Origin of the sequence: Kocuria sp. UBA1838 (assembly GCF_002338785.1) — a bacterium.
GTDB lineage: Bacteria > Actinomycetota > Actinomycetes > Actinomycetales > Micrococcaceae > Kocuria > Kocuria marina.
The window spans coordinates 23,029-63,797 of sequence record NZ_DDIY01000016.1; the positions used below are offsets into that span (position 1 = coordinate 23,029).

The window sequence follows — 40,769 nt, forward strand, 5'->3', positions numbered from 1 at the left end:
GCGGCCCGGCAGTTGCGCGCCCGCATCTCGAACGGCCAACTGCCCCCGGGAGCGAAACTCTCGGAACAGGCCGTGGCCCGGGAGCTGGGGGTCTCGCGCAACACTTTGCGCGAGGCGTTCACCATGTTGGCGGCGGAGCGCCTCGTGGATCGGATCGCGCACCGGGGTGTGTTCGTCGCACAGCCCGACGCCGACGACGTCCGCGACCTCTACGCCGCCCGCGGCGTCCTGGAGCCGGGCATCATGCTGTGGGGTGTGCCCGATCCGCAGTCGCTGTCCCGGCTGAGTGCGCTCACCACCTCGGCGCTCGCCGCCCGGAATGCCGGGGACGTGACGGCCATGGCGGATGCGAACCAGGGCTTCCACCGGGAGCTCGTGGCGTCGTCCGGTTCGGCGGAGCTGGTCGCGGTCATGGATCGGTTGTCGGCGCGGATGCGGCTGGTGTTCCACGCGATGTCCACGGATCCGCAGTTCCACGCGCGCTACGCGGTGCGCAATACCCAGGTGCTGCGATCCCTCGAGTCCGGCGACCGTGACCGGGCCGTGCACCTACTCAGGGAGTCCCTGTCCGCGGCACGGGACGAGATCCTCACGCACCTGACCTGACGGGTCGGGTGGGCGGGATCAGGACCAGAGCTTCGCGAGGCCCGCCAGGGAGTTCCACGCGAGATACACCGTGAGCAGCCAGGCGAGGACACCCACCACGAGCAGCCACACCGGGTAGCGGTAGCCGTGCAACAGATCCCTGCGGCGCCATGCGACCCACAACAGGATGGCGAAACCGAAGGGCAGGATCAGGGCGTTGAACGCACCGGCGAAGATGAGCAGGGTCTGCGGTGCCTGGCCCAGGAAGAGGTAGACCACCGCGCACACCGCGATGAAGGCCACGGTGAGCAGGTTCCGGGTGCGCGGCTTGCCCTGGGACGAGGTCACGAAGGAGATGGACGTGAACGCGGCCCCGATGACCGAGGTCAGCGCCGCGGCCCACAGCACCACACCGAAGATCCGTACACCGATCTCACCGGCCGCGGCACCGAAGGCCTCCGCCGCCATGTTGTCGCTCGTGAGGGAGACCCCGCCGGCCACCACACCCAAGATCGCGAGGAACAACAACACACGCATCACGCACGTGACCAGGATGCCCAGCACGGAACTGCGCGTGATCTCCCGGACGCTCTCCACACCGGTGACTCCCGAGTCGATCATGCGGTGCGCGCCGGAGTACGTGATGTACCCGCCCACCGTGCCGCCGATCAGCGTGGTGATCACCAGGAGGTCGATCCGCTCCGGCAACACCGTGTTCTTCAGCGCCTCCCCCACGGGCGGAGCCGCCACGATGGCCACGTACAGCATGAGCAGGATCATGACGGCGCCCAACAGCACCACAATGCGGTCCAGCGCGAGTCCCGCGCGCTTCGAGAGGAAGATCAACACGGCGATCGCGGCGGAGATCCCCCCGCCGATCTTAGGATCCAGGCCCACCATGGCGTTGAGGCCCAGACCGGTTCCCGCGATGTTGCCGATGTTGAAGACCGCACCGCCCAGGAAAACCAGCGCCGCGAGCACCGCCCCGGCACCGGGCAACACCCTCCCGGCCAGTTCCTGCGCCCGGCGACCCGAGATCCCGATGACCCGCCACACGTTCAGCTGCACGGCGATGTCCACGAGGATCGAGAGGAGGATGGCGAACGCGAAGGCAGCGCCCAACTGCACCGTGAAGACGGTGGTCTGGGTGATGAAACCGGGCCCGATGGCACTCGTGGCCATGAGGAACATGGCCCCCAACAGGGCACTGCGGTGCCCGGTGGTGCGCTGGGGCGTTTTCCCGCCCTCGGTCACGGACTCGCCGGGCTGCGGGCTGGGACTGACAGAGGACATGCTTCCATCCAAGGGGTCACGCGAGCGGGGACACATTCGTGCAATGAAGGCAGCCTATAGGTTGTTCAACAATCTGCCCAGCGAACTGTCGGACAACTGACGGCGCGGCGGCAATATCCGAGGCATCCCCAGACCATGCCCGAGATTCTGGGTAGCGAAAAGCCACTTCGGACGGACCGAAGTGGCTTCTCGATGCCTCGATTTCCATTAACGGCTTCGCGCTGCCTCAGCAGTTGAGGAGCGGCTCACCCTCCGCGGGTGCGGCGCGCTCAGCGCAGGATCGGCAGCTGCATGGGATAGCGGTACACCACGCCCCGGCCGGCCCTGACCGCGGCCATGATGTGGCACACGAGCAACAGGACCCAGTACGCGGCGATCAGCAGCAGCCCCACGGGCGAGAGGATCACCGTGAACAGCAGGATCCAGCCCACCAGGTTGACGAGCCACATGGTCACGTTGAAGTTGAACGCGCCCGCGGCGGCCGACCGCAGGAACGGGCTCTTGTCCTTGTAGACGAACCACACGATGAGCGGGCCCAGGAAGCCGAGCCAGCCCACGGAGACGATCGCGGCGATCGGGCCCGCGAGGTGGGTCAGCACGGCCACGGTGCGCTCGTCGTCCCGGGGCCCGGAGGAACCCGCGCGGTAGCCGTTGGGACCCTGGGCGTGCGGGCCGCCCTGCGCGTACTGCTGGCCGCGGGGGTCGGGCCCGCCGGGGCCCGTGGGTCCCTGCGAGCGGTAGTCGGGACGCGGTTGCTGCGGTTCGTAGCTCATGTCATCTCCGTGGTGTCCGAGCCGGGAAGGCTCACTGGTCGTGTCCTGGCTCCAGCCTAGGCGGAGGCGCCGTTCGGCACGGAGGGGTTATCCGCAGTCTTGGAGAGGGGTTTCTCCCCGTCGGATGCCGCGGCACGGGCGCTGTGCTTGCCGCCGCCGGCAGAGCCGCGCAGACCCACCCACTTGTCGTAGCCCCAACCGCCCAGCACACCCACGAGCAGAGCGAGCGCGAGCATGACGAACAGTCCGATGACCCCGGTGGTGAGACCGGCCTCCGGGATCGCGTCGAAGAACAGCGCGGAGCGGATGGACGTGAAGATGTGATGCAAGGGCTCGATCGGGGCGATCGCACGGAAGAATCCGGGAACCGCCTCCAACGGGACCACGGCGCCCGCGGAGGGCAGGCCCATGAAGACGAGGTAGGCCAGGCACAACAACATGCCCACGCTACCGCCCACGGAGATCAGGGCCAGGGCGATGGCCGAGACCGTGGACATCGCGAGCCACCCGAGCAGGAACACGAGCAGCCCGTGGGGAACGGGCATGCCCACGGCGGAGGCCACCCACATCATGAGCGCGGACGCGGGCAGTGCCGCGACCACGAACGTCAGCCACTTCATGAGGAAGCCCACCGGGCGGGGCAGCACGGCGCGTTCGTAGTCCTTGAAGAACGGGCCCATCTCGAAGGGCGCCATGCCCATCCGCGCATCCATGAGCAGGTTCAGGGCAACGGACCCGGAGAACCCCACCACGAGCAGGAGGATGGAGTAGTAGAAGGCGCTCATCCCCAGCGCAGTACCCTCCTGGAGGTCGTTGTACGGCTTGGAGACCATGGACACCGGGTCGGCCAGGGTCTTCTTGGCCACGGAACTGACCGTGGGCGAGAGATTCTGGGCGATCTGCTCCGCGGAGCCCTCCTGGGCCTTCTGCACCTGCTGCGCGAACTGCTGGACCTCGGGGCCGCCCTGCGCGGCTTGTCGCTGTAGCTGCTGGGATTGTTGCTGCTGGGACTGCTGCAGTTGCTGCAGTACCTGGTTGTATGCCTGTTCCTCGGCGGGAGCCACAGATTCCGAGAGCTGCTCGCCGAGCTTCTTGCTGGCCTCGCGCACGCCGGGGTCGACCGCCCCCGTGGCCAGTCGGGTGCCCAGGGAACCGGCCTGCGGGTCCGTGTAGACCGTGACCTCGGGGCGCGCGGCGTTATCCCGGGTGAGGGACCCCTCGATGAGACTCACGGTGTCCTCGGAGAAGGACTCGGGCACCACCACGGCGGCGTAGAGCTCACCGCGATCCAACTGTTCCCGTGCCTCGTCGATGCTGAGCTGCCGGAGGTCGATCTTGTCCTCCTCCGCGGCCTTGTCCGCGAACTTCTGGACGAGGTCCTTGCCCAGGTTCTCCTGGCTGGCCTTGCCGTCGGCCTGGGGCACCTCCGCGCCCTTGTCCTGGTTGACCACGGCAATGGGGAACTCCTTGAAGTGCTTGTCCGGGCTGGACAGGCCTCCCAGGTAGAGGGCGGTGCCGATCACGCCCACGGCGATGATCGCGAGCATGGGCAGCAGCCAGAACCCGACCTGGCCGAAAGGCCGTCCGAGTCGGGCCCGGAGGGAGTGGGCGGGAGCGTGTTTGGGTGTCACAGGTTTCTCCTGGCGCGAGGAATGCACGACGTGTCTGGGGTTCCTGATCACGATACACTGATGTATCGAGATGTGAAGACGAGGCGATGGATACGTGAGCAACCAGACAAACACACCCGGTGCACCCGCTGCGGACCTCGTGGGGGGCCCGCGGCCCGTCACGAATGACCCTGCCACACAGCAGGCCGCGCGGGACAGGCGTTCCCGCAGCGCCACGCGGCTCAAACTGATCCGCAGCGCCCCGGCCGTCTTCGCGCGGCAGGGGATCGACGGCGCCTCGGTGAGCGACCTGTGCGCGGCCGCCGGTTTCACGCGCGGTGCGTTCTACTCCAACTTCGAGTCCAAGCGGGAACTCGCGATCCTCGCGTTCGAGGACCTCGCCACCCAGCTCGTGGACACCCTCGGCACGGAGCTGGACCACTGGCTCGGCTCGGGACTGGACGTAGAGGACGTGGTCACCCGCATCATCGAGGGCGTGACGGGCCAGGTGGCCAACGTGAACCAGCAGGCCCTGCGCGTGGAACTGTCCCTCGCGGCGTTCCGCTTCCCCGAGGTGCGCCAGCAGATGGCACCCATCCGCGCGCGGGTCTACCACGCCATCGAGCAGGCCCTCGTGCGGGTCGCGCAGACCCAGCGCCTGGAGTTCCTGGTCTCCCCCGGGGACGTGGCCCGCATGCTGCTCACCAGCTACTCGGGCCAGCTCGCGGACCACATGGCCATGGGCGGCTCCGGGCACGGCGCGCAGCAGGTGATCCCCACCATGTGGCTCGCGTTCACGCGCCCCGCCTGATCCCCGACCCCCTGCTCCTCGGGGTGCTCGTCCTGTTGGTGGTGTTCCGCAGTTCCGAACAACTGGCGATCGTCTACGGATTGGCCGTGACGGGCACGTTCCTGCTGACCACCACGCCGTTCTCGGTCTACGCGCACCCCAACACGGTCTCCACTCCCCTCGCGCTGAGCGAGAACGCCCAGTTCAACAGGGTCATCCACGAGAAGGTGTTCATCGCGCACGGTTCCCGCCAACGTCCCGCACATGGCACCTCAGGACGCAGTCACGGTGGATCGCACGGGTGCGGAGTCCGATCACATCACCCAGTTGACCCTGCACTACGGGTTCCTGGACGACCCGGACGTCCCCGCCGGCCCGCGGATCGCGCGTGACCAGGGGGTGAACATCGACCCGGACATCGCCCCCGGAAGTCCCGCAGCCGCGGGACGACCGGGGGCGATCGAACGCGAGCCGGACGGACCGGTCACACCACGAACGGCAACACGAACAACATGGTGAGCGACCAGATCAGGTGGGTCACGATCCCGGGGACCAGGGAACGCGTGCGCTCGCGCAGGTACCCCACGAACGCGCCGAGTGCGGCGGCAGCGAGCGCAAGCAGGGGGATGCCGGCCAGGGACGTGACCGCGGTATAGGCGATCGTGGTCACGAGGATCCGGCGGCCCCGCGGGAGCACGCGCCACAGCGCGCCGCGGTAGTAGGTCTCCTCCGCGACGCCGTTGACCGCGGTGGTCAGGGCCACCATGAACAAGCTCCCCACGCGGGCGTGGTTGAGCAGTTCGTGGACGGGCCCGGCCAGGAACGGCACGAACCGCACCATGAAACCGCCCGCGATGAAAAGCGCCGCCAGCAGCAGACCTCCGATCACCGCGTCCCGCAAGCCCTTGGGGGTGACCTTCCAGGGCAGGCGCTCCCCCGTCATCCGCACGGCGATCGAACTGCCCACGATGTATACCCCCGCGAGGATGAAGGTCGCGGGGGTGAACCACGGGTCCCCGGCGGGGATGCGCAGGGACCACGCGAGACCCGCGGCGGCCAGGAGGCCCGTGATGATCACGACCCACACGGTGCGCTTGCGCGTGGCCTGGGTGGCGTCCCCGTAGGGGCTGACCCGGTACTCGCTCACATCATCACTTCCTGCGCCGATTGAGTACTCGGAGGGTGTTGGTCAGGACGGCGGCGAACGCGGTCCAGCCCGCGTACGGGCTGAGCACAGCGCCCTTCTCGGGGGACACCTTTGCGCTACGGCGCACGAGGTCCGCGCTGCTGAGTGTCAACAGGACAGACTCCACGGAGGACGCGGTGAGCTGCTTGCGGTGGAAGAACAGGATGCTCCACCCGGCGTTGAGCACCAGGTTGGTCCCGAGCGCGGCGATGTAGGCGCGCTTCTCCTTCTCCTGCTTCTTCTCCCCGAGATCCGCGATGGACAGCGCGCCCACCGCGGCGATGTCCGCGTACAGCGCCGTCCATGCCACGGGGAACAGCCAGGCCGGGGGCTGGAACCGGGGCTTGCGCAGTGTGCGGTACCACCGCGAACCGGGGTCGGTCGCCAGGGAACCGGCCACCGCCGTGGCCGCCACGGCCCCCGCGGTGGTCAGGAAGACCCGGCGCCACCGGCCGAGGTCCTCGTTCTTCACGGCGGCGCGCACGGCATCCGCGAAGGGGGTGTGACCACCCTTCGGGGCGCCGATGTAGTCGTCCAGGTCTCGTTCGTGCAGCACGGTGTCGTGCTGGAGGCTACCGATCAGAGGCCGCGCGAGCCGGGAGCTGATGGGGGTCGCCAGCCCGATCCAGTACGCCGCGAGCTCGGCGGTGGTCACGGGCGCGGTGAGCATGAACCGCCCGCCCTTGCCCACAGCCCGGGCGTACTGGTCCAGCATGTCCGCGTACTCGATGGCGTCCGGACCGCCCACGTCGAACGTGCGGTTCACGTCCGACGGCAGGTCCGCCGCCCCCGCGAGGTAGTGCACCACATCCGCCACGGCGATCGGCTGGATCCGGTTGCGCACCCACTTGGGGGCGATTGCACCCGGCAGTCGCTCGGAGAGGTGACGGATCATGATGAAGGACGAGGACTCGTCCCCGATCACCACACCCGTCTGCAGCGCCGCAGTGGGCACCCCGGAGTCCATGAGCGCCTGCCCCACCTCCACGCGCGAACGCAGGTGATCGGACAGTTGCTCGACCGGTTCGTCCGTGGGGTGCAGTCCCCCCAGGTAGACGATCCGCTGCACGTGGGCGTCGTGGGCGGCCCGCGCGAACGTCTCCGCCATCTCCACTTCTTCCTGTACGAAGTTCTCGGAGTCGCCCATGGAGTGCAGCAGGTACCACGCGACGTCCACGTCCTTCAGGGCGCGGGCGACGTCGCTCGCGTCCGAGGCGTCCCCCTCCACCACTTCCGCGCGGCCGGGTTCGGCGCTCTGCCCATCGGGGACGACAGCGTCCCCCCAGGGGAGGCCGCGCACCTTCTCCGCACTGCGGCTGAGCAGGCGCACCCGCCACCCCCGCTGCAACAGTTCCTGGGCCACCTGGCCGCCAATGTATCCCGTGGCTCCCGTGACCAGGGCGAGCCGTGCGGTCTCAGTCATGCGAACTCCCAACCGTGAACGATCCGTGGATGACCGCGGCGGCCACCCCATCCATGTCGATCGTATGCCGAGCATCCGACGCCACTCACGGGCAGGGCTCCGTCACCCGCGGACGTCCACGTCCTCGAAGATCAGGAACGTCTGCGTGTCCACGACCTCCGGCATGGGCTGGATGCGGTCGAAGATCACCTCCCGCAGTTCCGCCGTGCCCCGGGCGCGCACGAGGAGCATGACGTCGAACGTGCCACCCACCAGTGCGATGTGCTGCACCTGGGGGATCTTGCGCAGCTTCACGCACAGGGACGGCCACGTGTTCTGCTTCAACCGCACTGTCACGTATGCCGAGGCCTCGAGCCCCGCCCGCGCGGGATCGATCACCGCGGTGTAGCGCAGCACCACGCCCTGTTCGTGCAGCCTGCGGATGCGCTCGTAGGCGTGCGCGCGGGAGATGTGGACCTTGGCCGCGAGCGCGGTCACCGATTGCCGTGCGTCCGCCGAGAGTTCCTCCAGGATCCGCCGATCCGTGTCGTCCAGTTCGGGGCGCTCCCGCTCCGCCATCCGGTACTCCTTCTCTGTCATCGTGCCCCGCGGTCTCTCGTCATGGGCCTCGCGCGCCATGACCATGGGCCTCACGCCCCTTCGCGACGGCCCGCGTGCTCCGGGGCGACGACGCCGCCGCGCCGAGCGCCGTCGTCACCGGTCGCAACGCGGTAGACGAAGCAGCATGACGCACGTCACTACCAAGCATATTGTCCATGAGAGCGTCCCAGAATCACCGTTCGTCCACGAATGCCCCCCGCTGTGGAGACGAGGCGGCCGAATTTTCCATACTGTGCGGACGATGTGTCCACCCCGCCCTTCGCTGCGCGCTGCCGCGGAACGAGGTGCCGGGCACCACCGAGTTCCACACAGAGAAGAAAGGGACGCACCATGAGCGAGCCCACCCCCGCCGGTGGCGAATCCGCCGCCCAGGAGCACACCCCGCCCGTGAATCCGGCGGTGGAGGCCTCCAAGAACTTCGGGATCACCCCCGAGCAGTACATGCTGCCCGCGAGCAGCGAGATCCGACTGCTGAACCCCGACGGCAGCGCGGTCCCGGAGTCCGAGCAGGGTCAGGAGCCCGGCCACGAGTACCCCATGCCGGAGAACTCCCGCCTGCTGGACGCCTACGAGAAGCTCGTGGTGGGCCGGCGCATCAACGACCAGAACATGGCGCTCGTGCGACAGGGCCGCATGGCGGTCTACCCGTCCAGCCACGGCCAGGAGGCCTGCCAGGTGGCGGCTGCCCTGTGCCTCGAGGACGACGATTGGCTGTTCCCCACCTACCGTGACTCCGTGGCCGTGATGTCCCGCGGTGTGGATCCACTGGAGGTCATGAGCACCTACCGCGGGGACTGGCACGGCGGCTACGACCCCCGCAAGTACAAGGTTTCCGTCCAGGCCACTCCGCTGACCACGCAGCTGCTGCACGCCGTGGGCGTGGCCCACGCCGCCAAGCTGCGCGGCGAGAACACGGTGACGTTGGCCATGTGCGGTGACGGGGCGACGTCGGAGGGGGACTTCCACGAGGCCCTGAACTTCGCGGCCGTCTTCCAGCTGCCCGTCCTGTTCCTGGTGCAGAACAACGGGTACGCGATCTCCGTGCCGCTGTCCTCGCAGACGCGCGCGCCGTCCCTGGCCCACAAGGGTGTGGGCTACGGGATGGCCAGTGAGCGCGTGGACGGCAACGACCTCGCGGCGCTGCTCTCCGTCCTGGGCCGCGGCGTGGAGCTGTGCCGCCAGGGCGGCGGTCCGCTGCTCGTGGAGGCCATGACCTACCGCATGCAAGCGCACACCAACGCGGACGACGACACCCGTTACCGCGAGCGCGACGAGGTCAGGGAGTGGGTGGCCAAGGACCCGATCACCCGCATGCAGCGCTACCTCTCCGACCAGGGCGTGCTGGACGACGCCGCGTCCCAACGGATCTCGGAGCACGCCGAGGCCATGGCCAAGCGGCTGCGCGAGGCCATGGCCTCCAAGCCGGAACTGGATCCCCAGGACCTGTTCCGCTTCGTCTACCACGAACCCACGACCCAGTTGCGCGAACAAGCCGCTCAACTGGCCGACGAGCTCTCCCGAGAGGAGGCGTGATGAGCGTTTCGAAAGTCAGTTTCGCCAAGGCGCTGAACACCGCACTCGCGGACGCCATGGAGGTGTCCCGGGAGGTCGTGGTCTTCGGTGAGGACGTGGGGACCCTGGGCGGGGTCTTCCGCATCACGGACGGGTTGACCGCGCGCTTCGGCCTCGAGCGCTGCTTCGACACCCCGCTTGCGGAGTCGGGGATCATCGGCACCGCGGTGGGCATGGCCATGAACGGCATGCGCCCGGTCGCGGAGATGCAGTTCGACGCGTTCGCGTACCCCGCGTTCGAGCAGGTGGCCTCCCACGTGGCCAAGATGCACAACCGGACCCGCGGCAAGCTGCCCATGCCCCTGGTCATCCGCATCCCCTACGGCGGTGGCGTGGGCGGTGTGGAACACCACTGCGACTCCTCCGAGTCCTACTACGCGCACACCCCGGGGCTGAAGGTCTTCACCCCGGCCTCCGTGACGGACGCCTACGTGATGCTGCGCGAGGCGATCGACTCGCCGGACCCCGTGGTGTTCTTCGAGCCCAAGCGGCTGTACTGGTCCACCGCGCAGGTGGACCTGGACGAGCTGCGCTCGCAGTACGAGAACGGGACGCTGCCGCGCAGGGAGGGCCACGCCGTCGTCGCCCGCGAAGGCAGTGACGCGACCCTGATCAGCTACGGGCCGTCCGTGCCCGTGTGCCTGGCCGCAGCCGAGGAAGCCGCCCGGGACGGGATGTCCGTGGAGGTCGTGGACCTGGGCTCCGTGGTCCCCTACGACGACGAGACCGTGGCCGCCTCGGTGCGCAAGACCGGGCGCGCCGTGGTCGTGGCCGAGGCCCAGGGCTTCGCGTCCGTGGCCTCGGAGATCGCCGCGCGCACCCAGGAACGCTGCTTCCACTCGCTCGCCGCACCGGTGCTGCGGGTCACGGGATTCGACATCCCCTACCCCTCGCCGTCCTTCGAGCACCACCACATCCCGAGCTCCGAGCGCATCCTGGATGCCCTGGACGACCTGCAATGGGAGGACTGACCCGTGAGCATCAATGTGTTCAACCTGCCCGACCTGGGCGAAGGGCTCACCGAGGCGGACATCCTCCGCTGGCTCGTGGCCGAGGGTGACACCGTCACCATGGACCAGCCGATCGTGGAGGTGGAGACCGCCAAGTCGGCCGTGGAGGTACCCACCCCGTTCGAGGGCGTGGTGCACACGCTCCACGGCGCCGAGGGCGACACGCTGCTGGTGGGCCAACCGCTGATCTCCGTCTCCGACGGCATCGAGGCCCCGGAGTCCGCCGCGGGTTCCGGCTCCGACGACAACGCTCCCGAGCCCACCCACGGGGCCGGGTACCGCGAGGAGGAGCTCGCGGGCACCCGCCCGTCGGCCGAGCTCTCCGTGGACGAGGCCGACCCCGAGGCCGGCGAGGACGAGTCCTCCGGCAACGTGTTGATCGGTTACGGGACGTCCGCCGCGGGATCCTCCCGGCGGCGGCGGCGCAAGCGCGGCGGTCTTGCCGCTCCGGACGGCGCTGCCCCCACGGGCGCGGCTGCCCACACGCACGACGCGCTGACCGCGGCACCCCGGATGGCCCCCACGGTCGTCTCGCCACTCGTGCGCAAGCTCGCGCGCGAACACGGCGTGGACATCACCGCGCTCGAGGGCACCGGCCCGGGCGGTCTCATCATGCGCCGCGACGTCCTCGTTGCGCTCGACCAGGTCGAGGACCAGCGTTCCCGGGCCGACGCCGCCGGGCCGACTCCCACGGGTCTGGCCACGGCCGGTCCCGCGGCCCCGGGTCTCACGACCGGTGCACCCGTTCCGCCGCCCCCGGCACCGGGTGGACCGGGGGCTCAGGGTGGACCTGCGGGCCTGGCCGGGGCTCCGAAGCCGCCCGCGGCGCCGTCGTCCTCGCCGGAGCTCGGTGGGACAGGTCAGGACGTGGACCCCCGCACGGGGTTGGGCGTGGCCGCCCGGGAGCCCGTCAAGGGTGTGCGCAAGACCATTGCGGACGCCATGACGCGCTCGCGAGGCGAGATCCCCGAGGCCACCGTGTGGGTGGACGTGGACGCCACCGAGCTGCTGCGCTTGCGCGCCGAGCTCAAGGCCGCGGACCCGCAGACCACGCCCAGCCTGCTCGCGCTGATCGCGCGGTTCACGTTGGCCGGGCTGCAGCGGTTCCCGCAGTTGAACGCGCGCATGGACACCGCGCCGGACGGATCCCGCACGATCACCCGGTTCCAGGGCATCAACCTGGGGCTCGCCGTGGAGTCCGAGCGCGGGCTCATGGTGCCCAACCTGCGCAACGCGGACCGACTCAGCGCCGTGGAGCTCACGGGGGCCATGCGGGAGATCATCGACGTCGCCCGCTCCGGCAAGGCCTCCCCCACGCAGCTGAGTGGTTCCACGTTCACGCTGAACAACTACGGGGTGTTCGGCACGGACGGTGCCACGCCCATCATCAACCACCCGGAGGTCGCGATCCTGGGGATCGGGCGGATCATCGACAAGCCGTGGGTGGTCAACGGTGAACTCGCGGTACGCAAGGTCACGACCCTGTCGATCGCTTTCGACCACCGCGTGTGCGACGGCGGCGCGGCGGGCGGCTTCATTCGCTTCGTGGCCGACTGCATCGAGAACCCCGCGGGGGCGCTCACGCAGATCTGACGCCCTTCGGGGGTTTGCCGGTGAGCATCACGACGGCGCTCGGGCTTCGGCCCGGGCGCCGTCGGCGTGCACGGGCGGAGAACCATTCCGACCGAGGAATATCCCGTCAGACCGCCGTCTCGCGCTCCAGCCACGCGATGAGGCTCTGCACCAGGGCGGGCGGCAGGTCCGTGGCCGCCATGGTGTCCTTCGCACGGCGCACGGCGGTGTCCACCATGCGGGCCACCGAGCGGGCCGCACCGGAGCGGTCGAGGAGGTCGCGGGCGTGGGCGACGTCGTCGTCCCCCAGCGGCTGCCGCACGGCCCGCTCTCGCAGCGCCTGCCACTCCGCAGCATAGTCACCCGCCTCCACGAGGACCCCCGCAACCGTGCAGCGGTCCGGGGTCAGCACGGGCGACGCGCCCGCGGAGCCCGCTTCACCCGCAGCGTCAGGGGAGCCGGCGGCCGCGCGCAGCTCACCGGCGAGCTGGTGGGCCACACCCAGGGAGCGCCCGATGGTCGCCAGGGCGGTGACGTGCGCGGTGGGGGCCCCGCCCAGGACGGCGCCCGCGCGCAGGGGCGCCTCGTAGCAGGGCACCGCAATGGCCAGCCGGATGGCGTCCAGGGCCTTGTCGTGCGGAACGGGCTGGGTGCGCCGGGCCACCTGGGCCACGAGGCGCTCGCCCGCCACGGCGTGGAACACGGACTCGTCGAGGATCTCGAGCAGGCGCAGCATGCGCGTCTCCGGCACTCGGGAGGTGGCGATGAGCCGGTAGGCGCCGGTGAGCGCGAGGTCACCAGCCGCCGAGGTGAGGTCCGCACGGGAACCATCGCGGTCTGCCCACCCGGCAGGGTTGCTCCCGGAGGCCCCCTCCACGGCACCCGGGGCGTGCGCGATCGCACCTTGCACCGCGGCGTCGTCGTGCTGCTGCGGGGACCCCGACGGCACGCGGTCCGCCGCGTGGGCCGCGCGCGTCATTCCCCGCAGACCGTCGGCGTCGGCACGCAGCACGATGGCGGTGTGGAGCAGCTCGAAGGAGGCGGCCACGGCGTTGAGCACCGGGCGGGTGGGTCGCGCGGGATAGGCCTCCACGGAGGTCATGACCAGCTCCTGCTGCAGCCCACGGCCCGCATCCGTGATCTGGGCGATGTGCTCCCACACTCGCTCATAGCCGGGACTCAGATCGGCAGCCCTGCGGCCCGAGTGGGAGAGGAACCCCCGCAGTGCAGAGGTGGGGGTGAACTCCTGGGACCTGCGCCCGGTGCCGCTGCTGGTGTAGGAGGAGGTGGGAGTCATGCCTCCATTCCAGCACACCAGCCGCCGGGGCGGTGCCCGGATCAGACGGCGGGCATCAGCGCCAGCTGGATCGCGATGAACACCATCACCACGCCCACCAGGGCGTCCACGATGCGCCAGGTGAGCGGGGTGTTCAGCACGTGCGACAGCGCCCGGGCCCCCGCGCCCAGTGCGGTGAACCAGATGACCGAGCCGGCGAATGCGCCCCCGGCGAAGATCCAGCGCTGCTCACCGTGCTGGTTGGCCAGGTTCCCCAGGATCAGCACCGCGTCCAGGTAGGCGTGCGGGTTGAGCCATGTGAACGCCAGGGTGGCGAGGACCACGCGACGCAAGGACCCGGCGTCGTCGCCCGAGACGTCCATCGCCTGGGGCTTAAGAGCCGAGCGGAAGGAGGTGACCGCGAAGACCAGGAGGTAGACCACGCCGGCCCAGCGGAAGAGGTTCAGCAGCCAGGGCACGCGGTCGATCAGGAAGCCGATCCCGGCGGTCCCCAGGCCGATCAGGAAGATGTCCGAGACGATGCAGATGCCCACCACCACACCCAGGTGCTCGCGGCGGATCCCCTGGCGCAGTACGAACGCGTTCTGGGCGCCGATCGCCACGATGAGGGCGAGCCCGGTCACCAGTCCGGGAAGGAACGCAGAAGTCACCAGAGCAATGTACAGGTGTGCGTGACGTTGCCGACATTCGACCCCTCACGCGCCGCAACGTGGGTATAGTTTCCGGCGAAATGATTTCGGGTGGCCTGTCCACCCGCCTGATGGAAGGACCCCCATGACGACCGTGACCACCGAGGAACTGCCCCTCGCCATCTCCTCCGAGGACGCCGAGCGCCTGTTCATCGACGCCCGCACCGCGAGCCACTTCACCGAGGAGCCGGTGACCGAGGATGAGAAGCGGGCGATCTACGACCTCACCAAGATGGGCCCCACGGCGTTCAACTCGCAGCCCCTGCGCATCACCTGGGTGGAGACCCCCGAGGCCCGTGAGCGCCTGGTGCAGCACATGAGCGGCGGCAACCAGGAGAAGACCCGCCAGGCGCCGCTGACGGCGATCCTGTCCTACGACGAGAACTGGCACCAGCGCTTCCCCCAGTTCCTCCCCGCCGCCCCGCACCTGCAGGGCATGTACGACGAGAACGAGGACCTGCGCCTGACCAGCGGCAAGGCCAACTCCCACATCCAGGTGGGCTACTTCATCGTGGCCGCCCGCGCCGTGGGTCTGGCCGCCGGGCCCATGACCGGTTTCGACGCCGAGGCCGTGGACCGGGAGTTCTTCGCCGGGACGGGCAAGCGCTCGATCGTGGTCGTGAACCTGGGGCACCCCGTGGCCCCCGCCTACGAGCGCGGCCCCCGCTTCCCCGAGGACGACGTCACCGAGACCCTCTGACCCGGGTCAGTCCCCGCTCGACTCCTGGGCCCGCGCGAGCTTGGCCAACACCGGCAGTGCGGCGTCCAGGAGGTCGAGTTCCTCGGCACTCAATTCGTACAGCACATCCGCGACCCGTTCACTGCGGTGCTGATCCTCACGCGCGAGCACCTCTTCCCCCTGCGGGGTCAGCGACACCAGGACGGCCCGCGCATCGGTGGGGTCCGGATCGCGTTGCACGAGTCCGGCCTTGCTCAGCCGGTCCACGCTCTGCGTGGCTGTGGGTGTGCGCACCCCGAGGTTCGAGGCGATGCTCGTCATGCGGGCACCGCCCGGTTTGAGCATGGTCAACAAGCTGATCTGCTGACTCGTGAGCTCCCGCGCCCCCTCCATGCTGCGTAGGAAGTACACCCCTTGGCGCAGCACCGCACGCAGTCGCGCGGCGCTGCGCAGCATGCGGGCTCGGCGGTCGTCGGCGGCCGGAGCGTGCGAGGAGTCCATGACTCACAATCCTAAGCATGCGCGGTACGGCCTCCTCCCGCGTGAACCCCGCGGAGCGCGCCCGTGTGCTTGAATCGTGGCCCACGGTTCCGGCCCCGGGAGGCAGCGGCATGCAGGAGATCCTTTCAGCCTTCGACGGGCTGCTCCCGCGCGCGAACGAGCACGCGGCGACCGCGGTGCACGGTAGTGGTCGGTACTGGTCCGGGCCGTTGGACGTCCAGCGGCTGGCGGTTTCGGGGGTGGGGCTGGCAGTGGCGGGCGCCCAGCAGCTCGCCCGCACCATGGGCCATCGGGACAGCGTCATCACGGCGCGGCTGCCGGAGGTCCTCGCGGCGTTCGGCTCGGTCTCCCACCTCCGCCTCGACGGGCAGTCCCTGCCCGGCTTCGCCCCGTGTTCCGGTTTCTTCCCCGTGTCGGACGGCTGGCTGCGCACGCACGCCAATTACCCGCACCACCGCGAGCGTTTGTTCCGCGCCCTGGACATCACGCACGACGACGCCCTCGCACCCGCCCTCGCCCAGCTCACCGGGGAGCAGGCCGAGTCCCGGATCGTCGCCGAGGGCGGCATTGCCGCTCGCGTGGCCACGGAACAGGAATGGCGCGCAGATGCGGCGTCCGAGCCGGGGCCGTGGCTCGAGCTCACCCCGGCGGACATCCCCGTCCGAGTGTTCGACCGTGCCGGTTCCGGCGCGTCGACCCGTTCGTCCGATTCCGCAGGCTGTCCGTCCAGTTCCGCGAAGGGTCCGTTCGCGGCACCGCGGGGGACGGCGTCGCTCACTCCCCTGGCGGGCGTACGCGTGGTCTCCCTGACCCGGGTGATCGCGGGTCCCACGGCCACCAAGTTCCTGGCAGCCCTGGGCGCGGACGTGCTGCGCATCGACCCGCCTGCCCTGCCCGAACTGCTCGGCCAGCACCTGGACACCGATGCGGGGGTGCGCTGCGTGTCGTGGGATCTGGCGGATCCCACGCGGGCGGAGGATCTGGCCGACGCCCTGGACGCCGCGGACGTCCTGCTCACGGGGTACCGGCCCGGCTCCCTGACCGATCTCGGTCTCGACGCCGCGAGCATCCGCGACAGCTTCCCCCACCTGGTCCACGTGGAACTCAGCGCGTGGGAACCTTCCGGCACCCGGGGCGGACAGCGTGGATTCGACAGCATCGTCCAGGCCGCCACGGGGATCGCCCATCACTACGGTGCGCGGGACGAGCACGGGAGGTGGCGCCCCGGGGCCCTACCGGTCCAGGCCCTGGACCACACCGCGGGCTACGGCATGGCCGCCGCGGCCTGCGCGCTGCTCGCCACGGGGACCGCGGGCCACGCACGGGTGTCCCTCGAACGCACCGCGCGGGCCCTGTTGGATGCGCGCACTCTCCGGACCGCGCAGGACGCCCATCTCTCCCCCGCGACCCTGACCGCGCCCACCGACCACGGGATGCTCGAGTACGTCCCGTCACCAGTCCGCGTCGACGGCGCTCGGCCTCCGGCGGAAGCACCGCGGTGCGAGCACGACGGCGTCAGAGGTCCCGCAGCACCTGCGCGAACCGCTTGACGCCCTCCCGGATCCGCGCGGGAGCAACACCGGAGAACGCGAGCCGCACCGCGTCCGAGTCCCGGCCGTCCATGTAACACGCCGAGCCCGGTACCAGCACCACCCCATGGGCGATCGCCTCCGCGAGGACGTCCTTGCCTACCAACTCGTCCGCCGTGACCCACGTGAAGAACCCGCCCGTGGGCGTGGTCCACCGCGCCGAGGACGGCATGAACTCGGTCAACGCCGCGTCCATGGCTTCCCAGCGCTCGCGATACAGCGTCACAGCGTCGTCGAGCGCGGGCTCCCAGTGCTCGGAACCCACCCACGCCGTGACGAGGGACTGTGCCAGGTTGGACGGGTGGATCACCACGGACTCCGCGGCGATCTGCAACCGGCCCCTGACCTCCGGGGGCGCCGCGATCCAGCCGATCCGCAGCCCCGGGGCGAAGATCTTGGAGAAGCTGCCCAGGTGGATCACGTGCTCCGGGTCCATCCCGTGCATCGAGGCCAGGGGCTGCGCGCGGTCGAAGGACAGCAGCGCGTAGGGATCGTCCTCGATGATCATCACGTCCCGCTCGGCGCACACTCGCACCAGTTCGCGCCGCCGCTCCACCGGCATGGTCACGCCCGTGGGGTTCTGGAAACTGGGGATCACGTACACGAACGGGACGCGCTCACCCTGCGCCGCGGCGTCGTCCAACGCGTCGGCGACGGCGCTCGGGTCCATGCCGTGCTCGTCCACCGGGACGTGACGCACGTCCACCTCGTACGCGCCGAACACGCCCAGCGCACCCACGTAGGTGGGGCCCTCGGCCAGGATCACGTCCCCGGGATCGCAGAACAGCTTGGTCACGAGGTCCAGCCCGGCCTGGGACCCGGTGGTCGGCAGGACGTCCGCCTCCGTGACCGTGGACCCGCCCCGCGCCATGAGCCGCACGCTCAGTTCGCGCAGGCCCGCGGTCCCCGCGCCGGAACCGTACTGCAGGATCTCACCGGCGCGCTCACGGATCAGCTGCGCGGCCAGATCCCCCACGGTCCCGCCCGGCAGCACGGACAGATCCGGGTTGCCCCCGGCCAGGGACACCACCGAGGGGTCCATGGCCGTCTCGAACACCGCGCGCACCGGGGAGGGCCGGAACTCCCCCGCGCGGGACGCGAACGCGCTCATCACTGGCCCCCGTAACGGGCACCCGACATGCCGTAGGCGGGGCCGTCCGCGGACGCGCCGGCGCCCAGGCTGATGAGCGAGATCAGCTCGTAGACCACGTGGGCCGCGGCGATCCCGGTCAGTTCGGCGTGGTCGTAGGCGGGGGCGACCTCCACGACGTCGCACGCGACGACGTCCAGCCCGCGCAGACCGCGCAGGATCTCGAGGACCTCGCGGCTCGTGATGCCACCGGCCTCGGGCGTGCCGGTGCCGGGTGCGTGGGCGGGGTCCAGGACGTCGATGTCCAGGGAGACGTACAGCGGGCGGTCCCCCACGCGCTCGCGCAGAGCCGCGACCACGGCGTCCACGCCGGAGCGCATGACGTCCGCGGAGGAGACGATCTCGAAACCGAAGCGGGCGTCGTCGTCCAGGTCCTGGGTGCCGTAGAGGGGCCCGCGGGTGCCCACGTGCATCACGGCGTCCGTGTCGATGATGCCTTCCTCGAACGCCCGGCGGAACGGAGTGCCGTGGGTGTACTCGGCACCGAAGTAGGTGTCCCACGTGTCCAGGTGGGCGTCGAAGTGCAACAGCGCGATTTTGCCGTGCCGTGAGTGGGCGGCGCGCATGAGCGGCAACGCGATCGTGTGGTCCCCGCCGATCGCCACGACCTTGGTGGACTCCCCCATGAGCTCCTTGGCGGCGGTCTCGATGGACGCGATGGCCTCGGGGATGTCGAACGGGTTGCCCACGATGTCCCCGGCGTCCGCGACCTGCAGGTGGGCGAACGGGGAGTGGTTCTGCGCGGGGTTGTAGGGGCGCAGCAACCGGGAGGACTCGCGCACGTGATTCGGACCGAAGCGCGCACCGGAACGGTAGGAGACGCCCGAGTCGAACGGCACGCCCACCACGGCGATGTCCGTGTGCTCCACTTGATCCGTGCGGGGCAACCGCGCGAACGTGGCCGGCCCGGCCCACCGCGGTGTCAGGGCGGCGTTGACGGGGCCCACCCGTTGCTCACCCGCTGCATTGGTTTCGACGACGCGTTCCGGTTCCACTGCTGAACTCCTTACCTCCCGGGGATCACCCGGGGACGTGCACCGCGATTCTCGGGGCGTGGTTCCCACGAACACGGCACCCGCGGCGGCGTGAACCGCCACCGCGGTGATACTTTTTGTGACCTGGTGCATAAAACCCTAGTGCCAACCACCCCGCCCACGAGCGCATCCGCTCGCGCGCGCGGACACCCCGAATTCTGTCGAGGAGACCCCCGTGAACGTCCTGGTCATCGTGCTGTACCTGGTCGCCATGGTGGTGATCGGGCTGTGGGCGGCACGCCGCGCCCGCACCGCCACCGATTACCGGGTGGCCGGGCGCCGGCTGGGAACGGGGTTGTACACCTCCACGATGGCCGCCGTGGTCCTGGGCGGCGCCTCCACCGTGGGCGGTGTGGGTCTCGGGTACAAGTACGGGATCTCCGGGATGTGGCTCGTGGTGGCGATCGCCGTGGGCCTGGGGGTCCTGAGTCTGTTCTTCGCCGCGCGCATCCAGTCGCTCCAGGTCTTCACCGTCTCCCAGATGCTGCAGTTGCGCTACGGCGCCAAGGGCGGGGCCACGGCGTCCTCCTTCGTGATGCTCGCGTACACGATCATGATCGCGGTGACCTCCACCGCGGCGTACGCGGCGATCTTCTCCGTCCTGTTCCCGATCTCCCGGCCTTGGGCCATCCTCCTGGGTGGCGCCGTGGTGATCGCATACTCGGTGCTCGGCGGCATGTGGTCCATCACCCTCACGGACCTCATGCAGTTCGTGTTCATGACCGTGGGGATCTTCGCAATCCTCCTGCCGTTCTCGCTGGCCGCCGGGGGTGGGTGGTCCGGGATCCGTGAGCGGCTGGACTCCTCCTTCTTCGACCTGGGCGCCATGGGTCTGCAGGGGATCATCACGCAGTTCGTGATCTACGGATTCGGCATGCTGATCGGGCAGGACATCTGGCAGCGCGTGTTCACCGCCCGCTCCCCCGGGGTCGCCCGCTGGGGCGGGGTGATCTCCGCCGGGTATGTGGCCCTGTACGGCGTGGCCGGCGCCCTGATCGGCACCGCTGCGGCCGCCGTTCTTCCCACCCTCGAGATGCCGGACGAGGCCTTCGCGACCATGGCCCAGCAGCACGTCCCCGTGGGCCTGGGTGGTGTGGTGCTCGCCGCGGGCGTCGCGGCCATGATGTCCACCGCCTCCGGGGCCACGATCGCCGCGGCCACCGTGGCGCGCGTGGACGTGGTCCCCACGCTGCGCGGCCTGTTCGGGGCGTCCGACGCCGACGTCGCCCGCTCCCGCTCCGAGGACGCCTCCGTCCTCAAGGACCGCGTCTACGTGGTGGTCGTTGGTCTGCTCATCACCGTGATGTCCATGCTGGTCAGCTCCACCGTGGTGGCCCTGACCATCGCCTACGACCTGTTGGTGGGCGGACTGCTCGTCGCGATCCTGGGCGGGCTGCTGTGGCCGCGCGCCACCGCGGCCGGCGCCATGTGGTCCATGGGGGTGGGGGTCGTAGCCACAGTAGCGGGCATGATGGTCTTCGGGGTGCTCGCCAACGCACCCATCTACATGGGGCTGATCGCCTCCGCAGTGGTGTTCGTGGCGGTGTCACTCATGAGCAGGCCCACCCCGTCCGACGTCAGTCAGGAATGGAACCGACGGATTCAGGAGTCCAAGGCATGAGCAACGAGAACACGGTCACCGCCGCCCCCGGGGGGTTCGAGAACCCGGCGGGGGCGGCGTCGTCGTACCCCGAGCGCACCACGGCCCGCGCTGTCCTGGAGACGCTGCGCGGCTACGGGATCGACACGGTCTTCGGCATCCCGGGCACGCACTCGCTCGAGTTCTACCGGCCGCTGCGCGAGCTGGGGATCCGCCCGATCACCACGCGCCACGAACAGGGCGCGTCCTACGGCGCGGACGGTTGGTCCCAGGTGCGCGGGCTGCCCGGCGTGGTCATCACGACCTCCGGACCCGGCCTGCTCAACTCACTGTCCGGCGCGGCCACCGCGTACGCCGAGTCCCGGCCCATGATCCTGCTCTCCCCGGGGCGGCCCGTGGGACACGACTTCCGGGACATCGGCTCGCTGCACGAGACCAAGAACCCGTCCGCCGCGGTCAATGCGATCGTGGGCGTGTCCCGGCGCGTGACCTCCGCCGCCGAGGCCGTGACCATGATCCACGACGCCATGCGCGACTTCGCACACTCCCGGCCGCGGCCCATCCACATCGAGATCCCCCTGGACATCCTCGAGGCCCCCGCGGACGTCCCCGAGTCCGCGACCGCACCCCGCCCCCTGGGCGAGCCCGCGCCGGCACCGGAGGCCGACGTCGCCGCGGCCGTCGAGGCGCTCGCCGCGAGTGAGCGCCCGGTCATCCTGGCCGGCGGTGGTTCCCTGGCCGCCGGGGAGCACCTGCTCGAGCTGGCCGAACTGCTCGAGGCACCCGTGATCACCACGACCAACGGCAAGGGAGCGATCCCCGAAAAACACCGGCTCTCCCTGGGGGCGGACCTGCGGCTGAGCACGGCCCACGAGTTCCTGCGCTCGCGGGACGCCCTGCTCGTGATCGGCTCCAAGGTGGGCGAGGCCGAGCTGTGGGGCGGCGACATCACCCCGCAGGGGCCCGTGGTGCGCGTGGACATCATGCGCGACCAGATGCTGTGCAACCTCACCCCGGACGTCGAGGTCCCGGGCAACTCCGCCGCGGTGGTCCCCCAGTTGCTCGCGGGTCTGCGGGCGCGGGCCGACGCCGGGGGGCCCGGCGACGCCGCCGGCTCGGATGCGGCGGGCGACGTCGCGCCCTCCGCGCGGACGGCACCGGACCTGCGCGAGGTCTTCGATGCGATGGACGAGGAGGGCCGCACGTGGGCCCCCGAGCTCGCGGCGCTCAACGAGACCATCATGGACGTGGTCCCGGACGACACGATCCTGGCGGGCGACTCGTCCCAGGTGACCTACATGGGATCCACCACGTTCTTCCGCGCACCCGTTCCCCACTCCCTGCTCTACATGGGGACGTACGCGACGCTGGGTTACGGCCTACCCGCGGCGATCGGCGCCAAGCTGGCCGCACCCGAGCGCCCGGTGGTGTGCCTCGTGGGGGACGGCGCCCTGATGTTCTCCATCCAGGAACTGATGACCGCGGTGGAACTGGGCCTGGACCTGCCCGTGATCTGCGTGGACAACGGCGGCTACGGGGAGATCCGGCAGAACATGGTGGACCGCTCCATCCAACCGCTCGGTGTGGACCTCGTGCAGCCGGACTGGGTGCGCTTGGCCGAGGGCTTCGGCGCCACTGGCCTCCCCGCGACCATGGACACCCTCGCGGACACGGTGCGCACGGCGCTGGAGACCAAGGGGACAAGTTTGGTGCACCTCAAGATCTGAGTGTGCCCGCCTGGGGCGCGGCCGGGTGAGGCGTGCGGCCGGACGGAGGCGCATGCTTCACTGGCTCGACCGTCACGTTGCCCCTTCCACCTCCCTGGGCATTTCTAGTGGAGCAAATGCACGCAGGGCGGCAGGAATCTGCTTCAACGGAGTAAAAGCAAAGGCGCATCCAGCGCTCGCGCCGCAATCACGTGAGTCATCCGTTGGATCCAGGAGTGGGCACCCACTGGCCGTCGCGAGGCCCGAGATCTCCTAGCTGTACAGCTAGGAGATCGCCATCGTGGACGGCCACTTGGTGGTGGAAGCGCCGTCGCGTGGAGAGCGGCGAGCTCACGGACACCGGCCAGATCCATCGCGTCTACAAGAGCGACTCCCCCTGATTCTCACCACCGCAATCTAAGACCCATGACAGGAAGCACCATGACCCCTCCCAACCACACCACCTCGGCCCCGGCCGACGCCTCCGTGCAACGCCACCTCCGCAGCGCGATCGACGTGGCCGTGCGCAACGCCTCCGAGGACGGCGGCCCGTTCGGCGCCGTCGTCGTGACCGCGGACGGGCGCGAGTTCACGGCGGTCAACCGCGTCACCGCGGACAACGATCCCACCGCCCACGCCGAGGTCTCCGCGATCCGTGCCGCGTGCGCCGCCCTGGGCACGTACGACCTCAGCGGCGCCGTGCTCTACTCGAGCTGCGAACCGTGCCCCATGTGCCTGTCGTCCTCGCTGTGGGCGCGCTTGGACGCCGTGTACTTCGCCGCGGACCGCCACGACGCCGCGGACGGCGGCTTCGACGACGCCGTGTTCTACGACTTCTTCACCGCCACCCGGGCCCAGCGGGACGAACTGCTGCCCGTGCGCCACGCGGGCATCGACAACCGCACCAAACCCTTCGACACATGGGCGGCCAACACCTCCCGCACCGCGTACTGACCCGAATCCATCCACTGCACCACCGCATTCGGAGCACAACACGTGCTCACCATGTACGGCGCGATCGTTGCCGCCCCCTCATCATCGGCCAGACCGCGGGGCTGGCACCCGAACGTATCGCGCGGATGATCTCGTCCGGACGGCGCACGCTCTGGCGATAGCCGGTGTAGTACTCGTCCAGCAGCGGGACCCGGTGATCCAGGGCGCGCTCGTGGTCCGCGGCGTGTTCCTCGCCGGTGGCCTCCGTGCCGGTCTCCTCACCGTCCGGGGCCTGCGCGGCGCTGCGCTCGGGGCGTTAGTACTCCGCGGCCATGGCACACACGAAACCGGGGGTGCAGTAGCCGCACTGGGAACCGCCCCGCGCGGTCATCTCCTGCTGCACCGGGTGCAGTTGACCGGGACCGCGGGGGCCGGGAGCGGTGCCCAACCCCTCGGACGTGACAACCTCCTGGCCGTCGAACGCCACGGCGGGCGGCAGACACGCGTTGATGGAGGTCCACCGGGTGCGGTCGGTGCCGTCCGGGCGGGCCACGAGCACGGCGCACGCCCCGCACTCGCCCTCCGCGCAGCCTTCCTTGGCCCTGGTCAGTCCGCGTTCCCGCAGGAAGTCGAGCAGTCGGGTGTGGGGGCTGACGTCGTTGAACCCACATTGCCGACCGTGGATGGTCAATTGGATCTCGCTCATGGCGCTGAAGTCCTCGTGACAAGCCACCGGTCACGACGTGGAGTGTGGATCCTCAGCTGTTCCGGGAGCTCCCTGGTGTCGCACCAGTGCATTTCTTGGTGGCTCGCCCGGTGGATAGTCCGATGCAGGACCCGCCGTAGGCTTCCCTCAAGGAAACCCAGATCACATGTCGGCGCAAGGCGCGGGGTCCGCCCTCAGTCCTTGTTGATGAGCTTTCCGATCCCGCTGGCGGCGCACAACACGAACACGGTGCCGGCCAGGATCAGCAGGAAGAAGGGGATGGCCGGGGACGACAGGGTGGCCTCCGGGAACCAGGAAGCGCTCACGTAGGACACCCAGGCACACAGAATCAAGACTGCGCCACTGACGGCGAGGATGATTTCTCCCTTGAATTTCTTCATGGTCCTATCCCTTGAAATAGGGTGCGCCGAATGCCCTGACCATCCAGTAGTAATAACTGGCGGTGCCGATGCAGCGTTTGTGTTCGATGTCCGTGCTCACGTAGGTGCGTGTGCAGGTGGCATTCATGGCATTGCGGAATTCGCTGTCGCATTGCGCGCGGGAGCGGCCAGCGTCACCCTCGGCCAAGTAGCACACGTCGTGGGCGTTGCAGTCGGCGTTGAACAGCGCGTTCTGGTAGCCATGGCCGGGCACGGGGTTCGAACAGCCGTTGACCTGGGCCGATGCACTCATGCTCACCACCCCGGGGAAACGGTGGGGTGTGGTGGTCCGGGTCGCGTAGTCGATGTCCGCGGCAACCTGCGTCTCGCTGATGCCCGCGGCGTTGGCTGCTCGCACGATCCGGGCGTATTCGGATGCGGATATCCCCATCGATTCCGCCGTTGTCGTGGTCACCGGTTGCGCACTCGTCGTGGACACCGGCTCCGACGCGAAAGAATTCGTCACCAACAGGGCGAGGAACAGCAGGGCAAGGAGCGTGATTCCCGCTGTCCTGCGGACCATCCCACCTACGGCATCCATATCGATTCTTTCGCGTGGGCGATGATGTGGACCCCAGCCTAGGAACCCCATGGTCCACGGACAATGGCCATCCGGCCACTTTCCCGGGGTAGCGCGTGCGGCGCCCGCGAGGACCATACGATGAATCCATGAGCGAGCACGCCGGCGCAGCGCTGCCCGAGCACACCGACATCCTGATCATCGGGGCCGGCCTCAGCGGGATCGGGGCGGCCTGCAAACTCCGCCACGAACATCCCGGCAAGAGCATCACGGTGCTCGAGTCCCGCGGGAACTCCGGTGGCACGTGGGATCTCCTCCGCTACCCGGGGGTACGCTCCGACTCGGACTTCTACACCTACGGCTACGACTTCCGCCCGTGGACCCGACAGAACCCCATCGCGGAGGGCTCCGCGATCCTGGACTACATCCGCGACACCGCTCGCGCCTCCGGGGTTGACAAGCTCATCCACTACCACCGGCGCGTCACCGCCGCGGATTGGTCCTCCGGGACCAGCCACTGGACCGTGACGGTCGAGCGCACCGCGCCACCCGAACCCCGCACGGGGGCGGCTCCGAGCGACGTCGGCGGCGGCGCACCCGGGCACTCGGCTGATGGCCCGCGGCCCGAACCCATCGGCACCGGCGAGACCCAGCCGATCACCGCCACGTGGGTGTTCGTGGCCACCGGGTACTACGACTACGACCGTCCCCACATCCCGGACTTCGCGGGGGTCGAGGGGTTCAGGGGCCAGCTCGTGCATCCCCAGTTCTGGCCCGAGGACCTGGACGTCCGGGGCAAGAAGGTCGCCGTGATCGGCAGCGGGGCCACCGCGGTGACCCTGCTGCCCGAGCTCGTCACGCGGGGTGCCGAGACCACGATGGTGCAGCGGACGCCGTCGTACATCCTGCCCCTACCCTCCCCCGGCGTGGCCGAGAAGGTGCTGTTCATGGCGCTCGGCAGGGCACGGGCGGCGCGAGTGCTGCGCCCGCTCATGGCCGCGGGGCAGAGAGCACTGTGGGTGGCGAGCAAGGCCGCGCCGCGCGTGGTGCGGGCGGGAATCGCGGCCGTGAACCGCCGTCGCCTCCCTGCGGACGTCTCCGTCCGGGAGCACTTCACCCCGCCGTACGACCCGTGGGACCAACGGCTGTGTGTGGCGCCCAACGGGGATTTCTTCGCCGCGTTGCACGAACCCAACGCCCATATCGTGACCGCGGGCATCGACCGTTTCGACGCGGACGGCCTCGTCCTGACGGACGGGCGGCGGGTGGCGGCGGACGTCGTCGTGAGCGCCACGGGCTTCGACCTGCTCATGTTCGGCGGCGCGCGGTTGAGCGTGGACGGGCGACCCGTGAACCTCCCCGAGCGGATCGCCTACCGCGGCGCCATGCTGAGCGACGTGCCCAACCTGGCCTTCGCGATTGGGTACACGAACGGGTCGTGGACGCTGAAGATCGGACTCGTGGTGGACTGGCTGTCCCGGTTGATCGCGCACACGGATTCCGTGGGCGCGGCGTCCGTGCGCCCGGTCGCACCCGAGGGTCTGCGCACGCGCCCGTTGCTGGACTTCGACGCCGGCTACGTCCAACGCTCCCTCGACCAGCTGCCCCGCCAGGGGGACACGGCGCCGTGGCGGATGGCCATGAACTACTTCGATGACCGGCGTCAGTTGTTGGCTAAGCCGGTCGTGGATCGATTCCTGCGGTTCGACGACGCCGCCGCTCCCGTTCCCGAGCAGCTGCCCGCCCTGCTCACGGGCCCCGGTGAGAGCGGTGAGGAACGCACGGTGCAGTTGGATGATGACCGCTTCATCTGCGTGCGCCTGGACGGGCCGTCCGACGGGGCGCCGCTCGTGTTGATCACCGGGCTCGCGTTCGACCTGGCCACGTGGCCCATGTCCTTCGTCCATGCCCTCGCGGATCGCGGGTACCGGGTGATCCGACTGGACAACCGGGACGTGGGCCGTTCCTTCCGGGTGACCTCCACGTCCCCTTCGGCCCGCCGGTTGCTGCGCGGGCCCCTGCCGGAGGGGCAGTACTCCGTGGAGGACATGTCCGAGGACGTCGCGGACACCCTGCGGGCGCTGGGGGTCGAGCGAGCGGATGTCATGGGGTTCTCACTCGGTGGGATGATCGCCCAGTCGTTGGCGGGCCACCACCCCGAGCTGGTGCGGCGACTCATTTCCCTGTGCTCCACCACGGGCGATCCGTCCGTGGGGACGGCCGCGACCTCCACCGCGGCGTTGCTCATGTTCCCCGGGGCGAAGACCCGGGACATGTACATCCGGGGGCGACTGGTCATGTCCCACCACCTGGCCGGTCCGGGGTTCCCCGTGGACGTGGCGTACGAACGTCAACTCGCCGCAACCCACTGGGACCGCAGCCTGGATCCGCGAGGTGAGGCTGAGGCGATGCGCCGTCAGATCGGGGCGATCCGCTCATCCGGGGACCGCACGGAGGTGCTGTCCCGGATCACCGCCCCCACGCTGGTGATCCACGGGGACAAGGACAAGATCGTGCGCCCGGACGGCGGCCCCGCCACGGCCGAGGTCATCCCCCATGCTCGCTTCGTCCGGATCCCCGGGATGGGCCACCAGGTGCACCCCATGGTGGTCCCGCGGTTGTTCGAACTGGTCATCGACCACCTGGGGGATCCGCGGGAGGGGTGAGCCTCTTCCGGCGGGGCTCCCGCGCCGAGGCGTAACTCTCAGGCACTCCGAGGCCATGGCGTAATTTCTGGTCGCGTGGAAGCCACTTCACTCCACCCCATGTGGCCTCCGCGTGCCCACAATTCGCCGCGTGGCCTCAGCGTGCCTCACAGTGTCCAGCGCTAAAGCCGTGTGGCCTCAGCGGGCCTGGGAAGTGGGCGCTGTCTCGGCCCGCTCGGCCCGCGAGGGGACGCGGCCACTGCGCAGCAGCACCACCGCGGCCACCGCTCCCACGGCGCCAGCCACCGTCAACGGCACCGTGAGCAGTGTGACGATCTCCCACAACGGCGGCACCACGGCACACACGAGTGCCACGACCACGGCGGTATTGGACAACCGGATGGGGCGGGCGCCCCACGGTGCCGTGGATGAGGACTCGAGCCGCCGCAACACCGTGGCCACCACGAGCACCACCGCCCAACACAGGACGGTCAAGGGAATTCGCAGCCACCACCAGGCGGCGGAACCGGGGACGGGGTCGTAGCCCACGGCGAAGAACCACACCGCCATGACCGCCACCACCACGGGCAGGTGCCACAGGTAGATGGTCAACGCACGAGTGCCCACCACATACACCACCGCGCGGACCACCCGGGAGTGCATGGCCCGCCGCAGCAGCGGGGAGAATACCTCCAGCAGACACGCCTGAGCGAAGCCCAGCAGCACCATGCACACGGTGGGCGGATTGAGGTTGGTGAGCATGTCCGGGGCGTAGGACCCGGAGGCCACGCACACCCCGGACACGGCGTAGCATCCCGCGGCAAGCGCCACGAGCACCGGTCGACGCCGCGCCCCGAACCACCCGTCCGCCCGGAAGAAGCCGAACTGCTGGATGAGCGGCCACACGAACACCATGTTGAGCAGCCCCCACCACTGCCAGCCGGTGGTCAGGCGCAGCAGGTCCACGGCCACCGCGCACGAGAACAGGAACCAGCACCACACCCACCCCATGCGTTCGTGTAGGTCCACGAACAGCGGTGCCAATCCCTGGCAGACGAGGTAGGCCGCCAGGAACCACAACGCCATCCCCACACCGGACAGCGCGAACGTCACGAGTTCGATCCCGGCTCCCGCCACCACCGCGATCCCCGCACCGAGGGCGAGCACACACCACAGCACCGCCGCGGGTTGGATCAGCCGCAGCGTGCGTTCCCGCACGTACTCGCCCCGCGCCATTCCCCGGGCCCGACGACGCCGCCACGCCCCAGCCGTTGCCGTCCCACCCACCACGAAGAACAGGGGCATGATCTGCAGGAGCCACGTGGCCCACCAGTACCAGGGCTGCTGAGTCGGGACCAGGACAGAGCGGATCTCTCCGGTGGCGGGATCCGCCGTGAGGGTGACCATGAGGATGTGACTGCACACCACGGTGATCACGCACCCCACGCGGGCGACGTCCACGGCGGGGTCGCGTTCGAAGTCCCCCGCGGGGACGGAAACGGCAGTGGGCCGCCCGAGGGCGCGGACGTCGTCGTTCATGGCACACACTGTAGGGCGCGCGAACACGGAACCCCGGGCGGGCGCGCACATGTGGATCATCCGCGCCGCCGCGGCACCCGGATGGGACGCACCTGGCGCCTCACGAGACGCGCGCTCGTGGAGCGGACGCCGCACCCCGCAGCACGCACCCCGCACCACGTAGCAGGCGCCCCGCAGACCACATCCCGCAACCCGGGGGTGCGGAAAACCCCACCCCGACTCGGTGGCCAGCTCTGGCGCTGGATCCACGGGGGTGTCCGTAGCGTGGAGGCCATGAGCACCACAGCCTCGAACCCCACGCCACCGTGGGACGCCACAGAGCCCATCTCCTCGGACACCGAACGCGCCCGGCCGATGCCCTCGGCCGGTTCCTCACCCGCAGATGCTGAGACCACCCGGACCCTGCCGCCTCCCGGGCACCCGGAACCCCCGCGGGCCGCCTCCGTGGCACGCCCGGCACCGGAAGGGCCGCACATCGCTCCCCGCGAGTGGCGGACCTTCTCCCTCAAGACCCTGTTCTTCGGGACCCTGGACCTCGTGGTGGACTCGGTGCTCAACACCGTGCTGCTCGTCGTGATCCTCACGTTCCTCGCGGTGGGAGCCGCAACCGTTCCGGCGCTGGGCCTGGGCGTGCTGATCCTCGCCGCGACCGTGTACGTGATGATGGGGGCGGTGTGGCTGGAACGCAGGCGTTCGGCGTCGTCGTTCGGCCTGGACATCCGGGACCCCCAGCGCCGCCGCAGCCCGCATACCGACTGGGTGCGGGTCCCGCACCAGTGGTGGCTGGACGCGAGCGACGGGTCCCTGTGGCTCGGCATGCTCCACGTGGCGCTCACGTGCGCGCTGGGCTGGCTCATGCTGTTGCCCTTCGTGGTGGGTAGCGCGGCCCTCGTGCTGACCTTCGCGCCGTGGTTCGCCCCCGAATCCTCGGTGCTGTGGCCCGCGCTGCAGAACACCCCGCGCTGGACGCTCCCGATGCTGGGTGTCGCAGGCGTGCTGCTGAGCATCGTGCTCGCGGTGCTGCTCACCTTGGCTCACCGCGGTCTGTCCGCGGGGCTGTTGCGGCTGAGCGAGGCCGCGCGACTGCGCCGTGAAGCGGACGAGCTGCAGCGCCTCGCCGAGTACGAAACCGCCGCCAAGGAGTCCGCGGTACGCGGTGCGGAGACCGAGCGCTCGCGCATCGAACGCGATCTGCACGACGGCGTCCAGCCCCAGTTGGTCTCGGTCGCCATGAACCTCTCGATGGCCGGTTCACGCATCGACACGGATCCCGCCGCGGCCAAGGAGCTCGTGGCGGAGGCGCACGGCACCACCAAGGCCGCGATCACCGAGCTGCGCCGGCTCGCCCGCGGGTTCCACCCCGCCGTGCTGGAGGATCGGGGGCTCGACGCCGCTTTGTCCGCCGTCGCCGCCCAGGCACCCTTCCCCGTGGACGTCTCCGTGAACGTCCCCCGGTTGCAGCCGCGCACGGAGGCGGCCATCTACTTCGCGGTCTCCGAGAGCCTCAGCAACGCGATCAAGTACTCGGGGGCGCGCTCTGCGGACGTCGCAGTGTCCATCCAGGACGGCGCCGCACCGGGCACGAACATCGTGGTCGCCGGTGTGCGCGACTTCGGCCGCGGCGGCGCCCGTGTGGTCCCCGGGGGCGGGCTCTCCGGGATCCAGGACCGGATCCGCTCGGCCGGGGGCAGGTTCTTCGTGAACTCGCCCGCAGGCGGGCCCACCGAGGTCATCGTGGAGTTGCCCCTCACGGGTGTTCCTCCGACGACGACGCACAGCGCCCCGCGCGCGTCCGGCACCGCGTACACCCCTCACCCCGGCCACGCCGACGGGGTCCACACCGCGCCCGGAACCGGTCCGACCGCGCACGGTGCGGCGGGGGCGGGAACGGGCGGAGCGGCGTCGTCGCCCGCCGGGCAGCACGGACGGGGGAACTGAGATGCGCATCGTGATCGCCGAGGACGCCGTGCTGCTGCGCGCCGGACTGGTCCGCCTGCTCACGGACGCGGGCCACGAGATCGTGGCCGAGACGGACACCGCCGAGGGACTCGTGCGGGCCGTGGAGGAACACCGGCCGGACTTCGCGCTCGTGGACGTGCGACTGCCACCCACCTTCACCGACGAGGGGATCCGCGCCGCGGTGCTCATCCGCTCGAGCCACCCCGGCGTGGCCGTGCTGGTGCTGTCCCAGTATGTGGAGGAGCGCTACGCGTCCGAGCTCATCGCGTCCCGCCGGGAGGGGCTGGGCTACCTGCTCAAGGACCGCGTGGCGGACGTGGACCAGTTCCTGGAATCCGTGCAGACCGTGGGCTCGGGCGGGACCGTGCTGGACCCGGAGGTGCTCACCCAGATCCTGGTGCGCTCGCGGCGCCGGGAGGACATGGAACTGCTGTCACCGCGCGAACGTGAGGTCCTGGCGCTCATGGCGCAGGGGCTGTCCAACGCATCCATTGCCACGAACCTCTACCTCACCGAATCGGCCGTGGAGAAACACATCGGCTCGATCTTCGCCAAGTTGGGCGTCACCTCCGAGACCGGCAACCGCAGGGTTCTGGCCGTTCTCAAGTACCTGGGCTACTCGGACCACTCTCTTTAGGACATCTCATGAGCAATCAGAATCCCTCGCATCCCACGCCCGATCCTCACAGCGCAGCCGGCCCCCGGGACCTGCCTGATCCTCGGAACGACCGTCCCGTGGGGCGCGGTGAGCGCCGCGCCTGGAACACCGCGACCGCCGTGGTGGGCGGTGTGGGTGCCCTCGCCCTGCTGCTCGGCGGGGCCGGAACCGCCGCCGCGGTGGCCATGACGCAGGAGCGGGGCGGTTCGTGGACGGCGTCGTCGGGCGTGGAACGGATCCGGATCGACGCCCCCTCGGGCATGGTCAGCGTGAACACGAGCCCGACCGTTGATCGTGTCCAAGTGCAGTGGCACGAATCCGGATGGTCCTTGTCCGAGCGCGGCGTCATCCCATCCGTTCGCGACGGCGTGCTGCAGCTGGATATGCCCGGCCGGCCCTCTCAATGGGGTTCCGGCGTGCAGAGCGTCAGTATCACCGTTCCTCAGGACGGCCCGCGCACCTCGCTTGACCTCAAGAGCGGCACGGGAGCGGTGCACGTGAACGGCACGTATCGGGACGTGCGGGCGAGGACCGATCTGGGGTCCATCAGCGCCACGGACGTGGAGGCCGCTGTGTTCGACGCCCACGCCACCACGGGTCAGGTGCTCCTGGACGGGGTCAGCGTGAAGAACCGGTTGGACGCGCACACCAACCAGGGTGGGGCGCTCGTGAACGTGCGGGGCACGGCTCCGCAGCGCACCTCGGTCACCGCGACCAGCGGGGTCTATGGGATCTCGATGCCCGCCGCCGACTACTGGTACCCGCAGGACAGCCAGCGCGACGTCACGGACCCGCGGCACCCCGTGACCACGACGCCGGGGTCCAACGATCGGCCGGGTGGGGCTCGTTCCTCGGGTGCGCCCACCTCTCCGGATTCTACGGGCGACGACGCCGCGCGGCCGTCCGAGGTCAGCGCGGACACGGTGTGCGCCGCAGCCCCCGAGGGCCAGCCGTGCTTGTTCGTGTCGGGTACACCGGTGGGCGTCAATGACTACTCCTACATGCGGGAGTGGAGCCAGGGGTGGGACGAAGTGGCCCGCGAGTACGGGGAGGCGCCTCGGTCTTCCGAGCGAGCGACGGAGTCGAAGCAGCCCATCGACCGTGCAACGGATGCGGCCACCGCATCCCCCACGGGATCCGCCACACCGTCCCCCGCCGACGGGAACTGAGACCCCCACTCCCGGGCGTACGGGTCCGGGCGCGGGCGCCCCGCGTCACCGCTGACCAGGTGGGCGCGGGGTTTTTCATGGGCGTTTCCACGCGCTGGCGCGGTAGTGGTTGGTTACGTCCTACTGGGTTAAGGCGGCCGCCCAGGCTGCCGAGCTGCACGAGGTTCTGGCCAAGGCACAGGACGATCATCTGCCCTACGTGACGCTTGAGGGGGCACGTTGATTACCACCGATCGGGTCGCCGAACGGACGGAGGCTGGTAATCACGCCTAGTACTCGGGTAAGCACAAGAGATTCGGCGGCAATGTCCAAGTCATCGCCGACCCCACCGGCTTCCCGCTGTGGACCTCCCCGGTAGAACCCGGCTCCACCCACGACATCACCGCAGCCCGGGCCCACTGCTTGGGCGCCCTGTACCCGGTCGCCGCCAAGGGTTTGCCAACTTTAGCCGACATGGGTTACCAAGGGGCTGGGATCGGGGTGCACGTCCCCTTCAAAGGCTCCCGCCTCGGGGCCGATAACCGGGCCATACGTAAAGGGCGCGCCGAGCACTGATGCAATCGGTGTCCACGGGTCCATCAACAGTTGCTAGGTCAGTGCTGGAAGTGCGATTGATCGCCCAACTGAAGGTATGGGAGGCCTGCACAGAGCCGTGCATTTGGGGCGGGTCGATTTTCGCCTTGGTGGTCCCGTAGAAGCATTGCCAGAGGCTGATGCCGGTGCTCCACTGGAACAACGGGCCTGTTCTGGGCTCGTTCGACCAAGGGGGATCATCATGGCTGGTCATGACAAGCAGGCCGAGCACACCAAGGCGGAGCATACCCACGGTGAGAATTGTGGGCACGAGACCGTGGAGCACGGTGATCATGTGGACTATCTCCACGACGGTCACCGGCATGCGGAGCATGAGGACCACTACGACGAGTGCGCGTAGCCTGCCCCTGGCATCCTTCAAGAGGCCCCTCTTCTGTGCAGGGGTCTCTTGCTCTGCACCGACCAACGGTTGAGGGATAGTCCTTGCCGCCCTGCTCTGGGCGCGCACATCAACGGGTGTGCTGTGCGACCGCTTGGGACGAGGACAGGGCAGGGACACCCGCCCACGAGCTGGTGGGTGCGAACCGGGTCAGAGCAGCAGTTCGGTGGTGTTCCCGCCGTCGGTGCTCCGCAGAACGGTGCTGTCGGCCACCATTAGAACCTCGATCTCACCGTCCGCGGTGATGCTTGCGCCCAGGGCGGTGATCTCCCCGACCGGCTGGTCGCTGGCGGTCCAGGTGTCCCCGGCGTCTGTGCTGGTCAGCAGGTGTCCATCGATTCCCGCCCCGACGATGGTATTCTCGTCGGCCCAGGCGATCAGGGATATCAGCTGCGGGGTGTCCAGGGTGTTCCAGGTGGCGCCGTTGTCGGTGGAGCGCAGGACCCCGTCCTGGGTGGTGGCCAGGATGATACCTGTGTCCGGGTTGATTGCCAGGGCTGCCGGGGCGGAGGGGATCTCGAGAATGTCCCAGGTGCGGCCGTTGGAGCTGGCGCGCAGTTGGCCGTCGAAGCCGAGCACCCCGGTCGGGCCGGCGGCCAGGGCGTGGAAGTCCGATTCTCCGCCCCGGGAGAGCACCTGCCAGGTCTGGCCCTGATCGGTGGATTCGATCAACCCGACCGGCTCGGGCAGGTCGGTGCCGGGCCCGGGGTGGCCCGAGGCCAGATAACGGCCCTCGGGGGTGACGGTGAAGCCCATCAGGTCCACGACCGGACCCATCTGGGTCAGTTCCCCATCCTGCAGGTGGAACAGGCCCTCATGGGTGGCCAGCAGGATCGTCCCTGCCCCGGCCCCGCCTCCGGTCACCGTGTCGCGGGTGATGGCGTGCACGTGGGTGATCGCCGTCCCGGGGCTGCTCGCTTCGGCCGGTGCCGGGGTCTGCGCCGGGGACGCACAGGCTGCCAGGGCGCCGGTACCGAGGAGGCCGAGGCCGCCGAGGACCAGGCTTCTGCGGGTGAGGAGGTTCATGGGTCCTTTCCGCCTCGCGTTACCTCGCGAGGACCACCCCCCCATTGTCGATCGCCCGGGAAGGGGGCCTGCGGCGTTTTCCTTGAAGGTTTGGCGAAGATTCCCGCTGGGACCAGCCATCAGCGCCGGTGCGTGCCGGGTCGAGAGGGACACTGAAGGCATGAATCCTGGCATCGATGCGGTGGCCGGACGGGTGCTGGTGGTCGACGACGAGAAGCCACTGGCCCAGATGATCGCCACTTATCTCACCCGCGCCGGCTATGACGTGGCCACCGCCCACACCGGGCCGGAGGCGGTGGAGGCCGCCCGCGCTCAGGCTCCGGACGTGGTGGTGTTGGACCTGGGATTACCCGGGCTGGACGGGATCGAGGTGTGCCGCAGGATCCGGGGTTTTTCCGAGTGCTATGTGCTGATGCTCACCGCCCGCGGGGACGAAGACGACAAGTTGGCCGGACTGGCCGCCGGGGCCGATGACTACATCACCAAGCCCTTCAGCGTGCGCGAGCTCGTCGCCCGGGTGGCTGCGGTGCTGCGCCGTCCGCGCACCACCGTGACCGCGGTGGAGCCGGCCCGGGTGTTCGGGGCGTTGAGCATCGACCTCACCGCCCACCAAGCGCGGATAGACGGTGAGCCGGTGGCCTTGACCCGCACCGAGTTCGAACTGCTGGCCGCCCTCACCGCCCGCCCGCACCAGGCCCTCACCCGCAGACAGCTCATCGACACCGTGTGGGGTCCGGCCTGGGTGGGTGATGAACGGATCGTGGATGTGCACATCGGTCACCTGCGCCGGAAACTCGGCGAGGACAAGGCCACCTTCATCGACACCGTGCGCGGGGTCGGCTACCGGATGGTGACCCGGTGAGGGGCCAGCGGCGCAATCGAGGGTTGGCTTCCCGGTTCTTCCTGGCCCAGGTCATCGTGGTGGCCGCCAGCATCCTCGCCGCTGTGGTCGTGGCCTCTTTGGTCGGCCCGCCGATCTTCCATGAGCACCTGATCATGGCCGGGCACGCGGAGAACTCCCCGGAACTGTTCCATGTCGAGCAGGCCTACCGCGACACCAACCTGATCATCCTGGGCGCAGCCCTGGGTACCGCCGCGGTGTGCGCGGCGGCGGTGACCTGGTTCTTCACCCGCCGCCTCCAACGGCCCCTGGGCGCCCTCACCGCCGCCGCCCAGGGCATGGCCCGCGGGCGCTACGACACCCGGGTCCCCGCCCTGGGCGCCGGAGCCGAGGTGGACGCGGTGGCCACCTCGTTCAACACCATGGCCACCCGGCTGCAGCGCACCGAGGACACCCGCCGGCGGATGCTCTCGGACCTGGCGCACGAGATGCGCACCCCGATCTCGGTGCTCTCCGTCTACTGCGAAGCTCTCCAGGACGGGGTGACGCACTGGGACGAGGCCACCGGGGCGCTGATGACCGACCAGCTAGCGCGCCTGACCCGGCTGGTCGAGGACATCCACGACGTCTCCCGGGCCGAGGAGGGCCGGATCGAGCTGGACTGCTCTCCACACCCTGTCGAGGAGCTGCTGCGCACCGCGGTCGAGGCCCACCGGGAGGCCTACGCCGCCAAGGGCGTGCACCTGGTGCTCGACGCCGGCGACGTCGGCAGGGTCGTGGAGGTGGACCGGCAGCGGATCGGTCAGGTGCTGGGCAACCTGCTCACCAACGCCCTGCGCCACACCCCACCCGGTGGCACGGTCACCGTGGGTGCCACCGCTCACGGCCCGCACCGGCTCGCCCTGAGCGTGGCCGACACCGGCGACGGGATCACCGCCGAACATCTGCCCCAGGTCTTCGAGCGTTTTTGGCGCGGAGACACCGCCCGGGACCGCGATCACGGCGGCTCCGGGATCGGGCTGACCATCTCCCGGGCCCTGGTCGAAGCCCACGGCGGCACGCTGAGCGTCACCTCCTCCGGGTCCGGGGCCGGATCGGTCTTCACCATGGAGCTCCCCGTCCCACCCGGCACCGCACCCGTGAAGCCAGGGCCACCGCATGACCCCACCCGCTTGCACCATACCCCTAGGGGGTATATACCTGGGGGTGATGAGACCGTTCCCGACCCTCACCACCCGAACCGATCGAAAGAGCTTGAGATGACGAACTCGACCCGCTCCCCGTTGCCGATGGCCTCCACCGGATGCGCCTGCTGCGCCCCGACCCCGGCGACCAACCACACCGTCCCTGCGGCTGGGACGACTTCGGCCGGATCAACCGCGACCTACCAGGTGGAGGGGATGACCTGCGGCCACTGCGCCAGCAGCGTCACCGAGGAGCTCACCACCGTGGACGGGGTGAGCGAGGTGCACATCGACCTGGTGGCCGGGGGGATCTCCACGGTCACCGTCACCGCCGATCGGGCGCTGTCCGTGGAAGCGGTTCGCGCGGCCGTGGAGGCCGCCGGCTACACCCTCGTCAGCGCCTGACGAGCCCCATGACTATTTCGGCCCCTCTGCAGGGCCTGCGCGGAAGGAGCACATCATGAGCACCCCGCACCACCACGACCATCCCCGCCCCGCCGTCCCGGGCCACGAGCACCCCGGCCACGGCCCGGAGCAGCCCCTGGACCACCACAGCCACGGGCGCCACGCCGACGCCGACACCCACGGGCAGGCCATGCCCGCCGATCACCCCCACTCGGGCTTCGATGAGGATCACGTGGTCCACGCCCACGGGGAGCACGCCGGGCATTCCACGGCGATGTTCAAGAACAAGTTCTGGCTCAGTCTCGTACTGGCGGTCCCCGCGGTGATTTTCAGCCCCATGGTCGGGCACCTGCTGGGCTACCACATACCCCAATTCCCCGGCTCTGCCTGGATCCCGCCCGTGCTGGGCACGATCATTTTCTTCTATGGTGGGATGCCGTTCCTCAAAGGTGGGCTCACCGAGCTGAAGTCCCGCCAGCCCGGGATGATGCTGCTCATTGCCATGGCCATCACGGTGGCCTTCCTCGCCTCCTGGGTGACGACCCTGGGGATCGGCGGCTTTGACCTGGACTTCTGGTGGGAGCTGGCCCTGCTGGTGGTGATCATGCTGCTGGGCCACTGGATGGAGATGCGCGCCCTGGGCGCGGCCTCCTCCGCCCTGGACGCCCTGGCCGCCTTGCTGCCCGATGAGGCCGAGAAGGTCCTCGACGGTGAGACCGTCACCGTTGCGATTCATCAGCTGGCCGTGGGCGATGTGGTCCTGGTGCGCTCCGGGGCCCGGGTGCCCGCTGATGGGACGATCATCGGCGGGTCGGCCGAGTTCGACGAGTCCATGATCACCGGGGAGTCGAAGGCCGTCTCTCGCACGGTGGGCGAGGCGGTCGTGGCTGGCACCGTGGCCACCGACAACACGGTGCGGGTGCGCGTGGAAGCGGTCGGGTCCGACACGGCCCTGGCCGGGATCCAGCGCATGGTCGCCGACGCCCAGGCCTCCTCGTCCCGAGCCCAGGCCCTGGCCGATCGGGCGGCGGCCTGGTTGTTCTGGTTCGCCTTGGTCGCCGGGCTGCTGACCGCCATCGCCTGGACTCTGCTGGGTCAGCCCGATGATGCGGTGGTGCGCACCGTGACGGTCCTGGTGATCGCCTGCCCGCACGCCCTGGGGCTGGCCATCCCGCTGGTCATCGCCCTCTCCACCGAACGCGCCGCGAAGACCGGGGTGCTGATCAAGAACCGGATGGCGCTGGAGCGGATGCGCACCATCGACGTGGTCCTGTTCGACAAGACCGGCACCCTCACCGAGGGCGCCCACGCGGTCACCGGCGCTGCCGCAGTGCCCGGAACCTCTGAGGGAGAGCTGCTGGCCTTCGCGGCCGCTGCGGAGGCCGACAGCGAGCATCCGGTGGCTCGAGCCATCGTGCAGGCGGCCACCGCCCACCCCGAAGCCACTCGCCTGGGCCTGCGCGGCACCGACTTCCAATCGGCCACTGGCCGTGGAGTGCGCGCGAGCGTGGATGGCGCCGAGGTGATGGTGGGCGGACCGAACATGCTGCGCGAACTGGGCCTGTCCACCCCCGCCATGATCGCCGCTGCCACCCGGGAGTGGACCGACCGCGGGGCCGGGGTCCTGCACGTGCTGCGCGAGGGCACCGTCATCGGTGCCCTGGCCCTGGAGGACCAGGTGCGCCCCGAGTCCCGCGCGGCCGTCCGAGCCTTGCAGGACCGCGGGGTGAAGGTCGCCATGATCACCGGCGACGCCCGCCAGGTCGCCGACGCCGTGGGCGCCGACCTGGGCATCGACGAGGTCTTCGCCGAGGTCCTCCCGCAGGACAAGGACAGCAAGGTCACCGAACTGCAGTCCCGCGGGCTGACCGTGGCGATGGTCGGCGACGGCGTCAACGACGCCCCGGCCCTGGCCCGCGCCGAGGTCGGCATCGCCATCGGCGCCGGCACCGACGTGGCCATGGAGTCCGCCGGGGTGGTCCTGGCCGGCAACGACCCCCGCGCCGTGCTGTCGATGATCGACCTCTCCCGCGCCAGCTACACCAAGATGATCCAGAACCTGGTGTGGGCCACCGGCTACAACATCATCGCCGTGCCCCTGGCCGCCGGCGTCCTCGCCCCGGCCGGGATCGTGCTGTCCCCGGCCGTCGGGGCGGTGCTGATGTCGGTCTCCACCATTGTCGTCGCCCTCAACGCCCAGCTGCTGCGCCGCCTGGACCTGGACCCAGCGCACCTGGCGGCCACCGATGCCGAGGACCGGGCTGCCGCCCTATCGAAGCGGCCCGCGACGGCCCCCACCCACTGACCCACCGATTTCCCACCCCTCCACAAAGCAAAGGACTGAACCCATGAAGCGTTCGACCACCCTGACCACTCTGGCCCTGGCCTCTGCCCTGGCCCTGGCCGGCTGCGGCACCAGCGGCGAAGAGACCGCCGGTGAGGCACCGGAGACCACCACATCCGCGGCGGCCGGTACCGGGAGCACGGACACCGCCACGGCCACTCCTTCCACGTCCGCCCAGGCGGTCACGGAGGAGCACAACGACGCGGACACGATGTTCGCCCAGATGATGATTCCCCACCACGAGCAGGCCGTTCAGATGAGCGAGGTGATGCTCGCCAAGGACGATCTCGACCCGGACATCGAGGCGTTGGCCAACAAGATCGTCGCCGCCCAAGGCCCGGAGATCGACCAGCTCAAGACCATGCTCGAGACCTGGGGGGAGCCCACCTCGATGGAGTCCGGTGGTATGGAGGGCATGGACCACGGCTCCGATTCCGGTGCAGGCATGGAGGGCATGATGACCGAGGAGCAGATGCAGGAGTTGGAGGCCGCCGAGGGCACCGAGGCCGCCGAGATGTACCTGACCATGATGACCGCCCACCACCGCGGGGCCATCGACATGGCCCAGGAGGAAGTCGCCGAGGGTCAGAATCCGCAGGCCATCGAGATGGCTCAGAAGGTGATTGAGGACCAGGAAGCGGAGATCCAGGAAATGGAGCGTCTGCTGCAGCAGATCCAGGGCTGATATCTGCGGGTTCGCCTCGATCAGGCCTCCACTGTGCGCCCGGGGCGCACGAGTCGGGGCATCACCGGCCACGGGCGGGGGCC

General features: G+C 69.7%; 34 protein-coding genes and 4 pseudogenes. 22 read left to right on the forward strand and 16 right to left on the reverse strand.

What is annotated here, in order from left to right:
- Positions 1-606 (forward strand): GntR family transcriptional regulator (locus tag B3I25_RS08240; RefSeq protein ID WP_349676532.1); only part of this gene is annotated, 606 nt, incomplete at its 5' end.
- Between the two features lie 18 nt (positions 607-624).
- On the opposite strand, the gene B3I25_RS08245 is transcribed toward B3I25_RS08240, so the two are convergent.
- The 3 genes from B3I25_RS08245 to B3I25_RS08255 all read right to left on the reverse strand — a co-directional run bounded on the left by B3I25_RS08245 (position 625) and on the right by B3I25_RS08255 (position 4,282).
- Positions 625-1,878, reverse strand: coding sequence for an NRAMP family divalent metal transporter (locus tag B3I25_RS08245; RefSeq protein WP_286738589.1), 1,254 nt, complete (start codon positions 1,876-1,878; stop codon positions 625-627).
- 269 nt (positions 1,879-2,147) lie between these two features.
- The gene (locus tag B3I25_RS08250) at positions 2,148-2,651 is read right to left on the reverse strand and encodes a DUF4870 domain-containing protein (protein WP_085108480.1); all 504 of its coding nucleotides are present in this window, start codon (positions 2,649-2,651) and stop codon (positions 2,148-2,150) included.
- Between the two features lie 56 nt (positions 2,652-2,707).
- On the reverse strand, positions 2,708-4,282 hold the full coding sequence (locus B3I25_RS08255; protein WP_286738590.1) for a DUF3533 domain-containing protein: 1,575 nt from the start codon (positions 4,280-4,282) through the stop codon (positions 2,708-2,710).
- Between the two features lie 94 nt (positions 4,283-4,376).
- Here B3I25_RS08255 and B3I25_RS08260 point away from each other — a divergent pair, with 94 nt between their 5' ends.
- On the forward strand, positions 4,377-5,072 hold the full coding sequence (locus B3I25_RS08260; RefSeq protein ID WP_286738592.1) for a TetR/AcrR family transcriptional regulator: 696 nt from the start codon (positions 4,377-4,379) through the stop codon (positions 5,070-5,072).
- Positions 5,073-5,315: 243 nt separating this feature from the next.
- Complete coding sequence (locus tag B3I25_RS08265; protein ID WP_286738716.1) at positions 5,316-5,570, forward strand: hypothetical protein; 255 nt, start codon at positions 5,316-5,318, stop codon at positions 5,568-5,570.
- On the opposite strand, the gene B3I25_RS08270 is transcribed toward B3I25_RS08265, so the two are convergent.
- From B3I25_RS08270 to B3I25_RS08280, 3 genes are all read right to left on the reverse strand, one after another.
- Positions 5,536-6,198 (reverse strand): CPBP family intramembrane glutamic endopeptidase, encoded by a 663-nt coding sequence (locus tag B3I25_RS08270; protein ID WP_167318944.1) that lies wholly within the window; start codon positions 6,196-6,198, stop codon positions 5,536-5,538. The genes B3I25_RS08265 and B3I25_RS08270 overlap by 35 nt on opposite strands.
- Before the next feature lie 4 nt (positions 6,199-6,202).
- On the reverse strand, positions 6,203-7,660 hold the full coding sequence (locus tag B3I25_RS08275) for a tryptophan-rich sensory protein (protein ID WP_286738594.1): 1,458 nt from the start codon (positions 7,658-7,660) through the stop codon (positions 6,203-6,205).
- Positions 7,661-7,762: 102 nt separating this feature from the next.
- The gene (locus B3I25_RS08280) at positions 7,763-8,218 is read right to left on the reverse strand and encodes an Lrp/AsnC family transcriptional regulator (RefSeq protein ID WP_064846879.1); all 456 of its coding nucleotides are present in this window, start codon (positions 8,216-8,218) and stop codon (positions 7,763-7,765) included.
- 372 nt (positions 8,219-8,590) lie between these two features.
- Between B3I25_RS08280 and B3I25_RS08285 the strand changes: the two genes are divergently transcribed.
- Genes B3I25_RS08285 through B3I25_RS08295 form a run of 3 tightly spaced genes read left to right on the forward strand, consistent with a single transcriptional unit; the run spans position 8,591 to position 12,435 of the window.
- Positions 8,591-9,793, forward strand: a complete 1,203-nt coding sequence (locus B3I25_RS08285) for a thiamine pyrophosphate-dependent dehydrogenase E1 component subunit alpha (protein ID WP_098055300.1) — start codon at positions 8,591-8,593, stop codon at positions 9,791-9,793.
- Positions 9,793-10,803 carry an alpha-ketoacid dehydrogenase subunit beta gene (locus tag B3I25_RS08290; protein WP_286738595.1) on the forward strand — a complete coding sequence of 337 codons (1,011 nt, stop codon included), beginning with the start codon at positions 9,793-9,795 and terminating at the stop codon, positions 10,801-10,803. Before B3I25_RS08285 ends, B3I25_RS08290 begins: the two co-directional genes overlap by 1 nt.
- Positions 10,804-10,806: 3 nt before the next feature.
- Positions 10,807-12,435: a dihydrolipoamide acetyltransferase family protein gene (locus B3I25_RS08295; protein WP_286738596.1), complete on the forward strand. Its 1,629-nt coding sequence runs from the start codon at positions 10,807-10,809 to the stop codon at positions 12,433-12,435.
- Between the two features lie 106 nt (positions 12,436-12,541).
- On the opposite strand, the gene B3I25_RS08300 is transcribed toward B3I25_RS08295, so the two are convergent.
- Positions 12,542-13,711 carry a polyprenyl synthetase family protein gene (locus B3I25_RS08300; protein ID WP_098055291.1) on the reverse strand — a complete coding sequence of 390 codons (1,170 nt, stop codon included), beginning with the start codon at positions 13,709-13,711 and terminating at the stop codon, positions 12,542-12,544.
- Positions 13,712-13,752: 41 nt separating this feature from the next.
- The gene (locus B3I25_RS08305; RefSeq protein WP_064846849.1) at positions 13,753-14,361 is read right to left on the reverse strand and encodes a LysE/ArgO family amino acid transporter; all 609 of its coding nucleotides are present in this window, start codon (positions 14,359-14,361) and stop codon (positions 13,753-13,755) included.
- Positions 14,362-14,485: 124 nt separating this feature from the next.
- Between B3I25_RS08305 and B3I25_RS08310 the strand changes: the two genes are divergently transcribed.
- Positions 14,486-15,100: a malonic semialdehyde reductase gene (locus tag B3I25_RS08310; RefSeq protein WP_064846850.1), complete on the forward strand. Its 615-nt coding sequence runs from the start codon at positions 14,486-14,488 to the stop codon at positions 15,098-15,100.
- A 6-nt stretch (positions 15,101-15,106) separates the two neighbouring features.
- Here the strand turns inward: B3I25_RS08310 and B3I25_RS08315 are convergent, their stop codons facing one another.
- On the reverse strand, positions 15,107-15,580 hold the full coding sequence (locus tag B3I25_RS08315; RefSeq protein ID WP_085108500.1) for a MarR family winged helix-turn-helix transcriptional regulator: 474 nt from the start codon (positions 15,578-15,580) through the stop codon (positions 15,107-15,109).
- A gap of 17 nt (positions 15,581-15,597) precedes the next feature.
- Here B3I25_RS08315 and B3I25_RS08320 point away from each other — a divergent pair, with 17 nt between their 5' ends.
- Complete coding sequence (locus B3I25_RS08320; RefSeq protein ID WP_286738597.1) at positions 15,598-17,130, forward strand: CoA transferase; 1,533 nt, start codon at positions 15,598-15,600, stop codon at positions 17,128-17,130.
- Here the strand turns inward: B3I25_RS08320 and B3I25_RS08325 are convergent.
- A complete protein-coding gene (locus B3I25_RS08325; RefSeq protein WP_286738598.1) occupies positions 17,096-18,280 on the reverse strand; it encodes a PLP-dependent aminotransferase family protein in 1,185 nt (394 codons plus the stop codon). The two genes, B3I25_RS08320 and B3I25_RS08325, sit on opposite strands and share 35 nt — an antisense overlap.
- Positions 18,280-19,314 carry an agmatinase gene (gene speB, locus B3I25_RS08330; RefSeq protein ID WP_286738599.1) on the reverse strand — a complete coding sequence of 345 codons (1,035 nt, stop codon included), beginning with the start codon at positions 19,312-19,314 and terminating at the stop codon, positions 18,280-18,282. The genes B3I25_RS08325 and speB overlap by 1 nt, the downstream gene beginning before the upstream one ends.
- 214 nt (positions 19,315-19,528) lie before the next feature.
- Between speB and B3I25_RS08335 the strand changes: the two genes are divergently transcribed.
- From B3I25_RS08335 to B3I25_RS08345, 3 genes are all read left to right on the forward strand, one after another.
- A complete protein-coding gene (locus tag B3I25_RS08335; protein WP_286738600.1) occupies positions 19,529-20,974 on the forward strand; it encodes a sodium:solute symporter in 1,446 nt (481 codons plus the stop codon).
- A complete protein-coding gene (locus B3I25_RS08340; protein ID WP_286738601.1) occupies positions 20,971-22,680 on the forward strand; it encodes a thiamine pyrophosphate-binding protein in 1,710 nt (569 codons plus the stop codon). The genes B3I25_RS08335 and B3I25_RS08340 overlap by 4 nt, the downstream gene beginning before the upstream one ends.
- 420 nt (positions 22,681-23,100) lie before the next feature.
- Positions 23,101-23,613: a nucleoside deaminase gene (locus B3I25_RS08345; RefSeq protein ID WP_286738602.1), complete on the forward strand. Its 513-nt coding sequence runs from the start codon at positions 23,101-23,103 to the stop codon at positions 23,611-23,613.
- Between the two features lie 298 nt (positions 23,614-23,911).
- Here B3I25_RS08345 and B3I25_RS08350 read toward each other — a convergent pair.
- From B3I25_RS08350 to B3I25_RS08360, 3 genes and pseudogenes are all read right to left on the reverse strand, one after another.
- A pseudogene (locus B3I25_RS08350) lies at positions 23,912-24,298 on the reverse strand (2Fe-2S iron-sulfur cluster-binding protein); the annotation flags it as partial.
- 194 nt (positions 24,299-24,492) lie between these two features.
- Positions 24,493-24,699: a hypothetical protein gene (locus tag B3I25_RS08355; RefSeq protein WP_035964387.1), complete on the reverse strand. Its 207-nt coding sequence runs from the start codon at positions 24,697-24,699 to the stop codon at positions 24,493-24,495.
- 4 nt (positions 24,700-24,703) lie between these two features.
- The gene (locus tag B3I25_RS08360; protein ID WP_286738604.1) at positions 24,704-25,261 is read right to left on the reverse strand and encodes a hypothetical protein; all 558 of its coding nucleotides are present in this window, start codon (positions 25,259-25,261) and stop codon (positions 24,704-24,706) included.
- 146 nt (positions 25,262-25,407) lie between these two features.
- Between B3I25_RS08360 and B3I25_RS08365 the strand changes: the two genes are divergently transcribed.
- Positions 25,408-27,924 carry an alpha/beta fold hydrolase gene (locus B3I25_RS08365; protein WP_286738605.1) on the forward strand — a complete coding sequence of 839 codons (2,517 nt, stop codon included), beginning with the start codon at positions 25,408-25,410 and terminating at the stop codon, positions 27,922-27,924.
- A gap of 177 nt (positions 27,925-28,101) precedes the next feature.
- Here the strand turns inward: B3I25_RS08365 and B3I25_RS08370 are convergent, their stop codons facing one another.
- A complete protein-coding gene (locus B3I25_RS08370) occupies positions 28,102-29,442 on the reverse strand; it encodes an acyltransferase family protein (protein ID WP_286738606.1) in 1,341 nt (446 codons plus the stop codon).
- A 273-nt stretch (positions 29,443-29,715) separates the two neighbouring features.
- Here B3I25_RS08370 and B3I25_RS08375 point away from each other — a divergent pair, with 273 nt between their 5' ends.
- The 5 genes and pseudogenes from B3I25_RS08375 (at position 29,716) to B3I25_RS08395 (ending at position 34,162) form a co-directional block, all read left to right on the forward strand.
- Positions 29,716-31,380, forward strand: a complete 1,665-nt coding sequence (locus tag B3I25_RS08375; RefSeq protein ID WP_286738608.1) for a sensor histidine kinase — start codon at positions 29,716-29,718, stop codon at positions 31,378-31,380.
- Position 31,381: 1 nt separating this feature from the next.
- Entirely contained in the window at positions 31,382-32,038 is a 657-nt protein-coding gene (locus tag B3I25_RS08380; protein ID WP_098055273.1) for a response regulator transcription factor, read from the forward strand.
- Positions 32,039-32,046: 8 nt separating this feature from the next.
- A complete protein-coding gene (locus tag B3I25_RS08385; protein ID WP_286738609.1) occupies positions 32,047-33,228 on the forward strand; it encodes a DUF4097 family beta strand repeat-containing protein in 1,182 nt (393 codons plus the stop codon).
- A gap of 273 nt (positions 33,229-33,501) precedes the next feature.
- Positions 33,502-33,750: pseudogene (locus tag B3I25_RS12440) on the forward strand (transposase family protein); the annotation flags it as partial.
- A 253-nt stretch (positions 33,751-34,003) separates the two neighbouring features.
- Positions 34,004-34,162: a zinc transporter permease gene (locus B3I25_RS08395; protein ID WP_075872999.1), complete on the forward strand. Its 159-nt coding sequence runs from the start codon at positions 34,004-34,006 to the stop codon at positions 34,160-34,162.
- Positions 34,163-34,351: 189 nt separating this feature from the next.
- Here B3I25_RS08395 and B3I25_RS08400 read toward each other — a convergent pair whose 3' ends face one another.
- Complete coding sequence (locus B3I25_RS08400; RefSeq protein ID WP_098055265.1) at positions 34,352-35,227, reverse strand: F510_1955 family glycosylhydrolase; 876 nt, start codon at positions 35,225-35,227, stop codon at positions 34,352-34,354.
- A 160-nt stretch (positions 35,228-35,387) separates the two neighbouring features.
- Here B3I25_RS08400 and B3I25_RS08405 point away from each other — a divergent pair, with 160 nt between their 5' ends.
- The 5 genes and pseudogenes from B3I25_RS08405 (at position 35,388) to B3I25_RS08425 (ending at position 40,686) form a co-directional block, all read left to right on the forward strand.
- Entirely contained in the window at positions 35,388-36,089 is a 702-nt protein-coding gene (locus tag B3I25_RS08405) for a response regulator transcription factor (RefSeq protein ID WP_085108572.1), read from the forward strand.
- Positions 36,086-37,195, forward strand: a pseudogene (locus tag B3I25_RS08410) (sensor histidine kinase); the annotation flags it as partial. The gene B3I25_RS08405 and the pseudogene B3I25_RS08410, both read left to right, overlap by 4 nt.
- Positions 37,196-37,462: 267 nt before the next feature.
- Positions 37,463-37,657, forward strand: a pseudogene (locus B3I25_RS08415) (heavy-metal-associated domain-containing protein); the annotation flags it as partial.
- A 274-nt stretch (positions 37,658-37,931) separates the two neighbouring features.
- Positions 37,932-39,962: a copper-translocating P-type ATPase gene (locus B3I25_RS08420; protein ID WP_286738709.1), complete on the forward strand. Its 2,031-nt coding sequence runs from the start codon at positions 37,932-37,934 to the stop codon at positions 39,960-39,962.
- A 43-nt stretch (positions 39,963-40,005) separates the two neighbouring features.
- On the forward strand, positions 40,006-40,686 hold the full coding sequence (locus B3I25_RS08425) for a DUF305 domain-containing protein (RefSeq protein WP_035959054.1): 681 nt from the start codon (positions 40,006-40,008) through the stop codon (positions 40,684-40,686).
- Positions 40,687-40,769 lie beyond the last annotated feature (83 nt).

Bases quoted from the DNA above. Each gene is read 5' to 3' on its own strand.
- B3I25_RS08245 (WP_286738589.1), bottom strand. From the start codon at position 1,878: ATGTCCTCTGTCAGTCCCAGCCCGCAGCCCGGCGAGTCCGTGACCGAG.
- B3I25_RS08250 (WP_085108480.1), bottom strand. From the start codon at position 2,651: ATGAGCTACGAACCGCAGCAACCGCGTCCCGACTACCGCTCGCAGGGA.
- B3I25_RS08265 (WP_286738716.1), top strand. From the start codon at position 5,316: ATGGCACCTCAGGACGCAGTCACGGTGGATCGCACGGGTGCGGAGTCC.
- B3I25_RS08275 (WP_286738594.1), bottom strand. From the start codon at position 7,660: ATGACTGAGACCGCACGGCTCGCCCTGGTCACGGGAGCCACGGGATAC.
- B3I25_RS08280 (WP_064846879.1), bottom strand. From the start codon at position 8,218: ATGGCGGAGCGGGAGCGCCCCGAACTGGACGACACGGATCGGCGGATC.
- B3I25_RS08285 (WP_098055300.1), top strand. From the start codon at position 8,591: ATGAGCGAGCCCACCCCCGCCGGTGGCGAATCCGCCGCCCAGGAGCAC.
- B3I25_RS08290 (WP_286738595.1), top strand. From the start codon at position 9,793: ATGAGCGTTTCGAAAGTCAGTTTCGCCAAGGCGCTGAACACCGCACTC.
- B3I25_RS08300 (WP_098055291.1), bottom strand. From the start codon at position 13,711: ATGACTCCCACCTCCTCCTACACCAGCAGCGGCACCGGGCGCAGGTCC.
- B3I25_RS08310 (WP_064846850.1), top strand. From the start codon at position 14,486: ATGACGACCGTGACCACCGAGGAACTGCCCCTCGCCATCTCCTCCGAG.
- B3I25_RS08315 (WP_085108500.1), bottom strand. From the start codon at position 15,580: ATGGACTCCTCGCACGCTCCGGCCGCCGACGACCGCCGAGCCCGCATG.
- B3I25_RS08320 (WP_286738597.1), top strand. From the start codon at position 15,598: ATGCGCGGTACGGCCTCCTCCCGCGTGAACCCCGCGGAGCGCGCCCGT.
- B3I25_RS08325 (WP_286738598.1), bottom strand. From the start codon at position 18,280: ATGAGCGCGTTCGCGTCCCGCGCGGGGGAGTTCCGGCCCTCCCCGGTG.
- B3I25_RS08340 (WP_286738601.1), top strand. From the start codon at position 20,971: ATGAGCAACGAGAACACGGTCACCGCCGCCCCCGGGGGGTTCGAGAAC.
- B3I25_RS08345 (WP_286738602.1), top strand. From the start codon at position 23,101: ATGACCCCTCCCAACCACACCACCTCGGCCCCGGCCGACGCCTCCGTG.
- B3I25_RS08355 (WP_035964387.1), bottom strand. From the start codon at position 24,699: ATGAAGAAATTCAAGGGAGAAATCATCCTCGCCGTCAGTGGCGCAGTC.
- B3I25_RS08360 (WP_286738604.1), bottom strand. From the start codon at position 25,261: ATGGTCCGCAGGACAGCGGGAATCACGCTCCTTGCCCTGCTGTTCCTC.
- B3I25_RS08365 (WP_286738605.1), top strand. From the start codon at position 25,408: ATGAGCGAGCACGCCGGCGCAGCGCTGCCCGAGCACACCGACATCCTG.
- B3I25_RS08370 (WP_286738606.1), bottom strand. From the start codon at position 29,442: ATGAACGACGACGTCCGCGCCCTCGGGCGGCCCACTGCCGTTTCCGTC.
- B3I25_RS08375 (WP_286738608.1), top strand. From the start codon at position 29,716: ATGAGCACCACAGCCTCGAACCCCACGCCACCGTGGGACGCCACAGAG.
- B3I25_RS08380 (WP_098055273.1), top strand. From the start codon at position 31,382: ATGCGCATCGTGATCGCCGAGGACGCCGTGCTGCTGCGCGCCGGACTG.
- B3I25_RS08385 (WP_286738609.1), top strand. From the start codon at position 32,047: ATGAGCAATCAGAATCCCTCGCATCCCACGCCCGATCCTCACAGCGCA.
- B3I25_RS08395 (WP_075872999.1), top strand. From the start codon at position 34,004: ATGGCTGGTCATGACAAGCAGGCCGAGCACACCAAGGCGGAGCATACC.
- B3I25_RS08400 (WP_098055265.1), bottom strand. From the start codon at position 35,227: ATGAACCTCCTCACCCGCAGAAGCCTGGTCCTCGGCGGCCTCGGCCTC.
- B3I25_RS08405 (WP_085108572.1), top strand. From the start codon at position 35,388: ATGAATCCTGGCATCGATGCGGTGGCCGGACGGGTGCTGGTGGTCGAC.
- B3I25_RS08420 (WP_286738709.1), top strand. From the start codon at position 37,932: ATGTTCAAGAACAAGTTCTGGCTCAGTCTCGTACTGGCGGTCCCCGCG.
- B3I25_RS08425 (WP_035959054.1), top strand. From the start codon at position 40,006: ATGAAGCGTTCGACCACCCTGACCACTCTGGCCCTGGCCTCTGCCCTG.